The 57,671-nt window shown below is 63.4% G+C and carries 48 protein-coding genes (1 of these 48 running past the window's edge); 34 read left to right on the forward strand and 14 right to left on the reverse strand.

The window, feature by feature from the left end:
- Positions 1–827, reverse strand: partial view of an aldehyde dehydrogenase (NADP(+)) gene (locus tag D906_RS09615; RefSeq protein WP_027609083.1) — the 5' portion only. The gene continues 754 nt to the left of window position 1, outside the view; the window shows 827 of its 1,581 coding nt (coding positions 1–827); the start codon lies at positions 825–827; its stop codon lies off the left edge, out of view.
- Positions 828–945: 118 nt separating this feature from the next.
- A complete protein-coding gene (locus tag D906_RS09620; RefSeq protein WP_019098893.1) occupies positions 946–2,328 on the reverse strand; it encodes an APC family permease in 1,383 nt (460 codons plus the stop codon).
- 281 nt (positions 2,329–2,609) lie between these two features.
- Here D906_RS09620 and D906_RS09625 point away from each other — a divergent pair, with 281 nt between their 5' ends.
- The 3 genes from D906_RS09625 to D906_RS09635 all read left to right on the forward strand — a co-directional run bounded on the left by D906_RS09625 (position 2,610) and on the right by D906_RS09635 (position 6,437).
- The gene (locus D906_RS09625) at positions 2,610–3,452 is read left to right on the forward strand and encodes a helix-turn-helix transcriptional regulator (RefSeq protein ID WP_016714597.1); all 843 of its coding nucleotides are present in this window, start codon (positions 2,610–2,612) and stop codon (positions 3,450–3,452) included.
- 43 nt (positions 3,453–3,495) lie between these two features.
- Entirely contained in the window at positions 3,496–4,878 is a 1,383-nt protein-coding gene (locus D906_RS09630) for an aspartate aminotransferase family protein (RefSeq protein WP_016714596.1), read from the forward strand.
- Between the two features lie 65 nt (positions 4,879–4,943).
- Positions 4,944–6,437, forward strand: a complete 1,494-nt coding sequence (locus D906_RS09635) for an aldehyde dehydrogenase (protein WP_025754527.1) — start codon at positions 4,944–4,946, stop codon at positions 6,435–6,437.
- 69 nt (positions 6,438–6,506) lie between these two features.
- Here the strand turns inward: D906_RS09635 and D906_RS09640 are convergent, their stop codons facing one another.
- Positions 6,507–7,232, reverse strand: coding sequence for a FadR/GntR family transcriptional regulator (locus D906_RS09640; RefSeq protein WP_016714594.1), 726 nt, complete (start codon positions 7,230–7,232; stop codon positions 6,507–6,509).
- Between the two features lie 331 nt (positions 7,233–7,563).
- Here D906_RS09640 and D906_RS09645 point away from each other — a divergent pair, with 331 nt between their 5' ends.
- From D906_RS09645 to D906_RS09665, 5 genes are all read left to right on the forward strand, one after another.
- A complete protein-coding gene (locus D906_RS09645) occupies positions 7,564–8,712 on the forward strand; it encodes a branched-chain amino acid ABC transporter substrate-binding protein (protein ID WP_027609080.1) in 1,149 nt (382 codons plus the stop codon).
- Positions 8,713–8,842: 130 nt separating this feature from the next.
- Positions 8,843–9,781, forward strand: coding sequence for a branched-chain amino acid ABC transporter permease (locus D906_RS09650; RefSeq protein WP_019098889.1), 939 nt, complete (start codon positions 8,843–8,845; stop codon positions 9,779–9,781).
- A gap of 10 nt (positions 9,782–9,791) precedes the next feature.
- Positions 9,792–11,021: an ABC transporter ATP-binding protein gene (locus D906_RS09655; protein ID WP_027615118.1), complete on the forward strand. Its 1,230-nt coding sequence runs from the start codon at positions 9,792–9,794 to the stop codon at positions 11,019–11,021.
- Positions 11,018–11,791, forward strand: coding sequence for an ABC transporter ATP-binding protein (locus D906_RS09660; RefSeq protein ID WP_019098888.1), 774 nt, complete (start codon positions 11,018–11,020; stop codon positions 11,789–11,791). The genes D906_RS09655 and D906_RS09660 overlap by 4 nt, the downstream gene beginning before the upstream one ends.
- Complete coding sequence (locus tag D906_RS09665; RefSeq protein ID WP_025754524.1) at positions 11,788–12,504, forward strand: ABC transporter ATP-binding protein; 717 nt, start codon at positions 11,788–11,790, stop codon at positions 12,502–12,504. The genes D906_RS09660 and D906_RS09665 overlap by 4 nt, the downstream gene beginning before the upstream one ends.
- A gap of 131 nt (positions 12,505–12,635) precedes the next feature.
- Here the strand turns inward: D906_RS09665 and mrdA are convergent, their stop codons facing one another.
- Entirely contained in the window at positions 12,636–14,531 is a 1,896-nt protein-coding gene (mrdA, locus tag D906_RS09670) for a penicillin-binding protein 2 (RefSeq protein WP_019098886.1), read from the reverse strand.
- Positions 14,532–15,094: 563 nt separating this feature from the next.
- Here mrdA and D906_RS09675 point away from each other — a divergent pair.
- The 3 genes from D906_RS09675 (at position 15,095) to D906_RS09685 (ending at position 18,654) form a co-directional block, all read left to right on the forward strand.
- Positions 15,095–16,435 carry an MFS transporter gene (locus D906_RS09675; RefSeq protein WP_019098885.1) on the forward strand — a complete coding sequence of 447 codons (1,341 nt, stop codon included), beginning with the start codon at positions 15,095–15,097 and terminating at the stop codon, positions 16,433–16,435.
- A gap of 103 nt (positions 16,436–16,538) precedes the next feature.
- Positions 16,539–17,792 (forward strand): OprD family porin, encoded by a 1,254-nt coding sequence (locus tag D906_RS09680; protein ID WP_027615119.1) that lies wholly within the window; start codon positions 16,539–16,541, stop codon positions 17,790–17,792.
- Positions 17,793–17,940: 148 nt separating this feature from the next.
- The gene (locus D906_RS09685) at positions 17,941–18,654 is read left to right on the forward strand and encodes a GntR family transcriptional regulator (RefSeq protein WP_016714586.1); all 714 of its coding nucleotides are present in this window, start codon (positions 17,941–17,943) and stop codon (positions 18,652–18,654) included.
- 6 nt (positions 18,655–18,660) lie between these two features.
- Here the strand turns inward: D906_RS09685 and D906_RS09690 are convergent, their stop codons facing one another.
- Together D906_RS09690 and D906_RS09695 are read right to left on the reverse strand one after the other, a co-directional pair.
- Entirely contained in the window at positions 18,661–19,611 is a 951-nt protein-coding gene (locus D906_RS09690) for a PDR/VanB family oxidoreductase (protein WP_025754521.1), read from the reverse strand.
- A gap of 12 nt (positions 19,612–19,623) precedes the next feature.
- Positions 19,624–20,691, reverse strand: a complete 1,068-nt coding sequence (locus D906_RS09695; RefSeq protein ID WP_027615120.1) for an aromatic ring-hydroxylating dioxygenase subunit alpha — start codon at positions 20,689–20,691, stop codon at positions 19,624–19,626.
- Positions 20,692–20,927: 236 nt separating this feature from the next.
- Between D906_RS09695 and D906_RS09700 the strand changes: the two genes are divergently transcribed.
- Genes D906_RS09700 through D906_RS09710 form a run of 3 tightly spaced genes read left to right on the forward strand, consistent with a single transcriptional unit; the run spans position 20,928 to position 25,082 of the window.
- Positions 20,928–21,593: an ABC transporter ATP-binding protein gene (locus D906_RS09700; protein ID WP_016715653.1), complete on the forward strand. Its 666-nt coding sequence runs from the start codon at positions 20,928–20,930 to the stop codon at positions 21,591–21,593.
- Entirely contained in the window at positions 21,593–24,037 is a 2,445-nt protein-coding gene (locus D906_RS09705; protein ID WP_027615121.1) for an FtsX-like permease family protein, read from the forward strand. The genes D906_RS09700 and D906_RS09705 overlap by 1 nt, the downstream gene beginning before the upstream one ends.
- A complete protein-coding gene (locus tag D906_RS09710; RefSeq protein ID WP_027615122.1) occupies positions 24,027–25,082 on the forward strand; it encodes a lipocalin-like domain-containing protein in 1,056 nt (351 codons plus the stop codon). The genes D906_RS09705 and D906_RS09710 overlap by 11 nt, the downstream gene beginning before the upstream one ends.
- A gap of 11 nt (positions 25,083–25,093) precedes the next feature.
- Here the strand turns inward: D906_RS09710 and D906_RS09715 are convergent, their stop codons facing one another.
- Complete coding sequence (locus D906_RS09715) at positions 25,094–25,840, reverse strand: enoyl-CoA hydratase-related protein (protein WP_016715656.1); 747 nt, start codon at positions 25,838–25,840, stop codon at positions 25,094–25,096.
- Between the two features lie 103 nt (positions 25,841–25,943).
- Here D906_RS09715 and D906_RS09720 point away from each other — a divergent pair, with 103 nt between their 5' ends.
- From D906_RS09720 to D906_RS09790, 15 genes are all read left to right on the forward strand, one after another.
- On the forward strand, positions 25,944–26,588 hold the full coding sequence (locus D906_RS09720) for a TetR family transcriptional regulator C-terminal domain-containing protein (RefSeq protein ID WP_016715657.1): 645 nt from the start codon (positions 25,944–25,946) through the stop codon (positions 26,586–26,588).
- 72 nt (positions 26,589–26,660) lie between these two features.
- Positions 26,661–27,377 carry a response regulator gene (locus D906_RS09725; RefSeq protein WP_016715658.1) on the forward strand — a complete coding sequence of 239 codons (717 nt, stop codon included), beginning with the start codon at positions 26,661–26,663 and terminating at the stop codon, positions 27,375–27,377.
- Positions 27,374–28,150, forward strand: a complete 777-nt coding sequence (locus D906_RS09730) for an ABC transporter substrate-binding protein (RefSeq protein WP_019097073.1) — start codon at positions 27,374–27,376, stop codon at positions 28,148–28,150. Before D906_RS09725 ends, D906_RS09730 begins: the two co-directional genes overlap by 4 nt.
- Positions 28,147–30,399, forward strand: a complete 2,253-nt coding sequence (locus D906_RS09735) for a hybrid sensor histidine kinase/response regulator (protein ID WP_019097072.1) — start codon at positions 28,147–28,149, stop codon at positions 30,397–30,399. The genes D906_RS09730 and D906_RS09735 overlap by 4 nt, the downstream gene beginning before the upstream one ends.
- A gap of 196 nt (positions 30,400–30,595) precedes the next feature.
- A complete protein-coding gene (locus D906_RS09740; protein ID WP_016715661.1) occupies positions 30,596–32,002 on the forward strand; it encodes an amino acid permease in 1,407 nt (468 codons plus the stop codon).
- Positions 32,003–32,162: 160 nt separating this feature from the next.
- Positions 32,163–32,957: an enoyl-CoA hydratase/isomerase family protein gene (locus D906_RS09745; RefSeq protein WP_025754514.1), complete on the forward strand. Its 795-nt coding sequence runs from the start codon at positions 32,163–32,165 to the stop codon at positions 32,955–32,957.
- A gap of 32 nt (positions 32,958–32,989) precedes the next feature.
- A complete protein-coding gene (locus D906_RS09750) occupies positions 32,990–34,150 on the forward strand; it encodes an acyl-CoA dehydrogenase family protein (RefSeq protein ID WP_025754513.1) in 1,161 nt (386 codons plus the stop codon).
- 18 nt (positions 34,151–34,168) lie between these two features.
- Complete coding sequence (locus D906_RS09755) at positions 34,169–36,286, forward strand: acetate--CoA ligase family protein (protein WP_027615123.1); 2,118 nt, start codon at positions 34,169–34,171, stop codon at positions 36,284–36,286.
- Positions 36,279–37,886 carry a 5-guanidino-2-oxopentanoate decarboxylase gene (locus D906_RS09760; RefSeq protein ID WP_027615124.1) on the forward strand — a complete coding sequence of 536 codons (1,608 nt, stop codon included), beginning with the start codon at positions 36,279–36,281 and terminating at the stop codon, positions 37,884–37,886. Before D906_RS09755 ends, D906_RS09760 begins: the two co-directional genes overlap by 8 nt.
- A 34-nt stretch (positions 37,887–37,920) precedes the next feature.
- Positions 37,921–39,150, forward strand: a complete 1,230-nt coding sequence (gene alr, locus D906_RS09765; RefSeq protein ID WP_019097886.1) for an alanine racemase — start codon at positions 37,921–37,923, stop codon at positions 39,148–39,150.
- Positions 39,151–39,174: 24 nt separating this feature from the next.
- Positions 39,175–40,353 carry a pyridoxal phosphate-dependent aminotransferase gene (locus D906_RS09770; protein WP_027615125.1) on the forward strand — a complete coding sequence of 393 codons (1,179 nt, stop codon included), beginning with the start codon at positions 39,175–39,177 and terminating at the stop codon, positions 40,351–40,353.
- 43 nt (positions 40,354–40,396) lie between these two features.
- Entirely contained in the window at positions 40,397–41,098 is a 702-nt protein-coding gene (locus D906_RS09775; RefSeq protein WP_027609073.1) for an NAD(P)H-dependent oxidoreductase, read from the forward strand.
- Positions 41,099–41,290: 192 nt separating this feature from the next.
- A complete protein-coding gene (locus tag D906_RS09780; RefSeq protein ID WP_019097883.1) occupies positions 41,291–42,394 on the forward strand; it encodes a polyamine ABC transporter substrate-binding protein in 1,104 nt (367 codons plus the stop codon).
- Positions 42,395–42,428: 34 nt separating this feature from the next.
- Positions 42,429–43,841, forward strand: coding sequence for an aminotransferase (locus D906_RS09785; protein WP_019097882.1), 1,413 nt, complete (start codon positions 42,429–42,431; stop codon positions 43,839–43,841).
- A 53-nt stretch (positions 43,842–43,894) separates the two neighbouring features.
- Positions 43,895–44,728 carry a helix-turn-helix transcriptional regulator gene (locus tag D906_RS09790; protein ID WP_025754510.1) on the forward strand — a complete coding sequence of 278 codons (834 nt, stop codon included), beginning with the start codon at positions 43,895–43,897 and terminating at the stop codon, positions 44,726–44,728.
- Here D906_RS09790 and D906_RS09795 read toward each other — a convergent pair.
- The 5 genes from D906_RS09795 to D906_RS09815 form a co-directional block, all read right to left on the reverse strand.
- On the reverse strand, positions 44,725–45,810 hold the full coding sequence (locus D906_RS09795; RefSeq protein WP_025754509.1) for a helix-turn-helix transcriptional regulator: 1,086 nt from the start codon (positions 45,808–45,810) through the stop codon (positions 44,725–44,727). The two genes, D906_RS09790 and D906_RS09795, sit on opposite strands and share 4 nt — an antisense overlap.
- 84 nt (positions 45,811–45,894) lie before the next feature.
- Positions 45,895–46,866, reverse strand: coding sequence for a PDR/VanB family oxidoreductase (locus D906_RS09800; RefSeq protein WP_019097879.1), 972 nt, complete (start codon positions 46,864–46,866; stop codon positions 45,895–45,897).
- 79 nt (positions 46,867–46,945) lie between these two features.
- Positions 46,946–48,067, reverse strand: a complete 1,122-nt coding sequence (locus D906_RS09805; RefSeq protein WP_019097878.1) for an aromatic ring-hydroxylating dioxygenase subunit alpha — start codon at positions 48,065–48,067, stop codon at positions 46,946–46,948.
- Between the two features lie 121 nt (positions 48,068–48,188).
- Positions 48,189–49,787, reverse strand: a complete 1,599-nt coding sequence (locus D906_RS09810) for a BCCT family transporter (protein WP_025754508.1) — start codon at positions 49,785–49,787, stop codon at positions 48,189–48,191.
- Between the two features lie 193 nt (positions 49,788–49,980).
- Positions 49,981–51,072: a tartrate dehydrogenase gene (locus D906_RS09815; protein WP_027615126.1), complete on the reverse strand. Its 1,092-nt coding sequence runs from the start codon at positions 51,070–51,072 to the stop codon at positions 49,981–49,983.
- A 98-nt stretch (positions 51,073–51,170) separates the two neighbouring features.
- Here D906_RS09815 and D906_RS09820 point away from each other — a divergent pair, with 98 nt between their 5' ends.
- Positions 51,171–52,082, forward strand: a complete 912-nt coding sequence (locus D906_RS09820) for a LysR substrate-binding domain-containing protein (RefSeq protein ID WP_019097875.1) — start codon at positions 51,171–51,173, stop codon at positions 52,080–52,082.
- Between the two features lie 14 nt (positions 52,083–52,096).
- Here the strand turns inward: D906_RS09820 and D906_RS09825 are convergent, their stop codons facing one another.
- The gene (locus D906_RS09825; RefSeq protein ID WP_019097874.1) at positions 52,097–52,579 is read right to left on the reverse strand and encodes an Lrp/AsnC family transcriptional regulator; all 483 of its coding nucleotides are present in this window, start codon (positions 52,577–52,579) and stop codon (positions 52,097–52,099) included.
- A gap of 123 nt (positions 52,580–52,702) precedes the next feature.
- Between D906_RS09825 and D906_RS09830 the strand changes: the two genes are divergently transcribed.
- Together D906_RS09830 and D906_RS09835 are read left to right on the forward strand one after the other, a co-directional pair.
- Entirely contained in the window at positions 52,703–53,734 is a 1,032-nt protein-coding gene (locus tag D906_RS09830) for a histone deacetylase family protein (RefSeq protein ID WP_019097873.1), read from the forward strand.
- A gap of 77 nt (positions 53,735–53,811) precedes the next feature.
- The gene (locus tag D906_RS09835; protein WP_019097872.1) at positions 53,812–55,215 is read left to right on the forward strand and encodes an amino acid permease; all 1,404 of its coding nucleotides are present in this window, start codon (positions 53,812–53,814) and stop codon (positions 55,213–55,215) included.
- Between the two features lie 12 nt (positions 55,216–55,227).
- Here the strand turns inward: D906_RS09835 and catR are convergent, their stop codons facing one another.
- Positions 55,228–56,100 carry an HTH-type transcriptional regulator CatR gene (gene catR / locus D906_RS09840; RefSeq protein WP_027615127.1) on the reverse strand — a complete coding sequence of 291 codons (873 nt, stop codon included), beginning with the start codon at positions 56,098–56,100 and terminating at the stop codon, positions 55,228–55,230.
- Positions 56,101–56,235: 135 nt separating this feature from the next.
- Here catR and D906_RS09845 point away from each other — a divergent pair, with 135 nt between their 5' ends.
- Both D906_RS09845 and catC read left to right on the forward strand, forming a co-directional pair.
- Positions 56,236–57,357: a muconate cycloisomerase family protein gene (locus D906_RS09845; RefSeq protein ID WP_025754506.1), complete on the forward strand. Its 1,122-nt coding sequence runs from the start codon at positions 56,236–56,238 to the stop codon at positions 57,355–57,357.
- A 20-nt stretch (positions 57,358–57,377) separates the two neighbouring features.
- Positions 57,378–57,668 (forward strand): muconolactone Delta-isomerase, encoded by a 291-nt coding sequence (gene catC / locus D906_RS09850; RefSeq protein ID WP_016715677.1) that lies wholly within the window; start codon positions 57,378–57,380, stop codon positions 57,666–57,668.
- The last annotated feature ends 3 nt before the right edge of the window (positions 57,669–57,671 follow it).

The raw sequence follows: 57,671 nt of genomic DNA on the forward strand, positions 1-57,671 counted from the left end.
TGGGGCAGCACGATGACCGGGTTGATGCTGCTCATTTCGGCGAACACCGGGATTGGCTGCGGGCGCGCGGCAGCCATGTCGCACAGGGCGCGGCCACCCCGCAGCGAGCCGGTGAACCCCACTGCCTGAATGGCCGGGTGCTTGACCAGCGCTTCGCCCACGCCGGCACCGTAGATCATGTTGAACACCCCTGCCGGCATACCGCTGCTGGCCACGGCGCGGTCGATGGCTGCGGCTACATGCGCGGCAGTGAGCATGTGCCCGCTGTGCGCCTTGAACACGACGGGGCAGCCCGCTGCCAGCGCCGAGGCGGTGTCACCACCTGCCGTGGAGAAGGCCAGTGGGAAGTTGCTGGCGCCGAACACGGCCACCGGGCCCACGCCGATGCGGTACTGGCGCAGGTCCGGGCGCGGCAGCGGGGTACGCTGGGCCAGGGCGCGGTCGATGCGTGCGGCGTAGAAGTCGCCACGGCGTACCACCTCGGCAAACAGGCGCAACTGGTTGCTGGTACGGCTGCGTTCGCCACGGATGCGGGCTTCGGGCAGTGCGGTTTCGCGGCTGACATGCTGGATGAAGTCATCGCCCAGGGCGTCCAGTTCGTTGGCGATGGCGTCGAGGAAGGCGGCGCGCTGTGCCGGGCGGGTACTGCGGTAGGCCGGGTAGGCAACCTCGGCAGCCTGCACGGCAGCCTCGACTTCGTCGCCGGTCGCCTGGTGGAAGGCGTACGGCAGCGGCTCGCCGCTGTGGGCGTCGACGCTGTTCAGCAGCACGTCCCCGTTGCCGCTGAGTTGGCCGGCGATGTGGTTCAGGCGATGTTCGATGGACATTTCGGTTCCCGTTGGCAATGACAGTCGTTGCGCTGGGACTGTAGGCGGCGAACGGGAGGCTGAATAATGATTAATGCGGATCGGGTGATAACGAGCGGTTATCACCCGGTGCTCAGCGTCACTCGGCCATCTGCAACTCGGGCAGCTTCACCCGGAACGCCTTGGTCAGCCCCATCAGCACCACCAGCCCCATGCCCATCCAGCACAGGCCGATGGTGAACGACAGGCTGGTCAGGCTGCTCCACAACCACAGGGTGCTAAGGAAGCCCAGACCGGGAATGGCGCCATACAGCAGGTAGTTGCGGCCTCCGCGTAGCTTCTGATCGACCAGGTAGTGCTTGACCACCGCCAGGTTTACCGCCGAAAAGGCGAACAGGGCGCCAAAGCTGATCATGTTGGCCACGGTGTCGAGGGTGATGACCAGGGCGATGAGGGACATCAGGCTGACCACCAGAATGGCAGTCGCCGGTACGCGCTTTTTCGTCACCAGCTGGCCGAACGCGCGCGGCAATGCGCCGTCGCGGCCCATGGCGAACAGCACGCGTGACACGCTGGCCTGGGACACCATGGCCGAGGCGAAGCAGCCGGCCACGTAGGTGGCGGTGAACGCGGTAACCAGCCATTCGCCGCCCACCCGGCGCATGACATCCACCGAGGCCGAGTCGGGGTCGGCAAAGCTGCCCCAGTCGGGGAACACCATCTGTGCGCAGTACGACACCACCAGGAACAGCAGGCCGCCGATCAGCGACACGGCCAGGATCGCCACGGGAATGCGGTAGGTCGGGTTGCTGGTTTCCTCTGCCATGGTCGACACCGCATCAAAGCCGAGAAACGACAGGCACAGCACAGCGGCGCCCGTCATGATCAACGGCACGTTGAAGCCTTCGTGATGGAAGGGCGCCAGCAGCGACACCGACTCCGCCTGTCCGTTGAGCTTGAGCACGGACAGGGCGACGAAGACGATGATGAACACCAGCTGCGCCACCACCAGGATCCAGTTGACGCGGGTGATCGACTCGATGCCGATCAGGTTGAGGAAGGTGACCAGGGCGATGGAGCCCGCCACCCACACCCAGGCGTGGATCGCCGGAAAGTATTCCGACATGTAGATGCCGATCAGCAGGTAGCTGAGCAGTGGCAGGAAGATGTAGTCGAGCAGCAGCGTCCAGCCGGTGATGAAACCGATGTGGCTGCCGAAGGCTTTGCGCGTGTAGGTGTAGACCGAGCCGGAGTAGGGGTGGGCCTGGACCATGCGGCCGTAGCTGTAGGCGGTGAGCAGCATGGCGGCGAGGGTGAGCAGGTAGGCGGTGGGCAGGTGCCCTTTGGTCATCTGGGTGACCAGCCCGTAGGTGGTGAAGACGGCCAGGGGCACCATGTAGGCCAGGCCGAACAGCACCAGGGCGGTCATGCCCATGGACTTGCGGAAGCGGCCAGTGTTGGTGCCGGGGTGTGACGGTGCATGCGAAGCAGGCGAATGGGCTGTACTTGTTGTTGTATGCATTGCTAACTCCTGGAAAGGGATGCAGGGCACCGCAGTACGCGAGCAGGCTCGCTACCGGTGGGTGGTGTGCAAGGAGGTCGAGCGCAAGGCTCGCAGCGCTGGGGCGGTTTGATGCTCCCACACCCTGTGGGTGCCCGGAATCACCCTTTGGGGTGAGGGGGGCGACCCTTGGCCGACTCACCCCAACGGGTGATTTCGGTACCTGCAGCGGCGTGGGAGGATCTGGTCAACAACGCACCGCACTGGCGGCGGTGCCACTGAATAGAAACGGCAGGCCCACAGTGACTAATCAATTGCTTTCAGAACAGTGGTTCGAGCACCTGGCCAAGGTCACCGAGGCCATCGGTCGCCCGGGCTTCGCCGCCAACCTGTTTGTCGCACTTGGCGTGATCCGGCCGATCCAGGCGACCACGGTGTACCTCTACCCGCACGACGGCATGCCTTGCGCGCTGTTCGAGCAGGACGACAAGGCGCCCTGGCAGCCCGAGGGCAATGTCAGCCGCTACCTGTCGGGCTTCTACCTGCTCGACCCGTTTTACGGTGCTTGCGTGGAGCAGGTCGCGTCCGGTTGCTATGGCCTGTTCGAAGTGGCTCCCGACCACTTCGAGGTCAGCGAGTACTACCAGTCGTTCTACCGGCACTCGCACCTGGAAGATGAGCTCAACTACATCCTGCAGGTGGCGCCCGGGCAAAGCCTGGCGGTGTCGCTGGCGTTTACCGACAAGCTCGATACACAGACCCGCGAGCTGTTCGGGCGCGTCACGCCCTGGGTGCTGGCGGTACTCGGCAAGCACTTCGCCGGGCTGGACAGCCGCGCCGGGCGTTTCGAGAACATCCTCGAACAACGCATCCACGCTGCGCTGAACAACTTCGGCAGCTCGTTGCTGACCGAGCGTGAATGCCGCATCGCCCAGCTGATCCTGCGTGGCCACTCGACCAAGTCGCTGGCCGAGCGCCTGGGTGTTTCGGAAGACACCATCAAGTCGCACCGCAAGAACGTCTACGCCAAGCTCGACATCGGCACCCAGTCCGAGCTGTTTTCCCTGTTCATCGACGCGCTGGCCAATGCCCAGGGCGTGCTGGGCAAGGATCCGCTTGAAAGCTACATGGGCAAGCTGCGCTGAGCGACGGCTGCCCTGCAACCCCCACCGCAAAGGAAAACCAACAATGAACGCGCCTTTCGCCCCGCAACGCCAGACCCGTGACTACCAGGCAGCCGACGCCGCACACCATATCCATGCCTTCCTCGACCAGAAGGCGCTGAACGCCGAAGGGCCGCGGGTGATCGTGGGTGGCGAACGCCTGCACCTGTGGGACAGCGAGGGCAAGCGCTACCTGGATGGCATGTCTGGCCTGTGGTGCACCCAGCTCGGTTACGGCCGCCGCGATCTGACGGCCGCCGCTGCCACGCAGATGGACCAGCTGGCCTACTACAACATGTTCTTCCACACCACCCACCCGGCGGTGATCGAGCTGTCCGAGTTGCTGTTCAGCCTGCTGCCAGGGCACTACAGCCACGCGATCTACACCAACTCCGGCTCCGAGGCCAACGAGGTGCTGATCCGCACCGTGCGCCGCTACTGGCAGGTGGTGGGTCAGCCAGGCAAGAAAATCATGATCGGCCGCTGGAACGGCTACCACGGTTCGACCCTGGCGGCCACGGCGCTGGGCGGCATGAAGTTCATGCACGAGATGGGCGGGTTGATTCCGGACGTTGCGCACATCGATGAGCCGTACTGGTACGCAGAGGGTGGCGAGCTGACCCCGGTCGAGTTTGGCCGCCGTTGCGCCTTGCAGCTGGAGGAAAAAATCCTCGAGCTTGGCGCCGAGAACGTTGCCGGCTTTATTGCCGAGCCTTTCCAGGGTGCGGGCGGCATGATCTTCCCGCCGGAAAGCTACTGGCCGGAAATTCAGCGCATCTGCCGCCAGTACGACGTGCTGCTCTGCGCCGATGAGGTGATTGGGGGCTTTGGTCGCACCGGCGAGTGGTTTGCCCACGAATACTTCGGCTTCGAGCCCGACACCCTGTCGATCGCCAAGGGACTGACCAGTGGTTACGTGCCCATGGGCGGCCTGGTGCTGAGCAAGCGCATTGCCGAAGCGTTGGTAGAGCGCGGTGGGGTGTTTGCCCATGGCCTGACCTATTCCGGCCACCCGGTGGCGGCGGCGGTGGCCATTGCCAACCTGAAGGCGCTGCGCGACGAAGGCATCGTGCGCCAGGTGAAGGACGACACCGGGCCCTACCTGCAACGCATCTTGCGCGAGGTGTTCGCTGACCACCCGTTGATCGGCCAGGTGCAGGGTGCCGGACTGGTGGCGGCGTTGCAGTTTGCCGAGCACAAGCCAACGCGCAAGCGTTTTGCCAACGAGAACGACCTGGCCTGGCAGTGCCGTACGTTCGGTTTCGAGGAAGGGGTGATCATTCGCTCGACCCTGGGCCGGATGATCATGGCGCCGGCCTTGATCGCCAACCACAGCGAGCTGGATGAGCTGGTGGAGAAGACGCGGATTGCCGTGGACCGCACGGCCCGGTTGGTCGGCAAACTCTAACCCGTTCCCACAGGAAACGCGTAGCCCTTCATCAAAAGACTGCTCCAAGGGTATAAGGAGTACAAATGTACACCCTCGAATTCTGGCAACAACGCGCCTCGGACCTGTACCTCCCGTCCCAGGCATTTATCAGTGGCAAAGCCGTCAACGCACAGGATGGCGCCACCTTCGCCGCCATCAACCCCGCCACCAACGCCGTACTGGCCCAGGTCACTGCCTGCGGCCAGGCCGAAGTCGACCTTGCAGTGGCCAGCGCCCGCCGGGCCTTCGAGCAAGGCCCGTGGCCACGCATGGCTCCCGGCGAGCGCAAGAAGGTGCTGCTGCGCCTGGCCGAGCTGATCATGGCCCATCGCGAAGAACTGGCCTTGCTGGACTCGCTGAACATGGGCAAGCCCGTCATGGATGCCTACAACATCGATGTGCCGGGCTCGGCCCATGTATTCGCCTGGTACGGCGAGGCGCTGGACAAACTCTACGACCAGGTGGCACCCACTGCGCCCAACGCGCTTGCCACCATCACCCGGGAAGCGCTCGGTGTGGTCGCCGCCGTGGTGCCCTGGAACTTCCCGCTCGACATGGCCGCCTGGAAGCTGGCCCCGGCGCTCGCGGCCGGCAACAGCGTGGTACTCAAGCCCGCCGAGCAATCCCCGTTCTCGGCCCTGCGTCTGGCCCGGCTGGCCCTGGAAGCAGGCTTGCCGGAAGGTGTGTTGAACGTGGTGCCGGGCCTGGGTGAGCAGGCCGGACAGGCGCTGGGCCTGCACCCGGACGTAGACTGTCTGGTGTTCACCGGCTCTACCCAGGTGGGCAAGTACTTCATGCATTACTCGGCGCAATCCAACCTCAAGCAAGTGTGGCTGGAATGTGGTGGCAAAAGCCCCAACCTGGTGTTCGATAACTGCCAGGACCTCGACCTGGCGGCGGAAAAGGCCGCCTTCGGCATTTTCTTCAACCAGGGCGAGGTATGCTCGGCCAACTCGCGGCTGTATGTGCAGCGCTCGATTCATGACGAATTTGTCGAGCGCCTGCAGGCCAAGGCACGCCAATGGATGCCGGGTAATCCGCTGGACCCGGCAAGCCGCGCCGGTGCCATTGTCGATGCCGAGCAGACCGGCCGCATCGAGGCCGCCATTGCCCGCGCCGGGCAAGAGGGCGCCAGGTTGGTGTGTGGCGGTCGACGCTTGACTGTCGAAGGCTCGGACAACTACATCGAGCCGACCATTTTTGCCGGTGTCGAGGGGCGCATGCGCCTGGCGCGGGAGGAAGTGTTCGGGCCGGTGCTGGCGGTCAGCGCCTTCGACACGGAAGAAGAGGCGGTGCGCCTGGCCAACGACAGCATTTATGGCCTGGCTGCCTCGGTGTGGAGCGATGACTTCAATCAGGTGCACCGGGTGGCGCGGGCGTTGAAGGCCGGTACGGTGTCGGTGAACACGGTAGATGCGCTGGATGTGACGGTGCCGTTCGGCGGGGGCAAGCAGTCGGGGTTTGGCCGCGACTTGTCGCTGCATTCGTTCGATAAGTATTCGCAGCTCAAGACCACCTGGTACCAGCTGCGCGCCTGATGCGTTGTTCATGAACTGCGTCGCCTGCTTCGCGGGTTCAACCGCGAAGAGGCCAGCGCAGGGCAGCGATCAGGCCTTGCTGTCGAGCAAGCGCTGATACCGCGACAGGCTCTCTTCCAGGTGTTTGCGCAGCGCCGTGCGCGCACTGGCCACGTCGCCCATGCTGATTGCCGACAGGATTGCCCCGTGTTCACGGGCGATTTTCTTGATATGCGCCTGGCGGTTCTTGCCGGTGACCTGCCCATGCTTGAGGTTCAGGTCGAGGATGATGTCCGGCCCCAGCGCCTCCAGCAGTTGGGTGAAGTGCGGGTTGCTGGTGGCGCGGGCAATCGCCAGGTGGAACTCGAAGTCGGCCTTGGCTTCTTCCTCTTGCGTGGCGCCGTCCAGCGAGTTGAAGCGGTCGAACGCCTCGGTGATCGCCGCCATGCTCGCAGGGCTGCGGCGCTCGGCGGCGCGGGCGACCGATTCGGTCTCGATGCCCAGGCGCAGTTCAAGGATCTGCGCTGCAGCGCGTACATCATCGACAACGCTGTCGATGGCGAAGCCGATGCGCTTTACATCCTGCTCGACCACGAATACGCCCACACCCTGGCGAGCGATCAGGCGCCCGCCAAGGCGCAGCGAGGCCACCGCCTCGCGGATGACGGGGCGGCTGACGTTGAACTCTTTGCACAGCTCCTGTTCGGACGGCAGTTTGTCGCCCGGGCCGTAGGTGCCGTTGTCGATCCGGCTGGAAAGCTCCTGGATCACGGTTTCCGCCAGGTTGGCGCGGCGCGTGCCTAACGACGCATTCATAGAAGGGTTGCTCCTGAAACTGATTGGCTCATCACGGTTGATTCTCCGGCAGGTTGCGCGCAGCCCTGATGCCCCTTGCGGCGGGATCCGTAGCCAACCAGCGGTGATGGTGTCGGCATATGTTATCAAACATCTTACTAGTCAGGCTCATGCCCTGCTTTTTGATTGCGTGCATCGCTTGTCGCCGGAAAGATTATTTTACCTTCTCCCGTAGTATACACCCATTGACAGTTGCCTGCTGACTGTTATCTTACAAGCGCGATGGCGTTCCGGCCAATTTGCATGCGGTAAGCGATGTCGAGGTTCGTCCAATCACTACTGGGAGCTGAGCATGAATAACAACAAGGGAGGGCGTACAGCCCTTGCGACCGCGGTAACATTGCTGATGGCCATGGGGACGGCACACGCAGCAGGCAGTGAAATTGTCAGGATCGGCTTCGCCGGCCCCCTGACCGGGCCCTCGGCGCACCAAGGACAGGACGTCGAGCATGGCATCCAGATTGCGGTGGAAGAGGCCAACCAGCAGCAACTGAAAATCGGTGACAAGGTGGCCCGGTTCAAGCTGGTTTCCGAAGACGATGTCGCCGACCCGCGCACAGGCACTGCGGTGGCGCAGCGGCTGGTGGACGCTAAAGTGGCGGTGGTGATCGGTCACTACAACTCTGGCACCAGTATTCCCGCTTCGAAAATCTATGCCGCCGCCGGCATTCCGCAAATCTCGCCTTCGGCCACCAACCCCACCTTGACCCGCCAGGGTATCGCTTCGGTATTTCGCACCGTCAACGACGACGCCACCCTTGGCCGTTATGCCGGCAATTACCTGGTCAGCCAGCTCAAGGCTCAGCGCATTGCCATCTTCGATGACCGCACCGCGTATGGCCAAGGCCTGGCCGATGAGGTGACCAAGGCGGTCAAGGCGGCGGGTGGCAACGTGGTGGTGCGCGAGTACACCAATGACAAGTCGACCGACTTCAATGCCATCCTCACCACGGCCAAGGCGCAAAAGGCCGATGCAGTGTTCTTTGCCGCCCTCGACTACCAGGCCGCCCCGATGGCCAGGCAGATGAAGAACCTGGGCCTGAAGGCGCGCTTCATGAACATCGGCAACCTGCCCAACGATTCGTTCAGGCAGATGGCCGGCAGCGCCGCTGAAGGCACCTACGCCTGGAACTACGGCACGCCGTTGCAGGACATGCCCAAGGGCGCGGCTTTCGAGCAGAAGCTCAAGGACAAGTTCGGCGTGGGCGTGGTGCAGTCGTCGCCCGCCGCCTATGACGCCACCTGGGCGGCAATCAACGCCATGGTCAAGGCCGGCTCCGACGACCCCAAAGTGTACTTGCCTGTGCTCAAGAACCAGCGTTACGAAGGCGTCACCGGCACCATCGCCTTCGACGATCAGGGCAACCTGAAGAACCCGGCGGCCACCGTGTTCCAGTTCGCCGACGGCGGCTGGAAAACCCTGTCGGTCGAGCGCGACTGAGCAGCACCTCATAACAAGCAGGCGCCGGCCTGCCACATAACAAGAAGACTTTTCCCACCTGCCAGGCCTGTCGGCGTGTGGCGCTGAGCCGCCGCGCGCCGACGACAACGCAGTTTCGAGGATTCAGCGCGTGGACGGTAATTTCGATATCTTGTTGCAACAGGTCCTCAACGGCCTGGTGCTGGGCAGCATCTATGCCCTGGTAGCCCTGGGCTACACCATGGTCTACGGCATCATCGGCCTGATCAACTTCGCCCACGGCGAGGTGGTGATGGTTGGCGCCATGGTGACCATTTCGGTCCTGACGATGCTCGCTGGCGCAGGCTTTGCCCCCGGGCTGATTACCTTGCTCCTGGCGATCATGGCCGCCGTGGTGGTGTGCATGCTGCTGGCCCAGGGCATGGAAAAGTACGCTTATCGCCCCTTGCGCAAAGCCCCGCGGTTAACCCCGCTGATTCTCGCCATTGGCATCTCCATCGCCCTGCAGAACCTGGCGATGATGATCTGGGGGCGCGGCTACAAGACCTTCCCTGAAGTGGTCGAGACGCAGCCGGTCGACGTGTTCGGCGCCACCGTCACCAACGTGCAGCTGTCGATCATGCTGATTGCCGTGGTGATCATGCTTGGCTTGTGGCTGCTGGTGGACAAGACCCGCCTGGGCAAGGCCATGCGTGCCACCGCGCAAAACCAGGAAGTGGCCGGGTTGATGGGCATCAACATCAACCGCGTGATCAGCGCCACCTTCCTGATCGGCGCCAGCCTGGGTGCCATCGCCGGGGTAATGCGTGCGATCAACTACGGCCAGGCCGATGCCTACATGGGCTTGCTGCTGGGCCTGAAGGCGTTCTCGGCGGCGGTGCTGGGCGGTATCGGCAACCTGTTCGGCGCCATGGCCGGCGGCCTGTTGCTGGGGCTGATCGAGTCGCTGGCAGCGGGCTACACCGGCCAGATCACCGGCGGTTTCCTGGGCGCCAACTACCAGGACATCTTCGCCTTCGCGGTGCTGATCCTGGTGTTGCTGTTCCGGCCAAACGGCCTGCTTGGCGAACGCCAGGCCGACCGGGCGTGAGGAGGCGGTCATGAAAAATCTCAAGAGCCAGTACCTGCTGTTGATCCTCGGCTTCATCGCCCTGCCGTTCCTGATCGAGGCCATCCCCATGCTCGGCCCCACCTGGGTGCGCATCCTTGGCTTTGCCATGCTCTACGTGCTGCTGGCGTTGGGCCTGAACATCGTCATCGGTTACGCCGGGCTGCTCGACATGGGCTACATCGGCTTCTACGCCATTGGTGCCTACCTGTACGCACTGCTGGCCTCGCCGCACTTGCAAATGGCCGGCCTGATCGAGGTTGTGCTGGACTGGCCGGTGTGGGTGATCATCCCGCTGGCAGCCGTGGCCGCAGCCATTTGCGGCGTGTTGATCGGGGCGCCAGTGCTCAAGTTGCGCGGCGATTACCTGGCCATCGTCACCCTGGGGTTCGGCGAGATCATCCGCATTTTCATGAACAACCTGGACCAGCCGGTGAACCTCACCAACGGCCCCCAGGGCATCAGCGACATTGCCCCGCTGCACGTCGATTTCGGGCCATGGGCGCATGCGCCGGATGCCGGTGGGGCACCCGTGCTGTCGTTGCAGCAAAGCTGGAGCGTATTCGGGCTGCAGGTTTCGCCGGTGATCAGCTACTACCTGTTCTTCCTGTTCATCGTCATCCTCTGCATCGTGCTGTCCAAGCGCCTGGAAGTGTCGCGCATCGGCCGTGCCTGGATGGCCCTGCGTGAAGACGAAGTGGCCGCCGAGGCCATGGGCCTGAACAAGCGCAACCTCAAGTTGCTGGCGTTCGCCATGGGCGCGACCTTTGGCGGGGTGTCTGGCGTGCTGTTCTCCAGCTATCAGGGCTTTGTCAGCCCCGAATCGTTCACCCTGATGGAATCGATCATGGTGCTGGCCATGGTAGTGCTCGGCGGCATGGGCTCGATCCGTGGCGTGGTGCTGGGGGCGCTGATCCTGTCGGTGATGCCCGAGCTGTTCCGCGACCTGGTCAACTGGATCCAGCCATGGGTGATGGACAACGTTACCTTCATCAGCCGCGACATCCTGCGCAACGTGCTGGATGCCTCGACCCTGCGCATGCTGGTGTTCGGCCTGGCGCTGATCCTGGTCATGCGTTTCCGGCCCGAAGGGCTGTGGCCGTCCGACCGGCGCCGTGCCGAGCTGCACGAGGGTGAAGTGGAAGCAGAGCCCGCGCCGGTCGTTGCAGTACCTCAACAGGCATCCTTCGAACTCCCGATCAAAGAGGCGGACAAGGCATGAGCGATATCCTTCTCGAACTGCATCAGGTCAGTAAATTCTTCGGTGGCCTGCAGGCACTGCACGGCATCGACCTGAGCATTCGCCGTGGCGAGATTCGGGGGCTGTTGGGCCCTAACGGTGCTGGCAAGACCACCCTGTTCAACGTACTTACCGGCCTGTACCGGGCCGAGCAGGGCCGTGTGATGTTCGACGGCTTGCCGCTGCGCATCAGCAAGCCGCACAAGGTGGTGGAGGCGGGTATTTCCCGTACCTTCCAGAACATCCGCCTGTTCCACAACATGACCGCCCTGGAGAACGTGATGATTGGCCGCCATGTGCGTACCCGTAGCGGTGTGTTCGGCGCCATCCTGCGTACCCCGGCCTGCGTGCGTGAAGAGCGCGAGATCCGCCAGGCCGCCCGTTACTGGCTGAATTACGTGGGCATCGGCCACCTGGCCGGCGAGTTGGCCAAGAGCCTGTCCTACGGCGACCAGCGTCGCCTGGAAATCGCCCGGGCTCTGGCCACCGAACCCAAGCTGATTGCACTCGACGAGCCGGCTGCAGGCATGAACGCTTCGGAAACCGAAGGCCTGCGCCAACTGATGTGCAAGATGCAGGCGGATGGCAAAACCGTGTTGTTGATCGAGCACGACGTGAAACTGGTGATGGGCCTGTGCGACCACATCACCGTACTTGAATTCGGTCGCAAGATCGCCGACGGCTTGCCGGCCGACGTGCGCAAGGATCCACGCGTGATCGAGGCTTATCTGGGTGCAGAGGCAGTGGCATGAAGAACATTCTGCAAGTGAGCGACCTGAGGGTCAGCTATGGCGCCATCCAGGCCATCAAGGGCATCGACCTGAGGGTGGGCGAGGGTGAGATGGTGGCGCTGATCGGCGCCAACGGCGCGGGCAAGACCACCACCTTGAAAACGCTGGCCGGGCTACTGAAGCCGAGTGCCGGCAGCATCACCTTCGATGGCAAGGCGCATGCGGCGATCAAGGGCCACGACCTGATCCGCGAAGGGCTGGCGCTGGTGCCGGAGGGGCGGGGGATCTTTCCCAAGCTGACGGTGCACGAAAACCTCGAAATGGGCGCCTTCAGCCGGCGCGACGGCAAGGACGCCGTCGCTGCCGACATCGAGCGCATGTACGGCATCTTCCCGCGCCTGAAGGAGCGTGCCTTCCAGCTGGCCGGCACCATGTCGGGTGGCGAGCAGCAGATGTTGGCGATTTCCCGGGCATTGATGGGGCGGCCCAAGCTGCTGTTGCTGGACGAGCCGTCCATGGGGTTGGCGCCGATCATCGTGCAGAAGATTTTCGAAACCATCGTCGAGGTGGTAAAGGGTGGGGTGACGTTGCTGCTGGTGGAGCAGAACGCCCGGCTGGCGCTGCAAACCTGCCAGCGCGCCTACGTGATTGATGGTGGGCGCATCAGCCTGGAAGGCTGCGCCAAGACCCTGCTGCATGACGACCAGGTGAAGAAGGCCTACCTGGGCGAATGATTCACTCACAATGACAAGCCAGTCTGACCTGGGGTTGAACGTTTGTATCGCCGGCCGCTTAGCGGGCACGCCTGCGAAGAGGCCGGTAAGCCCATGGCTGATTTTCGCTCTGGCGAGGCACCCCAAAATGCTTAAATGTGTGGCGCGCTGTGAGCCGTCACTCCTCCCGCGAACTCAGGCTTCAGATGCCCCTGCTCATCCAGCAGATAAGCATCCATCACCTCCCGCACCACCGGCCCTGCCACTCGGCCCCCCGCCTCACCGTTCTCGATCATCACCGCCACCACCACACTTGGGTGGTCGGCCGGTGCAAAGCCGACAAACAGGGCGTTGTCACGGTGCCGCTCCAGGGTCTTGTTGCGGTTGTAACGTTCGCCCTGCTTGATCGCTACCACCTGCGCGGTACCACTCTTGCCGGCAATCCGGTATTGCGCCCCGGCTGCCGCCGCACGGGCGATGCCGCGCGGGTCGTGCATGACCATCTGCATGCCCTGGCTGACCTGGTCCCAGGCATGTTTGTCGTGCAGCACGATGTTGGGCATCGGGTTAGGATCGACTGGCGCATCGCCGCCCACGGTCATCGCCAGGTGCGGGCGGTGCCATACCCCTTTGCTCGCCAGCAGGCTGGTGGCCTGGGCCAGTTGTAGCGGGGTGACCTGCATGTAGCCCTGGCCAATGCCCAGGATCAGCGTTTCGCCCGGGAACCATGCCTGGCGGCGCGTGGCACGCTTCCACTCGGCCGACGGCATCAGCCCGGAGGCTTCCTCGAACATGTCCAGTGATACCTTCTGGCCCAGCCCGAACTCGGCCATGTAGTCGTGCAGGCGGTCGATGCCCAGCTTGTGCGCCAGGTCGTAGAAGTAAGTGTCGTTGGAGCGCATGATGGCGGTGTACATGTCCACCCAGCCGTCGCCGCTGCGGTTCCAGTTGCGGTACTTGTGGTCGTAGTTGGGCAGTTCGTAGTAGCCCGGGTCGAACACCCGGCTGCCCGGGGTGATCACGCCGCTGTCGAGGCCTGCGATGGCTACCTCCGGCTTCACCGTCGAGCCTGGGGCATACAGGCCGCGCAGCACGCGGTTGAACAGCGGGCGGTCGATGGAGTCGCGCAGTTCGGCGTACTGCTTGAAGCTGATGCCTTTTACGAACAGGTTGGGGTCGAAGCTGGGGTTGCTGACCATCGCCAGTACATCGCCATTGGCCGGGTCCAGCACCACCACCGAGCCGCGGCGGTCGCCCAGCGCTTTTTCTGCGGCGATCTGCAGGTGGGCGTCCAGGGTCAGGACGATGTCCTGGCCAGGGGTCGGGGCCTTGTGGTTGAGCACGCGCATCACCCGGCCCTGGGCGTTGGTCTCGACCTCTTCGTAGCCCACGTGGCCGTGCAGTTGGCTTTCGTAGAAGTGTTCGATGCCGGTCTTGCCGATCGATTGGGTGCCTCGGTACTCGGTACTGTCGAGGACCTTGGCTTCTTTCTCGTTGATACGCCCCACATAGCCTACCGAATGGGCGAAATGTTCGGCCAGCGGGTACTCGCGGATGAACTGCGGCTCTACCTCAAGGCCTGGCAGGCGGAACTGGTTCACGGCCACCAGGGCGATCTGCTCTTCGCTCAAGCCCACCATCAAGGTTACGGGCTCGAACGGTTTGCGACCCCGGCGCAGGTCCTTGTCGAACTGCTTGCGGTCGTCCTCGGTCAGGCCCAGTACCTGGGTCAGGGCATCGAGCACCTTGGCCGTATCGCCACCGGCCCGCTCGCGCGTCATGGTCAGGTCGAAGCTGGGTTTGTTGTCAGCCAGTACCACGCCGTTTCGGTCGTAGATCAGCCCGCGTTCGGGGGCGATGGGCAGTACGTGCACGCGGTTGTTTTCCGACACGGCGGTCTGCTGGTCGTGCTGCAGCACCTGCAATACGTACAGCCGTCCCACCAGAACGGCACACAGGCTGAACACCAGGGCGGCGCAGGCCAGAAGCCGGCGGTTGACCAGGTGCTTTTCCTTTTCGTGGTCCTTGAGGGGGATGGGCTGTGGCATCGGGGCTCTTCTTTCTACGGGTATCGCGTTGGCTGTGCGGGCGCGCGAACGGGCGGGGGATGCTACGCAACACGCCCCGCCGCCTCAAGGTGAGTGGCGCCCATCAGAAAGCGGGTATGGGCTGCGTGCCACGTGATCAGGGCGCTGGCGCACATCATGAAGATTTGTTCATGGCTAACCCTTGGTGAAGAGGATTGAGCTCGATTTTGGTGTATTTATGGATCCATAAATAAAATTTGTGCGATAAACGAACAAGAAATCTTTTTCGGTATAAATATGTAAGATGTTGAAAATAATCAATAAAAATTGATTTTTTGTCGTTTTGTTTCTTTGCTCACCGCGTTACACCCTGAGCCTTCACCCTTGAAGTGATTGTTTGTGGATCCACTATCTGGTTGATTAGCGCCTGACAACGGCCGGATCCCTCCAGCCGTATGCGACAACAATTACAAAAAGGGTCCAGTCATGAGTGGCTTTCCAAGGGGACGGAACCGTCAGGGTTCCTTGCGCTTTGCCTGCGTGTGCGTATCTGTTCTCCCACCTGTGAACCGGCAGGTGACCTTATGAATGCCGATCTCAAGCAACGCCTGGACAACGACCCGATGGGCCGCTTCCAATGCCTGGCCATTGGTATTTGCATCATCCTCAACATGATCGATGGCTTCGACGTACTGGTGATGGCCTTCACGGCTGCCTCGGTGTCTGCCGAGTGGGGCCTGAACGGGGCGCAGGTAGGGCTGCTGCTCAGCGCCGGCCTGTTCGGCATGGCGGCCGGCTCGTTGTTCATTGCGCCGTGGGCCGACCGCTTTGGCCGCCGCCCGCTGATCCTGCTGTGCCTGGGGCTGTCGGGTATCGGCATGCTGCTTTCGGCGATGAGCCAAAGCCCGCTACAGCTGGCGTTGCTGCGTGGCCTGACCGGGCTGGGCATCGGCGGCATCCTGGCCAGCAGCAACGTGATTGCCAGTGAGTACGCCAGCAAACGCTGGCGCGGGCTGGCGGTGAGCCTGCAGTCCACCGGCTACGCCCTGGGCGCGACGTTGGGTGGCTTGCTGGCGGTGTGGCTGCTGGGGCAGTGGGGCTGGCGCTCGGTGTTCCTGTTTGGTGGCATTGTCACCGTGCTGGTGATCCCGCTGGTGCTGCTGTGGTTGCCGGAGTCGCTGGACTTTCTGCTGGCACGTCGCCCGGCCAATGCGCTGGCACGGGTCAATCGCCTGGCCGTTCGCCTCGGCCAGCCGGCGCTGGCACAACTGCCAACACCCACTGAAAGTAAGCAGGGCGCCGCCAGCGGCTTCCGGCAACTGCTGGCGCCTGACATGCGCCGCACCACGCTGGTGATCTGGCTGCTGTTTTTCCTGGTCATGTTCGGCTTCTACTTCGTCATGAGCTGGACGCCGAAACTGCTGGTCGCCGCTGGCCTGTCGGCACAGCAGGGCATTACCGGCGGGGTGCTGCTGAGCGTCGGCGGCATCCTCGGCGCGGCGCTGATCGGCGGCCTGGCTTCGCGTTGGCCACTCACGCGGGTGCTGGCGTTGTTCATGCTTATCACCGCAGCGCTGCTGGTGTTGTTCGTGGTCAATGGCGCGTCGGTCAGTGCGGCGCTGGCGCTGGGGCTGCTGATCGGGCTGTTTTCCAATGGCTGCGTGGCCGGGCTGTATGCGTTGTCGCCGGTGGTCTATGACGCTTCGGTACGTGCAACAGGCGTGGGCTGGGGCATCGGCATCGGGCGCATGGGGGCGATCCTGTCGCCCACCGTGGCGGGTGTGTTGCTCGATGGCGGCTGGCAACCGCTGCACCTGTACGGAGTGTTCGCCAGCGTGTTCGTGCTGGCGGCAGGGTGCCTGCTGTTGCTGCGGCCAGCGGCCAAGCCGGCACCTGCTCTACCTACCGATGCATTGAGCCACTAAGTGCCGCCCGGCCTGGCCGGGCACCTGAATGCAGCTTATCGCCCCAGGTGTCTGTTGGCCTGGGGCGGGCGGCTGCGCCCAAGTAAAGCGGAGAACAATAATAATGATGCACACAACTTGCACGCTGGCCCGTTCGGTCCTGGCGGTATCGCTGGCGCTTGGCCTGGGTTTGCCGGCCTGGGCCGAGGAGGGGGGCTTCCTTGGCGATGCCAAGGCCGGGCTGACCCTGCGCAACTACTACTTCAACCGCGATTTCCGCGACCCGGGGGCGGCCAAGGGCAAGGTCGAAGAATGGGCTCAGGGCTTCATCTTCAAGTTCAGCTCTGGCTACACCCCGGGGTTGATCGGTGTTGGCCTGGACGGTATCGCCATGTTCGGTGTGAAGCTGGACAGCGGCGGTGGCACCAGCGGTTCCGAATTGCTGCCGGTGCACGATGACGGGCGTGCAGCCGACAACTATGGCCGGGCAGGGTTGGCGGCGAAGCTGCGTATTAGCGCGACCGAACTGAAGGTTGGCGAGCTGCTGCCCGACATCCCCCTGCTGCGCTACGACGATGGCCGCCTGCTGCCGCAGACATTCCGTGGGGCGATGCTTGATTCGCGAGAGATCGAAGGCTTGAGTCTGCAGGCCGGCCAGTACCGTGAAGTAAGCCTGCGCAACTCGTCCGACATGCAAGACCTTTCTGCCTGGGCCGCGCCCGGGGTCACCTCGGACGGCTTCAACTACGCCGGTGCCGAGTACCGCTTCAACCAGCAGCGCACACTGATCGGTGCCTGGCATTCGCAGCTGGAGGACATCTACCAGCAAAGTTACTTCAACCTGCTGCACAACCAGCGGGTGGGGGAGTGGACGTTGGGAGCCAATCTTGGCTATTTCATCGACCGGGATGACGGCCAGGCGCGCATCGGCGGCATTCAGAGCCGCACCGGTTACGCCTTGCTGTCGGCCTCGCACAGTGGCCATACGCTGTACCTGGGGTTGCAGAAGGTCAGTGGCGACAGCCAGTGGATGTCGGTGTATGGCAGCAGCGGCCGTACCTTGGGCAACGACATGTTCAACGGCAACTTCAGCAACGCCGACGAGCGCTCGTGGCAAGTGCGTTACGACTATAACTTTGCCGCATTGGGGGTGCCAGGGCTGCTGGCCATGGTGCGTTACGGGCATGGCGAGAACGCGACCACGGCGGCCGGCAGCAATGGCAAGGAGTGGGAGCGCGATACCGAAGTGAACTACACCTTCCAGAGCGGGGCGTTGAAAAACCTTAACATCCGGCTGAACAACGCGACCAACCGGCGAAGCTTCAACAGTGATTTCGACCAGACCCGCCTGATCGTCAGCTATCCGCTGTCGCTATAAAAGCTTGCACCGCGCCGCCTTTAAGGCACTGGGGCTGCGCAGCAGCCCCAATGATACGCCGCACTGTCTCTGGTATTGCCCGAACAAGCCAACAGCACCTCCCCGCCTTACGCTAAGATGCCCGCTCATGTCCCTGGAAGTCGCCCGGATGAGCAAGCCTGGTCAAATGGTGCTGGTCGCGTTGCGCAAGATGATCGCCTCGGGCGAGCTTGCAGCTGGCGAGCGCTTGATGGAAGTCCCCACCGCTGAACTGTTCGGCGTGTCACGCATGCCGGTGCGCATGGCGTTTCGCACCCTTGAGCAGGAAGGCCTGCTGGTGCGTTTTGGCGGTCGGGGTTTTCAGGTGCGCTCGGTCAGTGCCGATGACATCGCCGGCGCAGTCGAGGTACGCGGCGTACTGGAAGGCCTGGCTGCCCGCCAGGCTGCGGAACGTGGCCTGTCAGCCCAGGCCCGCGAAGCGCTGCAACGCTGCCTGGTCGAAGGCGACCAGTTGTTCGACAAGGGCTTCGTTACCGAAGAAGACCTGCAGGCCTACCACGACCTCAACATGCGCTTTCACCAGGTCATCATCGAAGCCAGCCATAATCCGGCCATCGCCGATGCCCTGGCGCGCAACGATCACCTGCCGTTTGCCTCCGTCACAGCGCTGGCCGTGGACCGCCACGACCTGGCCCGTGAATACCGGCGCTTCAACTTCGCGCACATGCAACACCATGCGGCGTTCGATGCCTTGGTCAATCGCCAGGGTGCCCGCGCCGAAGCCATTATGCGCGAGCACGCCAACGCCACCTTGCGCTACGCCGAAACCTTCGGCGGGGCAACGGTGGAAGAGGGCATGAAGGTGATTCTGCCCTCGTCGTAGGCCGGTTCAGATGTCCAGCACCAGCAGGGGTGTTTTCGAGCGCGAGCAGCAGGGCGTGAACTGATCGTTCAGCGCCTGCTCTTCTTCGGTGAGGAACATGTCGCGATGATCTGGCGTGCCTTGCAGCACGCGCGTCAGGCAGGTGCCGCAAATGCCCTGTTCGCATGACATCGCAATCTCGATGCCGTGCTGCTCCAGCACCTGCACCACTGTCTGGTTGGCGGGTACCTCGAACACCTGGCCGGTGCTGCCGACCTGTACCGAGAAACTGCCGTCGTTGCTGGCATCCACCGGCGCTGCGGCAAAATATTCCCGATGCAGGCAAGCCTCCTGCCAACCCAGGCCCCTGGCGCTGTCCAGCACATGCTGCATGAAACCACCCGGCCCACACACATACAGGTGTACATCCGGCTGCGGGTTATCCAGCACCCGGGCAATGTCCAGTGCCGTTTCCGGCTGCTCATCAAAATGCACGAACAGGCGGTCGGCGAAAGGCGCTTTACGAATGCGTTCGACAAAGGCGGCACGCTCACTCGAGCGGGCGCAGTAGTGCAGTTCGAAATCCCCACCGCTTTGCGCCAGCTGCTCGGCCATGCACAGGATCGGGGTAATCCCGATGCCTCCCGCAAACAGCACACTGCGCCGCGCCCCTTCCACGAGCGGGAACAGGTTGCGGGGTTCGCTGATGCGCAGGCGTGCGCCGGCCTGTACCTGCTCGTGCAGGCGGCGTGAACCACCCCGCGAGGCCGGGTCGTTGAGCACACCGATCAGGTAGCGGTGGCGCTCTTCGGGGTGGTTGCACAAGGAATACTGGCGCACCAGCCCATCGGGCAAATGCACATCTATGTGCGAGCCAGCGCTGAACGCGGGCAGCAGGCTGCCATCCGCCGCTGCCAGCTCGAAGCTGCAAATGCCCTGCGCTTCATCGTTGCGGGAAACCACTACGGCATCGATCATCTTGGCTTCTCCTCAGGCAGGGGTAGCGCTGGTGGCAATCAGTTGTGGTTGCGGCATGCGCTCTTTGGCAATCAGCCGCTCCAGGATCTTGCGCGACTGCACGCCACCGGCATCGATGTTCAGCTTCAGCAGGTTGCGTTCCGGGTAGGCCAACAGGTTCTGTTGCTGCCGCTCCAGCATCTCCAGGTCTTCGCTGAAGATCTTGCCCTGGCCTTCCCGGATGTTGTCGGTCAGCGCATGGTCCTGCGCCGCAAAATTGCGCGCCATGCCCCAGAAGTACCAGATCGAGGTGTCGCTCTCTGGCGTGATGAAGTCCACCACGATGCTCGACGCCTTGTGCTGCGCATCCGCGTGATAGCCCCCTTTGCCGGCGTGCGCCACGCCTACTTCGATCAGCACATGGCTGGGCGGGGTGAAGCGGCAGATCTGCCAGCGGTCCACCGGCACATCGTCTGCCAGCCCGTTGCCACGCAGGGCCATGCGCCAGAAGGGCGGCGCCATGATGTTTTCCATGTGCCGGGCGGTGACCACTTCGTCGCCGGTGACGGTGGTGACGGGCGGCGCCTCGTCGATTTCCTTCTGGCCGATGCTGGAGGCGTGCACGTAGGTTTCGTGGGTGAGGTCCATCAGGTTGTCGATCATCAGGCGGTAGTCGCAACCGATATGGAACAGCCCACCGCCATAGGCCCACTCTTCATTGACGGCCCATTCCAGGTGCGGGATCAGCGCCGGGTCGGCCAACGCCTGGTCGCCGGGCCAGACCCAGATGAAGCCGTAGCGCTCGACGGCGGCGAAGGTTTTGTTGCAGGGAAAGCCCCGTACCCGCTGGCCCGGCATCGACACGGTCTTGCCATCGCAGCCCATCACCAGGCCGTGGTAACCACACACCAGATTGCCGTTTTCAACGTAACCCAGCGACAACGGCGCACCACGGTGCGGGCAGAAGTCCTCGACGCCGGCCACGCGGTTTTCCTGGGCGCGGTAGAACACGATCTTCTCGCCGCAGATCTGCCGGCCCAAGGGTTTGGTGGCGATTTCGTCGGGGGTGCAGGCTACGTACCAGGTGTTTTTGGGGTACATGAAGGAGGCTCTCCGGGTTTTGTTTTTATTTAATGGATCCATTAGAGCCATTCGCCTCACGCGCGGTCAATGGTTTGCGCGGTTATTTATAAGGTTTTGGGCGATTATCGGATTTTATGGATCCACTAATAAGAATTTTGATCACGGCTCGGGATTGAGCAGGGTGTTTTAATGGCTGGGAAACGGCCTGAACCTGCTATTCCTAAACAAACCCCACAACCCACCAAGGCCCCTCGATGCTCGCCATCGAACAGCTCCACAAATCATTCCGCACCCCCCAAGGCCCGCTGCCTGTGCTGCAGGGCGTCAACCTGCGCCTGGCGCGCGGCAGCAGCTTGGCATTGATGGGCGAATCGGGCAGCGGCAAGAGCACCTTGTTGCACCTGGTTGCCGGCCTGGACCGCGCCGACAGTGGCCGGATCCTGATTGATGGCACGCCGCTCGACAGCCGTTCAGAGTCATCGTTGGCGCAGTGGCGGCGGCAGGGCATTGGCCTGGTGTTCCAACAATACAATTTGATCAGCAGCCTGGACGTGGCGACGAACCTTGCATTCCAGGCAAGGCTCGCCGGCCGGCATGACCCGCAATGGGTGGCCTACCTGGCAGAACGCCTGGGCCTGGCAGGTTTGCTCGCGCGCTATCCGGAACAGTTGTCTGGCGGCCAGCAACAGCGGGTTGCCATTGGCCGTGCGCTGGCCGGGCGGCCGGCGTGGCTGCTGGCCGACGAGCCTACCGGCAGCCTTGACGAAGCCAGCAGCGATGAGGTGCTGAACCTGCTGCTGCAACTGGTCGCCGAGGCCGGCAGTGGTGTGCTGATGGTGACCCATAGCCCGCGGCTGGCGGCACGCTTGCAGCAGCGTTGCTACCTGCAGGCCGGCCGCGTTCAGCCAGAGCACGGGTGATGAGGCTCTTGTCGCTGGCCCTGTTGGCGTTGCTCAGCCATTGGCGGCGCCATCGGGTGCAGTTTGTCAGCATCTTCACCGGGCTGTGGCTGGCCACGGCCTTGTGGACGGGCGTACAGGCACTGAACAGCCAGGCACGTAGCGACTATGCCCGGGCCAGTGCCGTGCTGGCCGGGCCGATGCAGGCGCAGTTTGTACCGCGCAAGGGTGATCATTTCGATCAGGGGCTGTACGTGCAGTTGCGCAAGCATGGGTGGCAGGTGACACCCATGCTGGAAGGGCGTTTGCGCTTGTCGGGTGAGCCTGTGCGCAGTGTGCGGCTGATCGGCATCGATCCTTTGAGCCTACCGCCGACCAGCAGCATTGCCGGCGTGCAGCCCCAAGCATTCGACCTGCAGGCATTTATCGGCACACCCGGGCAAGCCTGGGTAGGGCCGGATACGTTGCGCCAATGGGGCGAAGGTTCAATGCGCGACAGCGAAGGGCAACCGCTTCCCCCCGTGGTCCTGCAACCTGCGCTGGCGCCCGGCATAATGGTCGTCGACATCGGCCATGCCCAACGCCTGCTGCACGCACCCGGGCAGTTGTCGCGGTTGCTGGTGGCCGGCAAGCCAGGGCCGTTGCCTGCTGATATCGCGGCCCTGCTCGAACTGCAACCTCAGCAGGACGACGACGGATTGCAGCGGCTGACCGACAGTTTTCACCTTAACCTGACCGCCCTTGGCCTGCTGGCGTTCGTTGTTGGCCTGTTCATCGCCCACGCCGCCATCGGCCTGGCGCTGGAGCAGCGGCGAGGCCTGATACGTAACCTGCGCGCTTGTGGGGTCAGCTTGAACACGCTGCTGGGTGCATTGGTGTTGGAGCTGGGCCTGTTCGCACTGCTGGGCGGGCTGGCAGGTGTGGCCAGTGGGTATGTACTGGCCGCGTGGTTGTTGCCTGATGTGGCTGCCAGTTTGCGCGGCCTGTATGGCGCCCAGGTGGCCGGCACGTTGAGCCTGCCCGCAGGGTGGTGGCTGGCGGGTGTACTGGTGAGTGTGCTGGGGGCATTGCTGGCAGGGCTGGGTAGCGTGTTGCGTGCAGCCCGGCTGCCATTGCTGGCGCTGGCGCAGCCTCAGGCCTGGCGGCTGGCACAGGGGTTGTGGTCAAGGCGCCAGGCTTGCGCAGCAGGCTTGCTGTTGCTGCTGGCCTTGGGGTTTGGCGTGTTGGGTAACAGCCTGGCTTGCGCGTTTGCCATGCTGGCGGGGTTGTTGCTGGCGTCGGCACTCCTGTTGCCCGCCTTGCTCGACCACGGGCTTGGCGGGTTGACGCGGTTTTGTCGGCGGCCCTTGGTGCAATGGTTCGTGGCCGACAGCCGCCAGCAACTGCCGGCCCTGAGCCTGGCGCTCATGGCGTTGTTGCTGGCGCTGGCGGCCAGTGTCGGCGTGGGCAGCATGACCGAAGGCTTTCGCAAGACGTTCGTTGGCTGGCTGGACATGCGTCTGTCTGCCGACCTGTATGTCACCCCCAAGGATACCGAACAAGGGTTGCAAATTGCCGAATGGCTTGGCCAGCAATCTGCGGTCATCGCAGTGCTGCCTGGCTGGCGTGTTGAAACCCGGTTGCAGGGGTGGCCAGTGCAGGTCCAGGGTATCGTCGATCACCCCCTCTACCTCAAACGTTGGCCGTTGCTTGAGCAGCAGCCGCGCGCCTGGGAGCAACTGTCCAGTGGGCAGGCCGTGATGCTCAGTGAACAATTGGCCAGGCGCTTGAAGCTGCACTTGGGTGACCGCCTTGCGCTGTCTTCGCAGGCCATGACGGTGGTCGGGGTCTATGCCGACTACGGCAACCCCAAAGGCCATGTGCTGGTGAATGCCGGCTGGTTGCGTTCGCATTGGCCACAGGCGACGCTGACGGGGTTGAGTGTTGACCTGCACACCGACCAAGTGCCCGTCACCAAGGCCGCGTTGCAACAGCACTTCGCCCTGGACGACAGCCGCGTGGTGGAGCAAGTACGCCTGAAAAGCTGGTCTACCGAGGTGTTCAACCGCACCTTCGCCGCCACCGCGGCACTCAACAGCCTCACCCTGGGTGTGGCCGGGGTGGCGTTGTTCATCAACCTGCTGACGTTGGGCCAAACCCGGCTCGGCCAGTTGGCACCACTGTGGGCGCTGGGCGTGCAACGCAGACAACTGGTGTGGCTGAGCCTGGGGCAAACGCTGATGCTAAGCAGTTTCACGGTATTGCTGGCCATTCCGCTGGGGGTGTTACTGGCATGGTGCCTGGTGGCGGTCGTCAATGTGCAGGCGTTTGGCTGGCGTTTGCCGCTCTACGTGTTTCCTGCGCAACTGCTGCAACTGGCTGTGCTGGGCCTGTTGACCAGCCTGCTGGCCAGCGCCTGGCCGCTGTGGCAACTGGCGCGCCGCCAGCCCCGCGAACTGTTGAGGCCGTTTGCCGATGAAGCGTAGTGCGTGGTTGTTGCTGTGCGGCCTGCTGTGCGCTTGTGATCAACCGGCGCCACAAGGCTATGCCGGGCTTGGGCAGCAGGCAGTCGGGTTCAGCCAGGTAACCCGCGGGCATCACTTGGCGTTCCCTCGTGACCACGGGCCTCATGAGGGATTTCGCATCGAGTGGTGGTATGTCACCGCCAACCTCAAGGACGCCCAGGGGCGCGACTGGGGCGCGCAGTGGACGCTGTTCCGCTCGGCACTGCGCCCCGGCCCGGAAACCGCTGACTGGAACAGCCCGAACCTGTGGATGGGGCACGCGGCTTTGACCGGCCCGGGTGGGCATCAGTCTGGCGAAACCCTGGCGCGCGGTGGTATCGGCCAGGCCGGCGTGCAGGCCCAGCCGTTTCGGGCGTGGATCAATGACTGGGCGTTGCAGGGCAGGGGAGGTATCGAAAGCCTGCGAATGGTCGCAGGTGGCGAAGGTTTCCACTATGACTTGCTCCTGCGCAGTGACCGGCCCTTGGTGCTGCACGGCGATCAGGGTTACAGCGAAAAATCCGGCAAGGGACAGGCTTCCTATTATTACAGCCAGCCGTTTTACCGCGTGCACGGGGAGGTGGAGCGTGACGGCTTGTGCATCGCTGTCACTGGCCAAGCCTGGCTGGACCGGGAATGGAGCAGCCAGCCGCTGGCTGCCGGGCAGACTGGGTGGGACTGGTTTTCCCTGCATCTGGACAGTGGTGCCAAGCTGATGCTGTTCCAGGTGCGCGAGGCGCAGGGTGAGGTGTATCGCGCCGGGACCTGGGTGGGGCCGCAGGGTGACGTCGTGGCGCTTCATGGGGAGCAGATCCAGATGCAGGCGCTTGCTTCGGTGACTCAGAAAAATGACAAGCAGGTGCCAACGCGCTGGCGGGTGCAGGTACCAGCGCACGGGGTAGATATACACGTGGATGCAGTGGAACCGCAGGCGTGGATGGATACGCGGTTTGGGTATTGGGAAGGGCCGGTGCGGTTGACGGGAAGTGCGGGTGGGCGTGGGTATCTGGAGATGACCGGATACTAGCCTCAGCCCATTCAATCCTTGATCAGGCCCCTTAACACGGTCCGGGCTTCCTCGGTACGCAAACAGTCGATAAACAACCGGCTCTCTCGCGCCACCGTCGCCTCCAGCTCGGCGCGCTGGCTGTCCTTGAGCAGCCGCTTGCTGATGCGCAGCGCCGCCTGCGGGTAGCCTTGCAGCTGCCGCGCCAGCGTGCGGGCTGCGGCCAGGCATTGTTCGCCATCCTCATGCAGCTCGTTGGCCAGCCCCCAAGCCACCATCTGTTCGCCATTGAGCCCTTCATTGCCCAGCAGCAAGCGGGCTGCACGGGCCTGGCCAAGCAAGCGAGGCAGCAGCAGGCTGGAGCCAAACTCCGGGCACACACCCAGTGGCGCGAACGGCATGCGCAGCTTGGTCGAACGGCTGACAAGTACCTGGTCGCAATGCAACAGCAAGGTGGCACCAATGCCGATGGCCGCGCCACTGACTGCCGCGATCAGCGGCTTGTCCAGGCCCATCACCACCCGCATCAGGCGAAATACCGGGCTGTTCAGATCACCGGGCGGGTTGTCGAGAAAATCGCGCAGGTCGTTGCCCGCAGTGAAGCACTGCGGCCCACCGGTGATGATGATTGCCTCTACGTTCGGGTCTTCACTGGCCGCCAACAACAGGTCGCCCAGCTGCTGGTACATGGCTGTATTCAGTGCGTTGAGCTTGTCGGGGCGGTTGAAGGCCAGGGTCAGCAGGCCCTGGTCCAGGTCGCGTATGATCAGGTCGTTCATGGCAGCCGCTTTTGTTGTTGTAGGCAGGAGAGCCAAGGGTTTATCACGCACGCCGGCTTGTTGTACAGTCGTTCAGTCCAGCCCCCCGAACCGAGAGCCGCCCATGAACCAGGAAGCCCGCTACCACCGCATGCTGCCGGAATTGCGCAAAGCCAACCTGGTCGAGGCGACCTTGGTGTGCCTCAAGCGCCATGGCTTCCAGGGGGCTTCGATCCGCAAGATCTCGGCCGAGGCCGGGGTTTCGGTAGGGCTGATCAGCCACCACTACGCCGGCAAGGACGAACTGGTGGCCGAGGCCTACCTGGCGGTTACCGGGCGGGTGATGGGCCTGTTGCGTGAAGCCATGGCCCAGGCCGCGCCCAATGCCCGCGAGCGGTTGTCGGCGTTTTTCCGCGCTTCGTTCTGCGCAGAGTTGCTCGACCCGCAACTGCTTGACGCCTGGCTGGCGTTCTGGGGCGCGGTCAAGACAGCTGATGCAATCAACCAGGTGCACGACCATTCCTATGGCGAGTACCGCAAGGAGCTGAGCCAGCTGCTGGCCTCGCTCGCCAGAGACGAGGGCTGGCAGGGCTTCGATGCCGACCTCGCCGCCATCAGCCTCAGCGCCTTGCTGGACGGCCTGTGGCTGGAGTCGGGGCTCAACCCCGGCACCTTCACGCCCGAGCAGGGCGTGATTATCTGCGAAGCCTGGGTCGATGGCCTGCAAGCCGGTGGTCGGCGCCGTTTCAGCCTGCCCGAGGGCTGTTGATCGCCTGTTCAGTAACGAGTACGCTGCTGGCGCGAGTGTGTAGAACAACACCAATAAAAAGAGACGACACGCATGACGCCTCGGGTATTGATCGTCGATGACGATCCGCTTATTCGTGACTTGCTGCAGGCCTATCTTTCCCAGGAAGGCTACGACGTACACTGCGCTGATACGGCAGAAAAAGCCGAAGCCCTGCTCGGCAGCCAGGATGTCGACCTGGTGCTGCTGGATATCCGCCTGCCCGGCAAGGACGGCCTCACCCTGACCCGCGAGCTGCGGGTGCGCTCGGAGGTGGGCATCATCCTCATCACAGGGCGCAACGACGACATCGACCGCATCGTCGGCCTGGAATGCGGTGCCGATGACTACGTCATCAAACCGCTCAACCCCCGTGAGCTGGTGTCGCGCGCCAAAAACCTGATCCGCCGCGTGCGCCATGCTCGCGAAGTGCATCCCGTGCCGGCCTGTGCGCAGTCGCTGAAGCAGTTTGCCGACTGGGCGCTGGACACCGACCGTCGCCGCCTGATTGACGCGCGCGGGGGGCAAACCCTGCTCACCCACGGTGAATTCCAGTTGCTCAGCGTGTTTCTACGCAACAGCGGCCATACCCTCAGCCGTGACCAGTTGATGGACCAGATTCGCAACCGTGAGTGGGTGCCCAACGACCGCTCCATCGACGTGCTGGTCGGCCGCTTGCGGCGCAAGCTGCACGACGACCCGGCCGAGCCGCAACTGATCATCACCATCCACGGTACCGGCTACCTGTTCACCGCCAGCGTGGCCGCATGACCCCCCGCGCCCTGGGGGTGGCGCTGGTGATGCTCGCCGCGCACGCTGGTGCGGCCGAGACGGTGCGCTATTGTGACTACCCGGTGTACCCGCCGATCTCCTGGAGCGATGGCCACCAGGTGCGCGGCCTGGCGCCGACCGTGGTGCGCGAGCTGTTCACCCGCATGGGCTACGACGTGCAGACGGTGGTGCTGGGCAACTGGAAGCGCTGCCTGATGGACGCCGCCGCCGGGCGGGTGGACGTGGTACTGGCCTACAACAGCGACCAGCGTGACCAGCGCATGCGTTTTTCCACCGAGCCGGTGGTACGCGAAGAGGTGGCGGTGTTCTACAACCGCCTTCGGCCGGTTCGGTTCCAGCGCGTGGAGGACCTTGCGGGCTACCGTGGCGGCCTGCTGTACGGTGAAAGCTACGGCGCCGAATTCGATCGCTTCGTGGCCCGCCACCAGAACATCGAGCGGGTGTCTTCCAGCCAGCAGAACTTCGGCAAGCTGATCCGTGGGCGCATCGATTATGTGATCCAGGAGCGGCGCACCGGCCAACTGTTCATCGAGCACCTGCCCGGGGCGCAGGATATCCGCGTATTGCCCAGCGCCCTGAGCGTGGACTACCTGCGCGTTGCGGTATCGCGGCGATCACCCCTGAGCCGGCACATGGACGAAATCGACGCGCAGTTGCAGCGTATGAACCAGACCGGAGAGATCGCGCGCTGGCTGGAGCAGAGCGAAGTCACCTACAGGGACATGGTCAACCTGCCGGCGGATGCCCGATGATCCCGCTGCGCGCTGACGGCCTGCTGCGCCGCCTGTTGCTGTTCATCCTGTTGTTCAGCCTTTGCTTTACCGTGCTGGCCAGCGGGGTGCAGCTGTACTTCGAGTACCGCCGCGAGATGCGCGACATTGACGCACGCATGGCGCTGATCCGTGCCGGCTACCTGGCCAGCCTGGAGCGCAGCTTGTGGGACCTGGACGAAGCGCAACTGGACACCCAGCTGCGCGGCCTGGTGGACTTTTCCGATGTGGCCCGGGTGCGCCTGGTCAGCGACGACTTCCAACTGCAGAGAGGGGCGGCCGAGCCCAAAGGGCCGCTGCGTGTCGAGCGCTTCCCGCTCGACTTTCAGCCCCCTTCGGGGCCTGCCAGGCACCTGGGTGAGCTGGAAGTGACCATTGACTTGGGGGCAGTGCATCAGCGGCTGTATGCCACCGGCTTGACCAGCCTGCTGTGGATGGGTGTGTTTTTGTGCGGGTTGGCGGTGGCGCTGTCGGGGCTTTTCTACCGACTGGTCACTCGCCACCTGCAAGTGATGGCCGAGTTCGCTCGCCGTATTGGCGCCGGCCAGTGGCAAGAGCCGCTGCGCCTGGGCCGCCGTCCTTCATCGCGCCCGGATGAAATCGACACGGTGGCCAATGCCTTGGACGATATGCGCCGCGCCATCCTCAGCGATATCGAGCGCCGCGAGCGTGATCGGCTTGAACTGCAGGACAAGCGCGACGAACTGCAGGCCATGGTCGAGCGGCGTACGGCCAGCCTGGCTCGGGCCAAGGACGAGGCCGAGGCTGCCAACCTGGCCAAGTCGCGCTTTCTGGCGACCATGAGCCATGAGCTGCGTACGCCGCTTAACGGCATTCTGGGCATGGCTGAATTGTTGCGCGGCGCGCGGCTGGAGTTGCCTGACCGTCAGCGCGTCGAGGCCTTGTACAAGGCCGGCGAGGGGCTGCTGGCGATTCTCAACGAAGTGCTGTATTTCGCCCGGCTCGAAGAAGGCGAGAGCCGGGCCGAGCTGGTGGGTTTTTCCTTGCGCCAACTGTGCCAGGAAGTGTTGACGCTGCTTGAGCCCATGGCCAAGGACAACGGCGACACGTTGCACCTGCATATCGATGAGGCGTTGGCCGGGTACCAGCACGGTGCCGAGCAGTACCTGCGTCAGGTGCTCAGCAACCTGCTGGCCAATGCCATCAAGTTCACCGAGCACGGCCAGGTGCAGCTTGGGGTGAGGGTGCTTGCCAGTAGCGAGCACGCGCAGCGCTTGCGGCTGTCGGTCAGTGACAATGGCATCGGCATCGAGCCCGCCGTGCAGGCGAGAATCTTCGACCGCTTCGTCCAGGCCAGCGAGGCCGTGGCCCGTCGCTATGGTGGCACCGGCCTGGGCCTGGCGATCTGCAAGCACCTGGTGGAAAAACTGGGCGGCAGCATCGGCCTGGACAGCGTGCCGGGGCAGGGCAGTTGCTTCTGGTTCGAGCTCGAAATGGCCCGTGGGCAACCCGTGCCGGGCCGGTCACCCGCCATGCCGCCGATGCCCAGCCTGGATATTCTGGTGGTCGAAGATGTGGCATTGAACCGCGAGGTGGCGAAAGGGTTGCTACTGCGCGATGGCCATCGGGTGAGCTTTGCCGAAGACGCCGGGCAGGCCCTGCAGGTTTGCGCGCAACAGCGCTTCGACCTGATCCTGCTGGACGTACACTTGCCGGGCATGAGTGGAGTGGAACTGTGTCAGAGGCTGCGTGCCTCGCCCGGACCGAACCGCGCCAGCCGGATTCTGGCGCTGACGGCCGGTGTGCAACCGGGGCAGGTATCGGGTTATCTGGCGGCCGGCATGCAGGGGGTACTGGCCAAACCGTTGCGGTTGGAGACCCTGCGCAAGGCGTTGGCCGAAGTGGCGCCCAGCGAAGTGATTGGCACTGACGCAGACATGGACTGGTCGCTGCTGGACACCCACCGTTCGCTGCTGGGTGAGCAGAAACTGCAGGGCTTGCTGAAGGTGCTGCGCCAGTCACTGGAACAGCACGCCACGGCACTGGCCGAGGCGCTGCTGGCCCAGGACGTTACCGAAGTGCTGCACCTGGCCCATCGTTTGGCCGGCAGTTGCGACTCCCTGGGCTTTTCTGGCCTGGCCGCGCTATTGCGCTGCATTGAAGAGGCGGCCCGGCAGCACGACGAACAGGCGTTGAAGGCGCTTGGTGAGCCATTGGCAAGCCAGCTCGGCCAGGCCCGCGCCACCCTCGAACAGCTGATCCAGGGCTGACGTACAAAAAACTTACGACTTTTTACATCTTCGATCCGTTCGTACAACGGCGTCTTACATCTGTTTCCAATAATCCATGGCAACCGTGCTGTACGCGGTCCATGAGGCTTACTGGAGACAAGAACAATGACATGCGCTAGTGCTCAGCCCTTCCTTCACACCACCCCGCGCACCGGCCGCAATGGCGAGGTGCACCATGACTGACACCCACGAGAAGATCCAGCTCACCCGCGCACTGAAAAGCCGTCACATCTTCATGTTGTCGCTGGGCGGGGTGATCGGCACCGGCCTGTTCATGGGCTCGGGCGTGACCATCAACCAGGGCGGCCCGGTGGGCGCCATCCTGGCCTACCTGGTGGCAGGCTTGCTGATGTATCTGGTGATGGTCTGCCTGGGCGAGCTGTCGGTGCAGATGCCGGTGTCCGGCTCGTTTCAGGCCCACGCCACCAAGTTCATTGGCCCCGCCACCGGCTTCATGATCGGCTGGGTGTACTGGATGAGCTGGGCCACTACTGTGGGCCTGGAGTTCACCGCCGCCGGCATGCTGATGACCCGTTGGTTCCCCGAGGTTCCGATCTGGTACTGGTCGGCGCTGTTCGTGGTCGTGCTGTTCGGCCTCAACGCCTTGGCCACCCGCGCTTTTGGCGAGGCGGAGTACTGGTTCTCGGGCATCAAGGTGGCGACCATCCTCGGTTTCATTGTCATTGGCCTGTTGGTGATTTTCGGCGCCATCCCGCTGAGCAGCGGGGCACCGGCACCGATGCTGGACAACCTGGTGGGCGAGTCGCTGTTCCCACACGGCCTGTCGGCGGTCTTCGCCGTGATGATGACCGTGGTCTATGCCTTCCAGGGGTGTGAAATCATGGGCGTGGCCGCCGGTGAGACCGAGCACCCGGAAAAGAGCATCCCGCGGGCCGTGCGCAACGTGGTGTTCCGTGTGCTGATCTTCTATGTGCTGGCGATTGCCGTGCTGTCGGCCATCGTGCCGTACGAGCAGGCCGGCTTGATGGAAAGCCCGTTCGTGCAGGTGTTCGACATGGTCGGCATCCCTTACGCCGCCGACCTGATGAACTTCGTCATCCTTACCGCCATCCTGTCGGTGGGCAACTCCGGGCTGTATGCGTCCACACGCATTCTGTGGGCCATGTCCAAGAGCGGCATGGCGCCGAAAAGTCTCTCGCCGCTGAGCAAGCGTGGTGTACCGCTGCGGGCGCTGAGCATCACCCTGTGCTTTGCGTTGATCTCGTTGATGACCAGCTTCATTGCCGCCGACACCCTGTTCATGGTGCTGATGGCGGTGAGCGGCATGTCCGGCACCGTGACCTGGATCGTCATTGCCCTGGCGCAATACCGCTTCCGCAGAGCCTACCTGCGTGAAGGTGGGCAACTGCAAGGCTTGAAGTACAGGGCGCCGCTGTACCCGCTGGTGCCGCTGCTGTGCATCACCTTGTGCAGTTCGCTGTTCGTGTTCCTGGCGCTGGATGAAACCCAGCGGCCGTCGCTGTACTGGGGCTTTGGCTTCATTGCCCTGTGCTATGCGGCGTATTTCTTTGTAAATCGTCGTCGGCAAGGGGCCCTGGCACCCAGCGCGCCCGGTGTCTGAACCGACAGCCCATGCCGCACACCCCCTGCAATAGCAGGGGGTGTGTAACGTCGAAGACCAAGTTGTGCGAAGTTGTAACAGCCCATCCCGCCTTGTTGAACACTCGTTTAGTATCTCCCTCGTCAGCCCCTCAAATAGACACAACAATACCGAGGCCTACATGACCACCCCGTCGTCGTCTCTGTTGAGCAAGGTCGAAACCGGCGTTGCCTGGATCACCCTCAACCGCCCAGAGCAGCGCAACGCGCTGGATATCCCCACCCTCAAGCAGCTGCACGCCTTGCTCGACAGCCACAACGGCGACCCGGCCGTACGCGTGGTGGTATTGACTGGCAGCGGCCGCAGCTTCTGCGCCGGTGCCGACCTGGCCGAGTGGGCCGCCGCCGAGGCTGCAGGTACCCTGGAAACCTATGGCTGGACCGAAACCGCCCACGCCCTGATGTTGCGCTTGCACAGCCTCGACAAACCCACCCTCGCTGCCATCAACGGCACCGCCGTGGGCGGGGGCATGGACCTCAGCCTGTGCTGCGACCTGCGTATCGCCGCCGCCTCGGCGCGTTTCAAGGCCGGTTACACCAGCATGGGCTACAGCCCCGATGCCGGCGCCAGCTGGCACCTGCCTCGGCTGATCGGCAGCGAACAGGCCAAGCGCCTGTTGTTCCTCGATGAACTGTGGGGCGCCGAACGCGCCCTGGCAGCCGGGCTGGTCAGCGAAGTGTGCCCTGACGAACAACTGCCCGCCGTAGCCGCCGAACTGGCCGGGCGCCTGGCCAACGGCCCGACATTCGCCTACGCGCAAACCAAGCGGCTTATATGCGATGGCGCCCGGCGCACCCTGGCCGAACAGCTGGAAGCCGAGCGCCACGCCGGCCTGCTGTGTGGCCGTAGCCAGGACGGCGCCGAGGCGCTGCAAGCTTCGGTTGAACGTCGCGCCCCCCGTTTCACCGGCCAGTAACCTGATACCGACCCTGACCAGGACCTTCGCAGATGAATTTCCAACTGACCCAAGAACAAGAAATGTTGGTGGAAGCGGTACGCAGCTTTGTTGCCAAAGAGCTGCTGCCCCATGAGGAAGCGGTGGACCGAGCCGATGCCGTGTCTCCGGAACTGGCCGCGTACATCCGTGGCAAGGCCATCGCCGCCGGGTTCTACGCGTTCAACATGCCGGAGGAGGTGGGCGGCGGCGGCCTGGACTACCTGTCCCAGGCGCTGATCGAACGCGAGTTGTCCAAGGTGTCCTGGGCGCTGCATGTGTTCGTTGCCCGGCCGTCGAAAATCCTCATGGCCTGCAAGGACGAGCAGATCAACGACTACCTGCTGCCCTGCGTACAGGGCGAGAAAACCGATTGCTTCGCCCTCACCGAGCCGGGGGCCGGCTCTGATGCCAACGCCATCAAGACCCGCGCCGTGCGCCAGGGCGATGACTTTGTCATCAATGGCAGCAAGCACTTCATCAGCCACGCGGGCCATGCCGACTTCGCCATTGTCTTTGCCGTCACTGACACCTACGAGCACAACGGGCGCAAGCGCAACGCGGTCACGGCCTTCCTGGTCGACCGTGGTACGCCGGGCATGACCATCCGCCGTGGCCCCAAGTGCGTGAGCAACCGCGGCTATCACACTTATGAGCTGTTCTTCGACGATTGCCGGGTACCGGCCAGCAAGGTGCTGGGTGAAGTCGACAAAGGCTGGGAAGTAGCCAACGCCTGGCTCACCGCCGGCCGGGTGATGGTTGCCGCCAACTGCGTAGGCCAGGCCCAGCGCGCCCTCGACCTGTCGCTGCAATGGGCCGCCGACCGCAAGCAGTTCGGCCAGGCCATTGGCAGCTATCAAGGTGTGTCGTTCAAGCTGGCCGACATGGCCACGCAGATCCGCGCTGCCGAAATGCTCACCCTGCACACTGCCTGGAAGATGGACCAGGGCAGCATGACCGATGGCGAGGCTGGCATGGCCAAATTGTTCGCCAGTGAAGTGCTGGGCAAGGTGGCCGACGAAGCCGTGCAGATCTTCGGCGGCATGGGCCTGATGGATGAAGGGCCGGTCGAGCGCATCTGGCGCAATGCGCGCATCGAGCGCATCTGGGAGGGCACCTCGGAAATCCAGCGGCACATCATCGCCCGTGAACTGCTGCGCCCGCTGCTGCGCTGACCGGCCTGGAGAACGCACATGTCGCAATCGATTCGTGACAACCTCAAGCGCCTGCTGGCGCCCCGGCACCTGGCCTTCGTTGGTGGGCGCAGCATGGCGCGGGCGCTCAAGCACTGCGCGGAAGGGGGCTTTGGTGGCGAGCTGTGGCTGGTCAACCCGCAGCACGAAAGCCTGGAGGGCATCCCTTGCGTAGCGCGGGTGGCCGACTTGCCCTATGCCCCGGACGCGGTGTTCATCGCCACCAACCGCGAGCGGACGTTGCAGTGTGTGGCCGAGTTGGCTGCACGCGGGGCCGGCGGCGCCATCTGCTATGCCTCGGGCTTTGCCGAGTGTGGCGAGGAGGGCCGCCAGTTGCAGCAGTGCCTGCTTGACGCTGCTGGCGACATGGCCTTGCTCGGCCCCAACTGCTACGGCCTGCTCGACTACCTGCACGGGGCCGCCCTGTGGCCGGTGGCCCATGGCGGTAAACAGGTGGAGAAGGGCGTGGCGATTCTCACCCAAAGCGGTAACTTCGCCTACAACCTGTCCATGAGCGACCGCTCGCTACCGGTGGCCTACATGGCCTCGGTCGGTAACCAGGCGCAACTGGGTGTGGCCGAGTTGATGGACGTGCTGCTTGACGACCCACGGGTAACGGCGATCGGCCTGCATCTGGAAGGCCTGAAAAACGTGCAGGGCTTCGCGCGCGCCGCTCACAAAGCGCTGCAACAGGGCACGCCGATCATTGCCTTGAAAACGGGCGTGTCGCAAATCGGTGCTGAACTGGCGCTCAGCCACACCAGCTCGTTGTCCGGCTCCGATGCCTTGTACGACAGCCTGTTCCAGCGCTTGGGGGTGATCCGTGTCAGTGGCCCGGTCAGCTTTGCCGAAACCCTCAAGGCCGCCGCTTGCGGGCACTTGCCGGCAGATGGCGAGCTGATCGCACTGGCTTGCTCAGGCGGTGATGCCGGGCTGATTGCCGACTATGCCGAGCGAAACCGGTTGAACCTTCCAACGCTTGAACCAGAGCAGGTGACGGCACTGACCTGCGTGCTGCCAGCCTATGCCAACCTGGTCAACCCGCTGGATTTCACCACGGCCATCTGGGGCGATGAAGCGGCCCTGCAGTGCATGCTCGATAGCACCCTGAGCGGGCCGGCCGGTGCTGCCATGCTGGTGCTGGATTACCCAGCGGCCTTTACCGGCGAGCGCAAGGAATGCGACCTGCTGCTAAGGCTTTACTGCGATGCGCTGGAGCGCCATGGCAAGATCGGCTTCGTTACCTCGGCCTTCCCCGAGCTGCTGCCCGCCAGCGCGCGTGAGCGCCTGCATGCGCGCGGCATCGCTGCCTTGCAGGGCGTGGAAGACGGCCTGGCTGCGTGGGGCTGCATCGTCGGTTACCAACGCAACCGCCAGCGGCTGCTGGAGCAGGGCGAGGCCGCACGCGTACCGTTGTGCCCGCAGGCGCTCACGGGCGAAAACCGGTTGCTGGATGAATGGCAATCCAAGCAAGCGCTGCGCGCCTTTGGCTTGCCGGTGCCAGCGGGTGTACTGAGCACGCCCGAACGCGCCGTGGCAGACGCCGCACGTGTGGGTTACCCGCTGGTGCTGAAGGCCGTCAGCGCGCAGTTGCCACACAAGACTGAGGCCGGTGCGGTGGCGCTGAATCTGCGCGATGCTGCTGCCCTGGAAGCCGCACTGGTGCAGATGCGCCAGCGCATCGCCGCCTACGCCCCGCACGTAGCATTCGACCAGGTACTGCTCGAACCCATGGCCGAGCCGCCGCTGGCCGAGCTGATCGTCGGCATCAAGCGTGAACACGACTTCGCCCTGGCGCTGGTGATGGGGGCCGGAGGCGTGTTGGTCGAACTGCTCAAAGACAGCGTCAGCCTGTTGCTGCCCACCACCGACAGCGCCATCCGTGCCGCACTGCTGAGCCTGCGCAGCGCCAGCCTGCTGCAAGGCTTCCGTGGTCGCCCGGCCGCCGACCTCGACGCGCTGGTTGCAGCCATCCGCGCGGTGGCCGACTACGCCTGCGAAAACGCCGGGCACCTGCTGGAACTGGATGTGAACCCATTGATGGTGGGGGCCCGTGGCACCACTGCGGTCGACGCGTTGATCCGCCTCGGCCAGGCGCAAGGAGAACGACATGAATAACCACAGCATGACTGCCGGCCAGGCGCTGGTACGGCTGTTGGCCAATTACGGCGTGGAAACCGTGTTCGGCATCCCCGGCGTGCATACCCTGGAGCTTTACCGTGGCCTGCCGGGCAGTGGCATCCGCCATGTGCTGACCCGGCATGAGCAGGGCGCCGGTTTCATGGCCGACGGCTACGCGCGGGTCAGTGGCAAGCCTGGGGTGTGCTTTGTCATCACCGGCCCGGGCGTGACCAACGCCGCCACCGCCATTGGCCAGGCCTATGCCGACTCTATCCCGATGCTGGTGATTTCCAGCGTCAACCACACCGCCAGCCTGGGCAAGGGCTGGGGTTGCCTGCACGAAACCCAGGACCAGCGCGCCATGACAGCGCCGATCACCGCGTTTTCTGCTGTGGCCCTGCGCGGCGAAGACCTGCCCGAGCTGATCGCCCGCGCCTGGGCAGTGTTCGACAGCGAACGGCCGCGCCCGGTGCACATTTCGGTGCCGCTGGACGTGCTGGCCGCGCCGGTAAGCCGCGACTGGAGCAATGAGGTGGTGCGTCGGCCCGGCCGTGGCCAGCCGTGCCGGGAAACCCTAGACCGGGCGGCCCTGAAGCTGGCGGCGGCCAAGCGGCCGATGATCATTGCCGGCGGGGGGGCGCTGCACGCTGCCGAGCCACTGGCGCAACTGAGCACTCGCCTGGCGGCACCGGTGTTCACCAGCGTGGCCGGCAAGGGCCTGCTGCCACCGGACGCTCCACTCAATGCCGGCTCTAGCCTGTGCGTGGAGCCCGGTTGGCAACTCATCAGCGAGGCCGATGTGGTGCTGGCCGTGGGCACCGAAATGGCCGACACCGACTTCTGGCGCGAGCGCCTGCCGATCACGGGCGAACTGCTGCGCGTGGACATCGACCCGCGCAAGTTCAACGACTTCTACCCCTGTGCCATGGCCCTGCACGGCGATGCCCGGCAAACCCTGTGCGGCTTGCTCGACCACCTGCCGGAGCTCGCCCGCGAACCGGCTCAGGCCCACGAGGCTGTGGCCAGCCTGCGCCAGGCCATCCGCAACGGGCATGCGCCACTGCAGGCCACGCACCAGGCCATTCTGGACCGCATTGCCGCGGTGCTGCCCGACAACGCTTTCATCAGCAGCGACATGACCCAGCTGGCCTACACCGGCAACTACGCCTTCGCCAGCCGGGCGCCACGCAGCTGGCTGCACCCCACCGGCTACGGCACCCTCGGCTACGGCCTGCCGGCCGGCATCGGCGGCATGCTCGCCACCGATCACCGCCCGGGCCTGGTGCTGGTGGGCGACGGCGGTTTTCTTTACACCGCCCAGGAACTGGCCACTGCGGTCGAAGAACTGGACCGCCCGCTGGTCGTACTGCTGTGGAACAATGACGCCCTCGGTCAGATCCGTGACGACATGCTCGGCCTGGACATCGAACCGGTCGGTGTACTGCCGCGCAACCCGGACTTCGTCGGCCTGTCCCGCGCCTTTGGTTGCGCGGTGCGCCAGCCGCGAGACCTGGACGCGCTGCAGGCCGACCTGGCCATTGGCTTCGCCACACCCGGCGTGACCTTTATCGAACTCAAACACACCTGTGTGCGCTAAACCGCGCACACCACCCATAACAAGAGAAACCACCATGCCATTTCGCCGTACCCTTCTGGCCGCCTCCCTGGCCCTGCTGATCACTGGCCAGGCTCCGCTGTACGCCGCGCCGCCGCTGTCGATGGACAACGGCACCACCGCCTTGACCGTGCAAAACAGCAACGCCTGGGTCGAAATCAGCGCCAGCGCCCTGCAACACAACATCCGCACCTTGCAGGCCGAACTGGCCGGCAAGTCCAAGCTGTGTGCCGTGCTCAAGGCCGATGCCTATGGCCACGGTGTCGGCCTGGTGATGCCGTCGATCATTGCCCAGGGCGTGCCCTGCGTGGCGGTGGCCAGCAACGAGGAGGCCCGCGTGGTCCGCGCCAGTGGCTTCACCGGGCAACTGGTGCGGGTACGCCTGGCCAGCCTCAGCGAAGTGGAAGACGCCTTGCAGTACGACATGGAAGAACTGGTGGGCAGTGCCGAATTCGCCCGCCAACTCGACGCCATCGCCGAGCGCCATGGCAAGCCGTTGCGCATCCACCTGGCGCTCAATTCCAGCGGCATGAGCCGCAACGGGGTAGAGATGACCACTTGGTCCGGCCGTGGCGAAGCGTTGCAGGTTACCGACCAGAAGCACCTCAAGTTGGTCGCGCTGATGACCCACTTTGCCGTGGAAGACAAAGATGATGTGCGCAAGGGCCTGGCAGCGTTCAACGAGCAGACCGACTGGCTGATCAAGCACGCCAAGCTGGACCGCAGCAAGCTCACCCTGCACGCCGCCAACTCGTTCGCTACGCTGGAGGTGCCGGAAGCGCGCCTGGACATGGTGCGCACCGGTGGCGCGCTGTTCGGTGACACCGTGCCGAGCCACACCGAGTACCAGCGGGCCATGCAGTTCAAGTCGCGTGTGGCTGCCGTGCACAGCTACCCGGCCGGCAATACCGTCGGTTACGACCGCACCTTTACTTTGGCCCGTGACGCTCGGCTGGCCAATATCACTGTCGGCTATTCCGACGGTTACCGCCGGGCGTTTACCAACAAGGGCCATGTGCTGATCAACGGCCACCGTGTGCCGGTCGTGGGCAAGGTGTCGATGAACACGCTGATGGTGGACGTTACCGACTTCCCGGATGTGAAGGGGGGCAACGAAGTGGTGCTGTTCGGCAAGCAGGCCGGGGGCGAAATCACCCAGGCCGAAATGGAAGACATCAATGGCGCGTTGCTCGCCGACCTGTACACCGTGTGGGGCAGTTCCAACCCGAAGATCCTCGTCGACTGAAACCGCCATTGAAGGGAGATTGCCATGCGCTACGCCACGCTCACCCAACGCATCGCCGGCGACGGGGCTGCGGCCTGGGACATCCACTACCGCGCCCTGGCGTTGCAGGCCGAGGGCAAGGACATCCTGCTGCTCTCGGTAGGTGACCCGGACTTCGACACGCCCGCGCCGATCGTTGACGCGGCCATCGACAGCCTGCGTGCGGGCCACACCCATTACGCCGATGTGCGCGGCAAGCTGGCCCTGCGCCAGGCCATTGCCAACCGCCACCGGCAGCGCAGCGGCCAAGCGGTCAGCGCAGACCAGGTGACCGTGTTGGCGGGTGCCCAGTGCGCGTTGTACTGCGTGGCCCAGTGCGTGCTGGACCCGGGCGACGAGGTGATCGTTGCCGAGCCCATGTATGTCACGTACGAGGCCGTGTTCGGTGCTTGTGGTGCCAAGGTGGTACCGGTGCCGGTGAAGCCGGAGAACGGCTTTCGCGTTTGCCCGCGAGACGTGGCCGAGCGCATCACGCCGCGCACCCGCGCGCTGGCCCTGAACAGCCCGCACAATCCCTCGGGTGCAAGCCTGCCCCGTGCGACCTGGGAAGCACTCGCCGAATTGTGCATCGCCCGTGACCTGTGGCTGATTTCCGACGAGGTGTACAGCGAGCTGCTGTACGAGGGTGAACATGTGAGCCCAGCCAGCCTGCCGGGTATGGCCGAACGCACCGCCACCCTCAACAGCCTGTCGAAATCGCATGCCATGACGGGCTGGCGGGTGGGCTGGGTAGTCGGTTCGGCTGAACTGGCCACGCACCTGGAGAACCTCGCCTTGTGCATGCTGTATGGCTCGCCAGACTTCATTCAGGACGCTGCGGTGGTGGCGCTGGAGCAGCAGTTGCCCGAACTGGACGCCATGCGCGAGGCCTATCGCCAGCGCCGTGACCTGGTGTGCGAGCAACTGGCTGGCTGCCCGGGCCTCAAGGCGTTGAAGCCCGATGGTGGCATGTTCGTGATGGTTGATATCCGCGAAACCGGCCTCAGTGCCCAGGCCTTTGCCGACCGCCTGCTGGACAGCCAGGGCGTGTCGGTATTGGCCGGCGAAGCCTTTGGCCCCAGCGCCGCCGGGCATATTCGCCTGGGGCTGGTGCTGGGCAACGAGGCGCTCGTCGATGCCTGCCAGCGCATCGCCCGCTGTGCCAGCGAGCTGATGCAAGGCTAAGCGACGGCGGCAAAACAACCTGTTTTGTGCAAGGAGAACACGAGTGAATGTACTGATCGTCCACGCTCACCCCGAGCCACAATCGTTTACCGCCGCACTGCGCGACCAGGCCGTGGAAACCTTTCGTGCCCAGGGCCACCAGGTGCAGGTCAGCGACTTGTACGCCATGGGCTGGAACCCGGTGGCCAGTGCCGAAGACTTCACCCAGCGCGAGAACCCGCAATACCTGGTGTATGCACTGGAGCAACGCCAGGGGGTCAAGCGCGGTGCCATCGCTGCGGATATCCAGCAGGAACTGGACAAGCTGCTGTGGGCTGACCTGCTGGTGCTTAACTTCCCGATCTTCTGGTTCTCGGCGCCGGCCATGCTCAAGGGCTGGATCGACCGGGTGCTGGTGTCGGGGGTGTGCTATGGCGGCAAGCGCTTCTACGACCAGGGTGGTTTGACGGGCAAGCAGGCGCTGGTGACCGTGACCTTGGGCGGGCGCGAGCACATGTTTGGCGAAGGGGCGATTCATGGCCCGCTGGAAGACATGTTGCGGCCGATTCTGCGGGGTACGCTGGCCTACGTGGGGTTCGAGGTGTTGCCGCCGTTCGTGGCTTGGCATGTGCCGTATATCAGCGATGAGGCGCGCCAGGGCTTCTTGCTGCAGTACCGACAGCGGCTGGAGCAGCTCTCGGATGATCAGCCGCTGGTGTTCCCGCGGTTGGCGCAGTTCGATGAGGCGCTGTACCCGCTGACCTGATCTTTCTCCTGTACCAACCCTTGGGGCCGCAACGCGGCCCCAACCTGTTATCGGCCTACGACATTGCGCAAACCTGGCAGTGCCGTCTGCCAAAAACGACCACCCACACATTCGGGGTATGTTCCCCCTCGGCAAATCCCCCGATAGTGAACCCATCGGCTCGATCCGGAGCATTCACACGATGGAGTTGCCATGCGCAAGGTACTGAAGGTGATGGGTGGTCTGCTGCTGGTGGCTGGCGCAAGCCTCGCCCAGGCGGGAGAGGTGGACAGCGGTAACACGCTGCGGTTGTACAACTGGACCGACTACATCGGCGAAACCACCCTGGCCGACTTCGAGAAGGCCACCGGCATCAAGGTCATCTACGACACCTTCGACGGCTACGAAACGGTACAGACCAAACTGCTCACCGGCCGCTCCGGCTACGACCTGGTCATGCTCAACGCATCCTTGGTACCCCCGCTGATCAGTGCTGGGGTGTTCCAGGCGCTGGACAAGCAGCAACTGCCCAGCTGGCACAACCTCGACCCGCAAGTGGTTGACAACCTGCAGGGCTACGACCCAGGCCTCAAGTACTCGGCGCCCTACACCTGGGGCAGTTCGGGGGTCACTTACAACGTCGACAAGATCACCGCGCGCATGCCCGACGCCCCCATCGGCTCGCTGGCCATGCTGTTCGACCCCAAGATCGTCTCGCGCTTCGCCGACTGTGGCGTCACCCTGATGGACGCGCCCACCGAGGTCATTCCGCTGGCCCTGCAATACCTGGGCAAGGACCCGCGCAGCGCATCCGCGGCCGACCTCAAGGCCGCCGAACAACTGTTGCTGAGCATCCGCCCCTTTATTCGCAAGTTCGACTCGGTCAACTACCTGACCAGCCTGCCCAACGGCGATGTCTGCCTGGCACTGACCTGGTCCGGTGACTACGCCACCGCCCAGGCCCGCGCGGTGGAAGCGAAGAAGGACATCAAGCTGTCGTTCTTCATCCCCCAGGAGGGCTCGTTGATCTGGTTCGACAACCTGTACATCCCCAAGGATGCGCCCCATGCAGCCAACGCTCACCGCTTCATCGAGTTTTTGCTGCAGCCGCAGACCATGGCCAAGGTCACCGACTACATCCACTACGCCAACAGCAACGCTGCTGCCACTGCGCTGGTGCGTGACGACATCCGCCAGGACCCGGCCATCTACCCCGATTCATCCACCCGCGAACGCCTGTTCGCGCAGAAAACCCAGAGCCCCAAGGACATGCGTGCCATCACCCGGGTCTGGAGCACGGTCAAGACCGGTTTCTGAACACTGCCCAACGATTCCCGCCAAGGAGCTGCCCATGGCCACCCCAAGCAAAGCATTCGCCATCGCCCACGACCCGCTGGTGGAAGCCGATAAGGCCCACTACATGCACGGCTACCATGTGTTCGACGAGCACCGCGAGCAAGGCGCACTGAACATCGTCGCCGGCGAGGGCGCGTACATTCGCGACACCCACGGCAACCGCTTCCTCGATGCCGTTGGCGGCATGTGGTGCACCAACATCGGCCTGGGCCGTGAGGAGATGGCCCTGGCCATCGCCGACCAGGTGCGCCAACTGGCCTATTCCAACCCGTTCTCCGACATGGCCAACGACGTGGCCATCGAGCTGTGCCAGAAACTTGCGCAGCTGGCCCCCGGCGACCTGAACCATGTGTTCCTCACCACCGGCGGCTCGACCGCTGTCGACACCGCCTACCGGCTGATCCAGTACTACCAGAACTGCCGCGGCAAGCCACACAAGAAACATATCATTGCCCGCTACAACGCTTACCACGGCTCTACCACCCTTACCATGTCGATCGGCAACAAGGCCGCCGACCGGGTGCCGGAGTTCGATTATCACCATGACCTGATCCACCACGTCTCCAACCCCAACCCGTACCGCGCGCCGGACGACATGGACGAGGCCGAGTTCCTCGACTTCCTCGTGGCCGAGTTCGAGGACAAGGTCCTCTCGTTGGGCGCTGACAACGTGGCAGCGTTCTTCGCCGAGCCGATCATGGGCTCGGGCGGGGTGATCATTCCACCCAAGGGCTATTTCGAACGCATGTGGCAGCTGTGCCAGACCTACGACATCCTGTTCGTCGCCGACGAGGTGGTGACCTCGTTCGGGCGCCTGGGTACCTTCTTCGCCAGCGAGGAGCTGTTTGGCGTTACCCCCGACATCATCACTACCGCCAAGGGCCTGACCTCGGCCTACCTGCCGCTGGGGGCGTGCATTTTCTCCGAGCGCATCTGGCAGGTTATCGCCGAGCCGGGCAAGGGCCGTTGCTTCACCCATGGTTTCACTTACAGCGGTCACCCGGTGTGCTGCACGGCGGCGCTGAAGAACATCGAGATCATCGAGCGCGAGCAGTTGCTGGAGCACGTCAAGGACGTTGGCAGCTATCTGGAACAACGCCTGCAAAGCCTGCGCGAGTTGCCGCTGGTGGGGGATGTGCGCTGCATGAAGCTGATGGCCTGCGTCGAGTTCGTGGCCGACAAGGCCAGCAAGGCGCTGTTCCCGGATGAGGTGAACATTGGTGAACGCATCCACAGCAAGGCCCAGGCCAAGGGGCTGCTGGTACGCCCGATCATGCACCTGAATGTGATGTCGCCGCCGTTGATCATTACCCATGCGCAGGTGGATGAAATCGTCGAGACCCTGCGCCAGTGCATCATCGAAACCGCGCGCGAACTCACCGCGCTTGGCCTGTACCGGGGCCGATGAACCTGGCGCAAAGGGCTGTGCGGGGGCGTGCCTGGCAGGCTAGACTGCCGGGCATGACCCAGGCCACCCCCGACACCCCGCTTACCCTCACCATGGGCGCGCTGCAGCAATGGCATGCGGCGTTGCAGCGTGCGCTGGCCAATAGCGAAACGCCTGAGGCGCTGGAGCATGTAGCCGCTGCCATCGGCCAGCTGGTGCAGGTGGAATCGATGATGATCAGCCTGGAGTGCCAGGGGCGGGCGCCGCAGCTTTTATACCAGCAAGGCATTCCCGAACGGCACCGCGCCGCGGTGCTGGAACGCTACTTCAGCGCCGGTTACCTGCTCGACCCGTTCTGCCTGGCCGTGCAAGGCGGCCTGGCCGAAGGCTTTTACCACCTACAGGAAATCGCCCCCGACAACTTCTTCGACAGCGACTACTACAAGGCCTATTACCTGGGCACCGGTTGCAGCGAAGACAGCTACTACATCGTCGACCTCAGCGCGGGCCGCAAGCTATCGCTGAGCCTGTTCCAGGGGTGCAGCGGTACGCCCCTGAGTGCCGGGCAGATCGACCTGCTGCGGGCGCTGGAGCCTATGGTGCGCGAACTGCTGGGGCGCTATGCCCGACACAACCTGGAGCCTGGCACTGCATCGGTCGAGCGCGGCGGCTTGCAGGCAGCGTTCGACAGCTTTGGCTGCCAAGTGCTGACCGACCGCGAGCGCGAGGTGGCACACATGATCTTGCGAGGGCATTCGGTGAAGTCGACCGCGCTGGAGCTGGGTATCTCGCCTGAGACGGTGCGCATGCACCGCAAGAACCTGTACCTGAAGCTGGAGATCAACTCCCAGTCCGAGTTGTTTGCACGGTTCATCGACTGGTTGCGCGGCGACCCCCTCGAAAATTAGAGACTGATCTTGGCCAGTCGAGCTTCCAGCGCGGCAATATGTGCCTGCAGCCGTTCATGTTCCTGGCGCTCGGCGCTGATGTCCTCGAACACGCTGATCAGGTGTTCAGGCTCGCCATTGGCATGGCGCTGCAACGAGGTGCGGGCGCGCACCCAGATGTACTCGCCGTTCTTGTGGCGCACGCGTTTTTCTACCTCGTAACGCTCGGTCTCACCGGCCAGCATGCGCTGCAGCAGTTGCAGGTTCTGCGCCAGGTCGTCAGCGTGGGTGATCTGCTGGAAGGTCATGCCGTAGAGCTCTTCGGCTCGGTAGCCCAGCAGCTCGCACAGGCTGTTGTTGACCCGCTGCCAGGTGCCGTCCGGGTCGATGTAGGCGAGGGCGCCCCAGGCCAGTTCGAAGATCGCCCGGAAGCGTTCCTCGCTTTGGCTAAGCGCTTGTTGGGCCACCTGACGTTCGGTGTTGTCCATGCTGATACCGACCATTTTCACCGAGCGCCCGGCGCTGTCGCGTACCACCGTGGCGCGGGAGGAAATCCAGCGTACTTCGCCATCGGGGCGGGTGATGCGGAAGTCGCACTCACAACCCGTGCCCTCGGCTACCGCCTCGGCGTACATCGCCTGCATGCGCTGCACGTCTTCGTCGGGCAGGTGCTTCCAGAAGTCTTCGTTGTGGTGCACCGGCCAGCCGTACACCTGCTCGACGTTAGGCGAGTAGGTGACTTCGTCACTGATCAGGTTCCACTCCCAGGTGACGATGCGCGCGCCTTCCTGGGCCAGCTTCATGCGCGTTTCGCTTTCCATGATCTCGGCGGTCAGGCGCCGGCGCAGGTCGGTCATCGGCAGCTCGACCACCTGCGGTTGCTGGATGTTCTGCAGGGCTTCGTCGCCATAGCGCAACCAGATCCAGTTGACCTTGAGAAAGTCGGCCAGCTTGCGCAGGTTGTCGTAGTCGATCTCGCCGCCACGGGTCCACTTGTGTACTGCGGTGCGTGAGATGCCCAAGGCCGTGCCCACGGCTTGCAGGGTCAGCTTGTGATGCTCGAGCAGTTCCTTTAGGCGGAAGGCGAAGCTGTTTTCCAACATCGGCAGGGTGTCCTGATCTGGGCCAAGAGCCTGCCAGTATACGCAAGCCGTCAACTTTTGGTTGACGGCCTTTGCAGCGGTCACTTACAGATCCAGCACCAGCCGCGCCGTACGGGCGCGCGAGACGCACAGCATGATGCTCTGCTGGGCAGCCTTCTCCTCGTCGCTCAGGTACTGGTCATAATGCTCGGCCTCGCCCTCCAGAATGGCGGTCTCGCACGTACCGCACACGCCTTCGCGGCACAGGCACTCGACCTTGGCGGCCTTGGACTTTTCGATGGCCTGCAGAATGGTCATGCCTTCTTCCACCTGCAACTCCACGCCCGACTGCGCCAGCACCACGGTAAAGGCGCTGCCGGTGACGGGGGTGGCGGCAAACTGTTCCCAATGCACGCGGTGCTCGGCAATACCAGCCTGGGCAGCACAGTCGATGACCGCGTCGATCAGCGGTTTGGGGCCGCACACGTACAGGTGCGCTTGCTCGTCCAGCCCTGCGCACAGGGCGGCGAGGTCGAGCTTGCGGTCGAGGCTGTCGATGTAGAAACGGGTATTGGCCGCGTGCGGGCCGCAGACCAGTTGCTCCTGAAACGCGCCGTGCTCCGGTGCGCGGAAGGCATAGTGGAGCTCGTAGTCGGTGCTGCCGCCTTCCAGCTCATGCAGATGCGCAAGGAACGGGGTAATGCCGATACCGCCGGCAATCAGCACATGGCGGCCAGCCGAAGGGTCCAGGGCAAACAGGTTGTTGGGTGACGAAATGGTCAGGCGAGTGCCGACTTCCACCTGCTGGTGCATGAATGCCGAGCCGCCCTTGGACCGCTCTTCCAGTCGCACGCCAATCTGGTAGCTGCGGGTGTCGCGCGGGTCGCTCATCAGCGAGTAGGCGTTACTGAACTGGCTGCCATCGGCGCCTTGCATCTGCACGATGACGTGGCTGCCACCGGTGAAGGCGGGCATCGCCGCGCCGTCTTCGCGGGCCAGGGTAAAGCGCTTGATCAGCGGCGTGGCGTGTTCCACGTCGGTTACGCGGACGCTGAACATTTCATAAGTGTTGGCCATGGTTCACCTCAACTGCCTGGGTGCGCGGCAGGCCCTGCCGCGCACCTTTTAAGTGCATATAAACGTGGAGCGGTTGCCATCAATCGTCGAGGTGGGCCACGGCGATCAGGTTGTGGAAGTGGGCAATGCCGTGCTCGCTCATACCGCTGCGTTCGCGGTCGGCCATGATGCGGCCCTGGCCGCGGTAGCCACGCGACTTCAGGCCCTTCTGCACGCTTTCGACCAGACGCAGGTCTTCTGGGCGGAACACTTCGCGGTACCAGTCGATCAGCTTCTGCTGCTCTTCGCTGATGTCCTTGTTGAGGAAGTAGATGTCGTAGTGCTGCAGGGTGGTTTCGGCATCGACCGGGAACTCGTAGATCACGGTCATGAAGTTGGCCCCTGGCGGCACATTGAACATGGTGCATGGCCAGGCCCAGAAACCGGCGAACGACGGGTCTTTCACGTTTTCGTCAAATTTGAACGACTGCTCCGAAGGCTTGGCCAGGCCGTACTGCAGGGTCCAGTTGCCGTGCAGGCTGTGGCTGTACTGGCCAACGTCCACCGAGTCGGAGAAACCAGGGTGGGCAGGGGCGCAGTGGTAGCACTCCAGGTAGTTGTCGACGATCGACTTCCAGTTGGCCGGGGTGTCACTAACAAAGCGCGCAGCCAGGTGCAGGTCGTCGATCACCGCGCAGGCTTCACGCATGCGCGCTTGCATGCCTGGCAACTGGTCTTCGACGGAGCCTGCGTCCATGTCCATATTGATGAAGATGAAGCCGGCGTATTCCTCTACGCGCAGCTGCACCAGGGTGGAGTTTTCCTTGTCGAAGTTGACCACGTTGTCGCAGTTGCGGGCGTGGGCCAATTCGCCGTCGAGCTTGAAGGTCCAGGCGTGGTACGGGCAGGTGATGACGTTCTTGGCCTTGCCGCTGCCGCTGAGCAGCTGGTGGCCACGGTGCGGGCAGACGTTGTAGAACGCACGCAGCACGCTGTCACGGCCGCGCACGACAATGATGCTTTCGCCAATCACTTCGCGGGTGATGTAGGCGTTGTTGTCTGCCACTTCGCTGCGGTGGCCTACGCAGATCCAGCTGCGGGCGAAGATGGCTTCTTTCTCGTGCTCGAACACCGCAGCCTGGGTGTAGAAGGTGGCCGGGATGGTGAAGGCCTCGTCGGCATTCGCGCAGAAATCGGCGGGCAGGCGTTTGAAGTCGTTCATGACAGGTATCTCACAAGCTCGGTTTATAGTTGTTGGTTAACGAGTATCTGTTGGTTAACAGATCAGGCAAAAAAATTTGCAGTCCTTCGAGGGGGCCGCAGTGCAGCCCCCTTTGATTTAATCAATGCACGGCAGCAGCGCTGCGCGGGGCCTGATCGGTGGGTTCTTCACCGGCCATGCGCGCAGCTTCCTCCTCGATGACATGGGCCGGTACCTGGCCGTAGTCGGCGATCATCCACTTGAAGAAGCCGTAGATCTTCACCAGCAGAATCACCATGAACGGGATTGCAGTCAGCACCACGGCGGTCTTCATGGTCGACAGCGAGGCCTTGGCGAACAGCATGGCCAGCGGTACCAAAGTCAGCACCACGCACCAGAACAGGCGGTGGGTTGGCGTCGGGTCGTCGCCTTCACGCAGGTTGCGGGTGCTGGTGGCGGCCACCGCGTAGGCTGCGGCATCCATGTGCGAAGCACAGAAGATGGCCATGATGAACAGGTACACACCGAGGAACACTTGGCCCCACGGCAACGCCAGCAGCAAGTGCGTCACGGCCGATTCGCCACCTTGCTCGGCGAGCATCTTCGGTACATCCACCGCGCCGGTGATGAACTGGTGCATGCTGTAGCTTTCCAGCGCACCGAAGAAGAACCAGCAACCGAAGCTGCCACCCAGCAGCAGGGCCAGCACCACTTCCTTGATCTGTCGGCCACGCGAAACGCGGGTGACGAACATGGCCACGCCCGGTGCGTACGACACCCACCACAACCAGTAGAACACCGTCCAGTTGCGGGTGAAGGCACCGTCCCCGGCCGGGTCGGTGAACAGGCTCATGTGCACATAGTTCTGGATCATCAGGCCAATCGAGTTCGCGGTGTTGTTGAGGGTGAACTGGGTCGGGCCCACCAGCAGCACGATCGCGGCAAACACCAGCGCGCCGATGCACACCATCTTGCTCAGGCGCTGCAGGCCGCCATCGATACCGATGTAGGAGCTGAGCGAGAACATCACCGCCACGCCGCCGATCACCATCAATTGCACGGTGAACGTATCCGGGGTGCCGGTCAGGTCGTGCAGGCCGCGCGTCAGGGTAGAGGCGGTGAGGGCCAGCGACACGGTCAGTGCGCCCATCATGGTCAGCAGGAAGATCAGGTCGACGGTACGGCCTACTGGCCCAGTGGCCTTGAAACCTGTCACCGCTTCGATGACCGAAGCCAGGTTCAGGCCGCTCTTCTTGCGTACATGGAAGTGGTAGGCCATGGCCAGCGAGGCCAGGGCGTAGATCGACCAGGCGCTGATACCCCAATGGAAGAACGAGTAGCCCACGCTGTATTCCAGCGCCTTGGGCGTGGCGGCGGCGATGTTCAGGCCTGGGGTCTGGTAGTAGTAGGCCCACTCCATCACACCCCAGTAGAGGGTCGACGACCCCATGCCGGCGCAGATGAACATGAACACCCAGGTGGCGGTGGCATATTCAGGCTTGCCGCTGCCCAGGCGGATATTGCCGTACTTGCTGAAGGCCAGGTACAGCACGGCCAGGGTACTGGCGAACACCAGTACCTGCACGCTGGTACCGAAGGTGCGGGTGGACAGTTCGAACAACTGGTTGGCGGCGCTTTCAGCCTGGGAGGGGAAGGCTGCAAGGCCGATCACGGTGAGCAGTACGGCAATCAGGCTCACGGTAATCAGGAACACATCAATCTTTTTATTCTTGTGCGACATCATCGTCTCCTGGACGTTGGCGTACTTGTTATACCCGGCAGGCATCCGGGGTGCTGCGGTACTGCTCCTTCCTTGGTGGTTAACCATTGGTTTACAATAATCTAATAGTTAACAGATTTTGCATACAATCCACGCCGCTCGCAAGAGGCAAGGGGCCGATTGTCAGACACTTCTGACAATCGGCCCCTGTGCATTAGGCTTCGACCAGCGCGGTAATGGCCTGGCCCACTTGTTGGGTGGACTGCTGGCCGCCCAGGTCGCGGGTTACGTCACCGGCGGCGATGACCTGCTCGATGGCCTTGAGGATGTCGTCGTGGGCAGCCCGGTAACGTGGGTCGGTGCCGTCGTTGCCGAGGAAGTCGAGCATCAGCGCGCCGGACCAGATCATCGCGATCGGGTTGGCGATGTTCTTGCCGTAGATGTCTGGCGCCGAGCCGTGCACCGGCTCGAACAGCGACGGGAACTTGCGCTCGGGGTTCAGGTTGGCCGAGGGCGCGATGCCGATGGTGCCGGCGCAGGCCGGGCCGAGGTCGGACAGGATGTCGCCGAACAGGTTCGAGGCCACGACCACGTCGAAGCGGTCTGGCTGCAGCACGAAGCGGGCGCAAAGGATATCAATGTGCTGCTTGTCCCAGCTGATTTCGGGATAATTGGCTGCCATGGCGGCGGTGCGCTCGTCCCAATACGGCATGCTCACGGCCATGCCGTTGGACTTGGTGGCCGAGGTGACGTGCTTGCGCTCGCGGGTCTGGGCCACCTCGAAGGCGTATTTGAGAATGCGGTCGACGCCACGGCGGGTGAACACCGATTCTTGCAGCACGAACTCGTTCTCGGTGCCTTCGAACATGCGCCCGCCCAGCGACGAGTACTCGCCCTCAGTGTTTTCGCGGATGACCACGAAGTCGATGTCACCGGGTTCACGGCCAGCCAGCGGGCACGGCACACCCGGGAACAGGCGCACCGGGCGTATGTTCACATACTGATCGAAATCGCGGCGGAACTTGAGCAGCGAACCCCACAGCGAGATGTGGTCCGGCACCTTGTCTGGCCAGCCCACGGCACCGAAGTACAGGGCGTCAAAATCCTTGAGCTGTTCGAACCAGTCGTCCGGCATCATCTTGCCATGGGCCAGGTAGTAGTCGCAGCTGGCCCATTCGAAGAACTCGAAGCTGATGTCCAGGCCGTGCTTGCGTGCAGCGGCCTCGACCACGCGAATGCCTTCTGGCAGTACTTCGTTGCCGATGCCGTCGCCAGGGATTGCCGCGATTCTGAACGTCTTGCTCATGGGGGTGCACTCGTTGTCTAGGGAACAGGTGCTGGCCATGCTATAAGGGCTTGGCTTGGAGATAATCTGGCCAATCATTGATTCTTGGAACACGCTACGTGAATAATCTGCCCAGCCTCGACGACCTCAACATCTTCCTGCTGGTGGCCAAACGTGCCAGCTTCGCGGCCGTGGCCGACGAGTTGGGCATGTCGGCGGCGTACATCAGCAAGCGCATTCGCATACTCGAGCAAACCCTGGAGGTACGCCTGCTGCATCGCACTACGCGAAGGGTGACGGTGAGCGAGGAGGGCGAGCGGGTATATCAATGGGCATTGCAGATATTCGATGCCGTGCAGCGCATGGGTGATGACATCAGTGCCCAGCACCGCGAACCGGCCGGGCAGCTGCGTATTGCCAGCAGCCTGGGACTGGGCCGGCGCTTCGTGGCGCCGGCGTTGTCCGAATTGGCCGAGCGCTATCCACGGCTGGATGTTCGCCTGGATGTGCACGACCGCCTGGTGGACCTGATTGCAGAAGGCGTGGATCTGGACATTCGTGTGGGCAACGCCATTGCCCCCAACCTGATCGCCAAGCCGCTGGCGCGCAACCGTCGGGTGCTATGCGCCGCGCCGGCTTACCTGGCGCGGCGCGGTACGCCCAAAGTGCTGGGCGACCTTGCCAGCCACGACTGTCTGGTGATCAAGGAGCGCGACCACCCGTTTGGCGTGTGGCAACTGATGGGGCCGGACGGCGAAGAAGGCGTGCGAGTGACCGGCGGCCTGTCGACCAACCATGGCGAAGTGGCGCACCAGTGGTGCCTGGACGGGCGGGGGATACTGCTGCGTTCATGGTGGGATGTGCACGATAGCCTGCAGGACGGGCGGCTGGTTCAGGTGCTCGAGGACTATCACCAGCCGGCGGATATCTGGGCGGTGTATACTTCGCCGCTGGCCAGTTCGGCCAAGGTGCGGGTGGCGGTGGACTTTTTCCGGCAGTATTTTGCCGAGCGTTACAGTTTGCCGGAATAGCCACCGATCAGCCTTCAGGACACGGGTATCCGCGACACCGCCTTCACTTCCCGCAACGCCAGGCTCGACTGGATCGAGGCAATGCCCGGCTGCCTGCGCAAAACCTCTTCCACAAACCGGCCATAGCTCTCCAGATCAGTCGCCAGCACCGTCAGCACATAATCAGCCTCGCCGGTCACCTTGTGGCAGGACAGCACCTGCGGCAGCTTCAAGATCACTTGCTCGAAATCATCCGGCGCATTGGCCGAGTGATTACCAAAGCGCACCTGGGCAAACGCCATCACGTCGTACCCCAGCTTCCTGCGGTCGAGGTTGGCTTGGTAATCCTTGATGATACCGAGCTCCTCCAGCCGTTTGCGCCGGCGCCAGCAGGGCGTCACGGTCATCGACAGGCGCTCGCCCAGCGCAGCGCTCGACAGGGTGCCGTCCTCCTGCAAAAGGCGCAGCAGCTCGCGGTCGGTTTCGTCTAGTTCTTCAATAGCAAAAGCTTTGCTCATAGATTGTAATTACCGTTAATACTTTGCTCAAGCATCGGGTTTATCTGAGCATAAAGCAAAGCATTTTCAGGGCTATCTCGCGAAAATTGGTTATCTGGTAACCCCTTGAAAAAGGACATTCGCGTGCTGACAGTCTTTAGCAACAAACACCGCTTGCACCACGGCTCGGAACTCAAGGATGGCGCCATCACGCCATCGTTCGAAAACCCCCGCCGCGCCGACACCGTACTGGCCCGTGTGCACAGCACCGCATTGGGCGATGTGATCGCCGAGCAGGCCTTCGACCGTGCCTGCTATGTGGCGGCGCACAGTGAACGGTATGTAACCTTCCTGGAAAACGCCTGGTCGGAATGGGCCGCCACCGGCAAGACCCACGATGCACTGCCGCTGGTGTGGCCGGTGCGCGACCTGGCCATCGACCGTGAACCCGGCTTCATCGACGGCAAGCTGGGCTTCTACGCCATGGATGCCGGAGCACCGATCACGGCGGGTACCTGGGAGGCCGTGCGCAGCAGCGCCAACGTTGCCCTCACCGGCATGCAGCGCATCATCGACGGTGCCAACAGTGCTTTCGCCCTGTGTCGCCCACCGGGGCATCATGCCGCCCGCGAATACATGGGCGGCTATTGCTACCTGAACAACGCCGCCATCGCCGCCGAGCGCTGCCTGAGCCAGGGCGCCAAGCGCGTAGCTGTGCTGGACGTGGACTTCCACCACGGCAACGGCACACAGAACATCTTCTATGACCGCCCTGATGTGATGTTCGCCTCCCTGCATGGCGACCCGCATGTCTCCTACCCGTACTTCTCTGGCTATGCCCATGAAAAGGGCGCAGGTGCAGGCGAGGGCTTCAATGCCAACTTCCCAATGGGCAAGGGCACTGTCTGGGCGCAGTACCAGGTGGCCCTGCAGGCAGCGCTCAAGCGCATCGTCGCGCACAAGCCCGAATTCCTGGTCGTGTCGCTAGGTGTCGACACCTTTGAAGATGACCCGATCAGCCATTTCAAACTCACCAGCGATGACTTCCTGCGCATGGGCGCCGAGATCGCCAGTGCCGGCATCCCGACCCTGTTCGTGATGGAGGGTGGCTACATGGTCGACGAAATCGGCATCAATGCGGTGAACACCCTGCAAGGGTTCGAAAGCGCGCGCTAACCCGCGCACAAAGCGCTGGCGAGGCCGGTAAACGGCCTTGCCGCAGTATGACAGACCAACAATAACAAGAGGTCGCCATGCAAGACATGCCCGCAAGCCTTGAGCAAAGCAAACCGGTAACGCCCGACCGTGACGGGCACCTGCAACGCACGCTGGAAAACCGCCACATCCAGCTGATTTCCATCGGTGGCGCAATCGGCACTGGCCTGTTCATGGGCTCGGGCAAGGTCATTGCGCTGTCCGGCACCTCAATCCTGCTGGTTTACGCCATCCTCGGGTTCTTTGTGTTCTTCGTCATGCGCGCCATGGGCGAGCTGCTGTTGTCCGACCTACGCTTCAAGTCGTTCGCCGATATCGTCGCCCATTACCTGGGCCCGCGCGCCGGCTTTGTGCTGAGCTGGTCTTACTGGCTGAGCTGGAGCGTGGCAGTGGTTGGTGACGTGGTCGTGGTGGCTGGGTTCTTCCAGTACTGGTATCCCGATGCACCGGCCTGGTTACCCGCGTTCTTCACCCTGTTCGTGCTGTTGGGGTTGAACATGCTGGCGGTGCGGATATTTGGCGAGGTGGAATTCTGGTTCGGCATCATCAAGATCGTTGCCATCGTGCTGTTGATCATCACGGCGGTGGTGATGATCGCCACTTCCTACACCTCACCCAATGGCGTGGTAGCGTCGCTGTCCAACGTGGTCGCACCGGGTGCGGTGCTGCCCCACGGCATCAGTGGCTTCTTCGCCGGGTTCCAGATTGCCGTGTTTTCCTTTGCTGGCACCGAACTGATAGGCACCACCGCCGCCGAGGCGAAGAATCCGCATCGTTCACTGCCCAAGGCCATCAACACCATCCCCTTGCGTATTCTGCTGTTCTACATCCTGGCGCTGGTGTGCATCATCAGCGTGGTGTCGTGGGCCGAGGTGCCGGCCAACCGCAGCCCCTTCGTCGAACTGTTCCTGCTGGCCGGCTTCCCGGCGGCGGCCGGCATGATCAATTTCGTAGTGCTGACCTCGGCAGCCTCTTCGGCCAACAGCGGGGTCTATTCGGGCTGCCGGATGCTGTTCGGTTTGGCCGAGCGGCGTAACGCGCCGGCCCTGTTCGCCAGGCTTTCGGCGCTCAGCGTACCGGTGTACAGCCTGGTTTTTTCCGGTGTGTGCATGCTGATCGGGTTGAGCCTGCTGTTCATCATTCCCGAGGTGATGACGGTGTTCACGCTGATCTCGACGGTTTCGGCGATTCTGGTGATCTTTACCTGGTCGATGATCCTTGCAGCGTACCTTGCCTATCGCAAACGCAACCCGGTTGCGCACCAGGCTTCGCAGTTCAAGCTGCCGGGCGGGGTGCCGATGGCCGTCACGACCTTAGGCTTCCTTGGCTTTGTGCTGGTGCTGCTGGCATTGCAGCCGGATACACGGTTGGCGCTGTGCGTGATGCCGTTGTGGTTCGTGTTTTTGCTGGTGGCATACCGTCGCCGTACTGAACCACATTGAATGTGGTTTTGCTCATCCAACCTGCCGTTCGATCAACGCCATGCACCGTTGCACGACCGGGCTCACATCCCCCTTGCGGCGGCTAAGAATGATCGGGCTCACCGCGCCGCTATCCAGCAAACCGACATACTCGATATCGGTACGGTGCTGCTGTTGCACCGACGCCGGCACCAAGGTCGCCCCCACGCCCACCGCCACCAGGCCGATGGCGGTTTGCAGTTCGTTGGCCCACTGGCTGACGCGAATGCTCATGCCGTGCTGGGCGAACAGCGCCAGCACATGGTCGGCATAACTGGGCCGAGGGTTGGCCGGATAGAGGATGAACGCTTCGCCTGCCAATTGAGCCAGGGTAAGTGGGGGGCCCGCCAGCGGGTGGCCCTTGGGCAGCACGGCCACCAGCGGGTCTTCACGCAGAACCTGCTGGTGGATGGCGGGATCATCGATACGAATGCGCCCAAAAGCGATATCGATACGCCCGCTCTTCAGCGCTTCTACCTGCTGCAGCGTGGTCATCTCGCTCAGGCCCAGCTCCAGCTCGCTGTCCTGGCGCAGCTCGCGGATCAGCTCCGGCAGCACGTTGTACAGGGTCGAGGGGGCAAAGCCGATGCCCAGCCACTGGCGCTGGCCCTGGCCAATACGCCGGGTGTTGTCGCTGATATTCTGCAATTGCTGCAACACGGTGCAGGTCTGCTCATAGAAGAAGCGACCCGCCTCGGTCAGCCGCAGCGGGCGTTCGCGTACCACCAGCAGGGTACCGAGCTGGTCCTCCAGTTGGCTGATCTGCCGGCTCAGTGGTGGCTGGGCAATGTGCAGCAGCTCGGCGGCGCGGGTGAAATTGAGGGTTTCGGCCAGGACTTTGAAGTAACGCAGGTGGCGCAGCTCCACAAGACCTCCAGGGTATGGTGGGAGATTCATTTGATATTGGACGGTCACCAGGGTCTCGCGCAATCCTTGAACACGCAAGTAAATGCACCATTCGGGATTGCCACTGGCAGCCCGACCTGACGGGACCTGGCTACAATGACAAGCGCGCTGATTGAACGCATAGAAGCAATTATCGTCGACCTGCCGACCATTCGCCCGCACAAGCTGGCAATGCACACCATGCAGCAACAGACCCTGGTGGTATTGCGCGTGCACTGCAGCGATGGCGTGGAAGGTATCGGCGAGGCCACCACCATCGGTGGCCTGGCCTATGGCTACGAAAGCCCCGAGGGCATCAAGGCCAATATCGATGCGCACCTGGCGCCTGCGCTGATCGGCTTGGCGGCAGACAACATCAACGCTGCCATGCTCAGGCTGGAAAAGTTGGCCAAGGGCAATACGTTTGCCAAGTCGGGTATCGAAAGCGCGTTGCTCGACGCCCAGGGCAAGCGCCTGGGCCTGCCGGTCAGCGAGCTTCTGGGCGGCCGTGTGCGTGAGAGCCTGGAAGTGGCCTGGACCCTGGCCAGTGGCGACACTGCCCGCGACATCGCCGAAGCTCAGCACATGCTGGAAATTCGCCGTCACCGCGTGTTCAAGCTGAAGATCGGTGCCAACCCGGTGGAGCAAGACCTCAAGCACGTGGTGGCCATCAAGCGTGAGCTGGGCGACAGCGCCAGCGTGCGCGTCGACGTCAACCAGTACTGGGACGAATCCCAGGCCATTCGCGCTTGCCAGGTGTTGGGCGACAACGGTATCGACCTGATCGAACAACCGATTTCACGCATCAACCGGGGTGGCCAGGTGCGCCTGAACCAGCGCAGCCCGGCGCCGATCATGGCCGATGAGTCGATCGAAAGCGTCGAGGACGCCTTCAGTCTGGCCGCCGACGGCGCGGCCAGCATCTTCGCCCTGAAAATCGCCAAGAACGGCGGCCCGCGTGCCGTATTGCGCACCGCGCAAATCGCCGAGGCCGCCGGTATCGCCCTGTATGGCGGCACCATGCTCGAAGGTTCGATCGGCACTTTGGCGTCGGCCCATGCCTTCCTTACCCTGCGCCAACTCACCTGGGGAACCGAGCTGTTCGGCCCGCTGCTGCTGACCGAAGAAATCGTCAACGAGCCGCCGCAGTACCGCGACTTCCAGCTGCACATTCCCCGTACCCCAGGCCTGGGCCTGACCCTGGACGAACAGCGCCTTGCGCGCTTCGCTCGTCGCTGATCAGCAAGCAAGGAGAAATCATGCTGTTCCACGTGAAGATGACCGTGAAACTGCCAGTCGACATGGATCCGGCCAAGGCTGCCAAGCTCAAGGCCGATGAAAAGGAACTGGCTCAGCGCCTGCAGCGCGAGGGCACCTGGCGCCACCTGTGGCGCATTGCCGGGCACTATGCCAACTACAGCGTGTTCGATGTGCCCAGCGTCGAGGCGCTGCACGATACCCTGATGCAACTGCCATTGTTCCCGTACATGGACATCGAGGTGAACGGCCTGTGCCGGCACCCTTCGTCGATCCACAGCGACGACCGCTGATTC

It is taken from the genome of Pseudomonas sp. LAIL14HWK12:I1, from assembly GCF_003202095.1.
In the GTDB taxonomy this organism is placed as follows: Bacteria; Pseudomonadota; Gammaproteobacteria; order Pseudomonadales; family Pseudomonadaceae; genus Aquipseudomonas; species Aquipseudomonas monteilii.

Excerpts from the sequence above, each read along its gene's own strand:
- D906_RS09720 (WP_016715657.1), top strand. The coding sequence starts at position 25,944 with ATGAACCAGGAAGCCCGCTACCACCGCATGCTGCCGGAATTGCGCAAA.
- D906_RS09700 (WP_016715653.1), top strand. The coding sequence starts at position 20,928 with ATGCTCGCCATCGAACAGCTCCACAAATCATTCCGCACCCCCCAAGGC.
- D906_RS09730 (WP_019097073.1), top strand. The coding sequence starts at position 27,374 with ATGACCCCCCGCGCCCTGGGGGTGGCGCTGGTGATGCTCGCCGCGCAC.
- D906_RS09660 (WP_019098888.1), top strand. The coding sequence starts at position 11,018 with ATGAGCGATATCCTTCTCGAACTGCATCAGGTCAGTAAATTCTTCGGT.
- D906_RS09760 (WP_027615124.1), top strand. The coding sequence starts at position 36,279 with ATGAATAACCACAGCATGACTGCCGGCCAGGCGCTGGTACGGCTGTTG.
- D906_RS09705 (WP_027615121.1), top strand. The coding sequence starts at position 21,593 with ATGAGGCTCTTGTCGCTGGCCCTGTTGGCGTTGCTCAGCCATTGGCGG.
- D906_RS09740 (WP_016715661.1), top strand. The coding sequence starts at position 30,596 with ATGACTGACACCCACGAGAAGATCCAGCTCACCCGCGCACTGAAAAGC.
- D906_RS09795 (WP_025754509.1), bottom strand. The coding sequence starts at position 45,810 with ATGTTGGAAAACAGCTTCGCCTTCCGCCTAAAGGAACTGCTCGAGCAT.
- D906_RS09680 (WP_027615119.1), top strand. The coding sequence starts at position 16,539 with ATGATGCACACAACTTGCACGCTGGCCCGTTCGGTCCTGGCGGTATCG.
- D906_RS09780 (WP_019097883.1), top strand. The coding sequence starts at position 41,291 with ATGCGCAAGGTACTGAAGGTGATGGGTGGTCTGCTGCTGGTGGCTGGC.
- D906_RS09825 (WP_019097874.1), bottom strand. The coding sequence starts at position 52,579 with ATGAGCAAAGCTTTTGCTATTGAAGAACTAGACGAAACCGACCGCGAG.
- D906_RS09800 (WP_019097879.1), bottom strand. The coding sequence starts at position 46,866 with ATGGCCAACACTTATGAAATGTTCAGCGTCCGCGTAACCGACGTGGAA.
- D906_RS09745 (WP_025754514.1), top strand. The coding sequence starts at position 32,163 with ATGACCACCCCGTCGTCGTCTCTGTTGAGCAAGGTCGAAACCGGCGTT.
- D906_RS09755 (WP_027615123.1), top strand. The coding sequence starts at position 34,169 with ATGTCGCAATCGATTCGTGACAACCTCAAGCGCCTGCTGGCGCCCCGG.
- D906_RS09770 (WP_027615125.1), top strand. The coding sequence starts at position 39,175 with ATGCGCTACGCCACGCTCACCCAACGCATCGCCGGCGACGGGGCTGCG.
- D906_RS09810 (WP_025754508.1), bottom strand. The coding sequence starts at position 49,787 with ATGTCGCACAAGAATAAAAAGATTGATGTGTTCCTGATTACCGTGAGC.
- D906_RS09630 (WP_016714596.1), top strand. The coding sequence starts at position 3,496 with ATGAACGCGCCTTTCGCCCCGCAACGCCAGACCCGTGACTACCAGGCA.
- D906_RS09735 (WP_019097072.1), top strand. The coding sequence starts at position 28,147 with ATGATCCCGCTGCGCGCTGACGGCCTGCTGCGCCGCCTGTTGCTGTTC.
- D906_RS09710 (WP_027615122.1), top strand. The coding sequence starts at position 24,027 with ATGAAGCGTAGTGCGTGGTTGTTGCTGTGCGGCCTGCTGTGCGCTTGT.
- D906_RS09790 (WP_025754510.1), top strand. The coding sequence starts at position 43,895 with ATGACCCAGGCCACCCCCGACACCCCGCTTACCCTCACCATGGGCGCG.
- D906_RS09815 (WP_027615126.1), bottom strand. The coding sequence starts at position 51,072 with ATGAGCAAGACGTTCAGAATCGCGGCAATCCCTGGCGACGGCATCGGC.
- D906_RS09640 (WP_016714594.1), bottom strand. The coding sequence starts at position 7,232 with ATGAATGCGTCGTTAGGCACGCGCCGCGCCAACCTGGCGGAAACCGTG.
- D906_RS09675 (WP_019098885.1), top strand. The coding sequence starts at position 15,095 with ATGAATGCCGATCTCAAGCAACGCCTGGACAACGACCCGATGGGCCGC.
- D906_RS09750 (WP_025754513.1), top strand. The coding sequence starts at position 32,990 with ATGAATTTCCAACTGACCCAAGAACAAGAAATGTTGGTGGAAGCGGTA.
- mrdA (WP_019098886.1), bottom strand. The coding sequence starts at position 14,531 with ATGCCACAGCCCATCCCCCTCAAGGACCACGAAAAGGAAAAGCACCTG.
- D906_RS09690 (WP_025754521.1), bottom strand. The coding sequence starts at position 19,611 with ATGATCGATGCCGTAGTGGTTTCCCGCAACGATGAAGCGCAGGGCATT.
- D906_RS09685 (WP_016714586.1), top strand. The coding sequence starts at position 17,941 with ATGAGCAAGCCTGGTCAAATGGTGCTGGTCGCGTTGCGCAAGATGATC.
- D906_RS09725 (WP_016715658.1), top strand. The coding sequence starts at position 26,661 with ATGACGCCTCGGGTATTGATCGTCGATGACGATCCGCTTATTCGTGAC.
- D906_RS09715 (WP_016715656.1), bottom strand. The coding sequence starts at position 25,840 with ATGAACGACCTGATCATACGCGACCTGGACCAGGGCCTGCTGACCCTG.
- D906_RS09635 (WP_025754527.1), top strand. The coding sequence starts at position 4,944 with ATGTACACCCTCGAATTCTGGCAACAACGCGCCTCGGACCTGTACCTC.
- alr (WP_019097886.1), top strand. The coding sequence starts at position 37,921 with ATGCCATTTCGCCGTACCCTTCTGGCCGCCTCCCTGGCCCTGCTGATC.
- D906_RS09845 (WP_025754506.1), top strand. The coding sequence starts at position 56,236 with ATGACAAGCGCGCTGATTGAACGCATAGAAGCAATTATCGTCGACCTG.
- D906_RS09805 (WP_019097878.1), bottom strand. The coding sequence starts at position 48,067 with ATGAACGACTTCAAACGCCTGCCCGCCGATTTCTGCGCGAATGCCGAC.
- D906_RS09665 (WP_025754524.1), top strand. The coding sequence starts at position 11,788 with ATGAAGAACATTCTGCAAGTGAGCGACCTGAGGGTCAGCTATGGCGCC.
- D906_RS09645 (WP_027609080.1), top strand. The coding sequence starts at position 7,564 with ATGAATAACAACAAGGGAGGGCGTACAGCCCTTGCGACCGCGGTAACA.
- D906_RS09835 (WP_019097872.1), top strand. The coding sequence starts at position 53,812 with ATGCAAGACATGCCCGCAAGCCTTGAGCAAAGCAAACCGGTAACGCCC.
- D906_RS09695 (WP_027615120.1), bottom strand. The coding sequence starts at position 20,691 with ATGTACCCCAAAAACACCTGGTACGTAGCCTGCACCCCCGACGAAATC.
- D906_RS09655 (WP_027615118.1), top strand. The coding sequence starts at position 9,792 with ATGAAAAATCTCAAGAGCCAGTACCTGCTGTTGATCCTCGGCTTCATC.
- D906_RS09620 (WP_019098893.1), bottom strand. The coding sequence starts at position 2,328 with ATGCATACAACAACAAGTACAGCCCATTCGCCTGCTTCGCATGCACCG.
- D906_RS09785 (WP_019097882.1), top strand. The coding sequence starts at position 42,429 with ATGGCCACCCCAAGCAAAGCATTCGCCATCGCCCACGACCCGCTGGTG.
- catC (WP_016715677.1), top strand. The coding sequence starts at position 57,378 with ATGCTGTTCCACGTGAAGATGACCGTGAAACTGCCAGTCGACATGGAT.